65 protein-coding genes and 1 tRNA gene (3 of these 66 only partly in view) are annotated in these 57,528 nt (G+C 38.3%); 45 read left to right on the top strand and 21 right to left on the bottom strand.

What is annotated here, in order from left to right:
- Positions 1–16: the end of an ABC transporter permease gene (locus tag OSH00_RS00880; RefSeq protein WP_266128845.1), read on the top strand. 1,001 nt of this gene lie to the left of the window's left edge; the window shows 16 of its 1,017 coding nt (coding positions 1,002–1,017); its start codon lies off the left edge, out of view; it ends in the stop codon at positions 14–16.
- Positions 1–1,586, top strand: the 3' portion of a protein-coding gene (locus tag OSH00_RS00875) for an ATP-binding cassette domain-containing protein (protein WP_266128844.1). The gene continues 13 nt to the left of window position 1, outside the view; only the last 1,586 of its 1,599 coding nucleotides appear in the window; its start codon lies off the left edge, out of view; the stop codon is at positions 1,584–1,586. The genes OSH00_RS00880 and OSH00_RS00875 overlap by 29 nt, the downstream gene beginning before the upstream one ends.
- Before the next feature lie 134 nt (positions 1,587–1,720).
- Positions 1,721–2,965 carry an NADH:flavin oxidoreductase/NADH oxidase family protein gene (locus OSH00_RS00870; protein WP_266128843.1) on the top strand — a complete coding sequence of 415 codons (1,245 nt, stop codon included), beginning with the start codon at positions 1,721–1,723 and terminating at the stop codon, positions 2,963–2,965.
- A 118-nt stretch (positions 2,966–3,083) separates the two neighbouring features.
- Here the strand turns inward: OSH00_RS00870 and OSH00_RS00865 are convergent, their stop codons facing one another.
- From OSH00_RS00865 to map, 4 genes are all read right to left on the bottom strand, one after another.
- Positions 3,084–3,218: a hypothetical protein gene (locus OSH00_RS00865; RefSeq protein ID WP_266128842.1), complete on the bottom strand. Its 135-nt coding sequence runs from the start codon at positions 3,216–3,218 to the stop codon at positions 3,084–3,086.
- Positions 3,211–4,437 (bottom strand): MFS transporter, encoded by a 1,227-nt coding sequence (locus tag OSH00_RS00860; RefSeq protein WP_266128841.1) that lies wholly within the window; start codon positions 4,435–4,437, stop codon positions 3,211–3,213. Before OSH00_RS00860 ends, OSH00_RS00865 begins: the two co-directional genes overlap by 8 nt.
- Before the next feature lie 183 nt (positions 4,438–4,620).
- Positions 4,621–5,670, bottom strand: coding sequence for an OmpW/AlkL family protein (locus OSH00_RS00855; RefSeq protein WP_266128840.1), 1,050 nt, complete (start codon positions 5,668–5,670; stop codon positions 4,621–4,623).
- A 325-nt stretch (positions 5,671–5,995) separates the two neighbouring features.
- A complete protein-coding gene (gene map / locus OSH00_RS00850; protein WP_266128839.1) occupies positions 5,996–6,823 on the bottom strand; it encodes a type I methionyl aminopeptidase in 828 nt (275 codons plus the stop codon).
- Positions 6,824–7,042: 219 nt separating this feature from the next.
- On the opposite strand from map, the gene rpsB reads away from it, so the two are divergent.
- From rpsB to OSH00_RS00820, 6 genes are all read left to right on the top strand, one after another.
- Complete coding sequence (gene rpsB / locus OSH00_RS00845) at positions 7,043–7,795, top strand: 30S ribosomal protein S2 (RefSeq protein ID WP_009586494.1); 753 nt, start codon at positions 7,043–7,045, stop codon at positions 7,793–7,795.
- Between the two features lie 139 nt (positions 7,796–7,934).
- Positions 7,935–8,810, top strand: coding sequence for a translation elongation factor Ts (gene tsf / locus OSH00_RS00840; protein WP_004722025.1), 876 nt, complete (start codon positions 7,935–7,937; stop codon positions 8,808–8,810).
- Positions 8,811–8,982: 172 nt separating this feature from the next.
- Positions 8,983–9,531, top strand: coding sequence for a DUF3465 domain-containing protein (locus OSH00_RS00835; RefSeq protein WP_266128838.1), 549 nt, complete (start codon positions 8,983–8,985; stop codon positions 9,529–9,531).
- A gap of 135 nt (positions 9,532–9,666) precedes the next feature.
- Entirely contained in the window at positions 9,667–10,488 is an 822-nt protein-coding gene (locus OSH00_RS00830) for an AraC family transcriptional regulator (RefSeq protein ID WP_266129285.1), read from the top strand.
- Positions 10,489–10,602: 114 nt separating this feature from the next.
- Positions 10,603–11,349 carry an AzlC family ABC transporter permease gene (locus OSH00_RS00825; RefSeq protein ID WP_266128837.1) on the top strand — a complete coding sequence of 249 codons (747 nt, stop codon included), beginning with the start codon at positions 10,603–10,605 and terminating at the stop codon, positions 11,347–11,349.
- Entirely contained in the window at positions 11,346–11,660 is a 315-nt protein-coding gene (locus tag OSH00_RS00820) for an AzlD domain-containing protein (protein WP_266128836.1), read from the top strand. The genes OSH00_RS00825 and OSH00_RS00820 overlap by 4 nt, the downstream gene beginning before the upstream one ends.
- A gap of 62 nt (positions 11,661–11,722) precedes the next feature.
- Here the strand turns inward: OSH00_RS00820 and OSH00_RS00815 are convergent, their stop codons facing one another.
- From OSH00_RS00815 to OSH00_RS00765, 11 genes are all read right to left on the bottom strand, one after another.
- Positions 11,723–12,169, bottom strand: a complete 447-nt coding sequence (locus OSH00_RS00815) for an Mpo1 family 2-hydroxy fatty acid dioxygenase (RefSeq protein WP_266128835.1) — start codon at positions 12,167–12,169, stop codon at positions 11,723–11,725.
- A 132-nt stretch (positions 12,170–12,301) separates the two neighbouring features.
- Entirely contained in the window at positions 12,302–13,075 is a 774-nt protein-coding gene (locus tag OSH00_RS00810; RefSeq protein ID WP_266128834.1) for a DUF4850 domain-containing protein, read from the bottom strand.
- 19 nt (positions 13,076–13,094) lie between these two features.
- The gene (locus OSH00_RS00805; RefSeq protein ID WP_266128833.1) at positions 13,095–14,882 is read right to left on the bottom strand and encodes an amidohydrolase; all 1,788 of its coding nucleotides are present in this window, start codon (positions 14,880–14,882) and stop codon (positions 13,095–13,097) included.
- Between the two features lie 192 nt (positions 14,883–15,074).
- Positions 15,075–16,238 (bottom strand): MFS transporter, encoded by a 1,164-nt coding sequence (locus OSH00_RS00800; protein ID WP_266128832.1) that lies wholly within the window; start codon positions 16,236–16,238, stop codon positions 15,075–15,077.
- Positions 16,239–16,446: 208 nt separating this feature from the next.
- Entirely contained in the window at positions 16,447–17,058 is a 612-nt protein-coding gene (locus OSH00_RS00795; protein ID WP_198426920.1) for a septal ring lytic transglycosylase RlpA family protein, read from the bottom strand.
- A 285-nt stretch (positions 17,059–17,343) separates the two neighbouring features.
- Positions 17,344–18,345, bottom strand: a complete 1,002-nt coding sequence (gene mltB / locus OSH00_RS00790) for a lytic murein transglycosylase B (protein ID WP_266128831.1) — start codon at positions 18,343–18,345, stop codon at positions 17,344–17,346.
- A gap of 33 nt (positions 18,346–18,378) precedes the next feature.
- Positions 18,379–19,521 (bottom strand): rod shape-determining protein RodA, encoded by a 1,143-nt coding sequence (gene rodA / locus OSH00_RS00785; RefSeq protein ID WP_266129284.1) that lies wholly within the window; start codon positions 19,519–19,521, stop codon positions 18,379–18,381.
- 325 nt (positions 19,522–19,846) lie between these two features.
- Positions 19,847–20,497 carry a hypothetical protein gene (locus OSH00_RS00780; protein WP_266128830.1) on the bottom strand — a complete coding sequence of 217 codons (651 nt, stop codon included), beginning with the start codon at positions 20,495–20,497 and terminating at the stop codon, positions 19,847–19,849.
- Between the two features lie 17 nt (positions 20,498–20,514).
- Positions 20,515–21,339 carry an NADPH-dependent 7-cyano-7-deazaguanine reductase QueF gene (queF, locus tag OSH00_RS00775; RefSeq protein WP_266128829.1) on the bottom strand — a complete coding sequence of 275 codons (825 nt, stop codon included), beginning with the start codon at positions 21,337–21,339 and terminating at the stop codon, positions 20,515–20,517.
- Positions 21,339–22,112, bottom strand: coding sequence for an ABC transporter permease (locus tag OSH00_RS00770; protein ID WP_100884796.1), 774 nt, complete (start codon positions 22,110–22,112; stop codon positions 21,339–21,341). Before OSH00_RS00770 ends, queF begins: the two co-directional genes overlap by 1 nt.
- Positions 22,109–23,044: an ABC transporter ATP-binding protein gene (locus tag OSH00_RS00765; protein WP_266128828.1), complete on the bottom strand. Its 936-nt coding sequence runs from the start codon at positions 23,042–23,044 to the stop codon at positions 22,109–22,111. The genes OSH00_RS00770 and OSH00_RS00765 overlap by 4 nt, the downstream gene beginning before the upstream one ends.
- A gap of 187 nt (positions 23,045–23,231) precedes the next feature.
- Here OSH00_RS00765 and OSH00_RS00760 point away from each other — a divergent pair.
- Together OSH00_RS00760 and OSH00_RS00755 are read left to right on the top strand one after the other, a co-directional pair.
- Positions 23,232–23,307 (top strand) — tRNA-Arg (locus tag OSH00_RS00760).
- A 169-nt stretch (positions 23,308–23,476) separates the two neighbouring features.
- The gene (locus tag OSH00_RS00755) at positions 23,477–24,709 is read left to right on the top strand and encodes a tyrosine-type recombinase/integrase (RefSeq protein ID WP_266128827.1); all 1,233 of its coding nucleotides are present in this window, start codon (positions 23,477–23,479) and stop codon (positions 24,707–24,709) included.
- Here the strand turns inward: OSH00_RS00755 and OSH00_RS00750 are convergent.
- From OSH00_RS00750 to OSH00_RS00725, 6 genes are all read right to left on the bottom strand, one after another.
- Complete coding sequence (locus tag OSH00_RS00750) at positions 24,706–24,906, bottom strand: helix-turn-helix transcriptional regulator (RefSeq protein WP_100884797.1); 201 nt, start codon at positions 24,904–24,906, stop codon at positions 24,706–24,708. The genes OSH00_RS00755 and OSH00_RS00750 overlap by 4 nt on opposite strands.
- A 69-nt stretch (positions 24,907–24,975) precedes the next feature.
- Positions 24,976–25,284 (bottom strand): hypothetical protein, encoded by a 309-nt coding sequence (locus OSH00_RS00745; RefSeq protein WP_266128826.1) that lies wholly within the window; start codon positions 25,282–25,284, stop codon positions 24,976–24,978.
- Positions 25,284–25,751: a hypothetical protein gene (locus OSH00_RS00740; protein WP_266128825.1), complete on the bottom strand. Its 468-nt coding sequence runs from the start codon at positions 25,749–25,751 to the stop codon at positions 25,284–25,286. The genes OSH00_RS00745 and OSH00_RS00740 overlap by 1 nt, the downstream gene beginning before the upstream one ends.
- Positions 25,752–25,980: 229 nt before the next feature.
- Positions 25,981–26,850: a DNA adenine methylase gene (locus tag OSH00_RS00735; protein WP_266128824.1), complete on the bottom strand. Its 870-nt coding sequence runs from the start codon at positions 26,848–26,850 to the stop codon at positions 25,981–25,983.
- A 23-nt stretch (positions 26,851–26,873) separates the two neighbouring features.
- Complete coding sequence (locus OSH00_RS00730; protein ID WP_266128823.1) at positions 26,874–28,604, bottom strand: AAA family ATPase; 1,731 nt, start codon at positions 28,602–28,604, stop codon at positions 26,874–26,876.
- An 18-nt stretch (positions 28,605–28,622) separates the two neighbouring features.
- Positions 28,623–29,270 carry a LexA family protein gene (locus OSH00_RS00725; RefSeq protein WP_266128822.1) on the bottom strand — a complete coding sequence of 216 codons (648 nt, stop codon included), beginning with the start codon at positions 29,268–29,270 and terminating at the stop codon, positions 28,623–28,625.
- A 102-nt stretch (positions 29,271–29,372) separates the two neighbouring features.
- On the opposite strand from OSH00_RS00725, the gene OSH00_RS00720 reads away from it, so the two are divergent.
- The 34 genes from OSH00_RS00720 to OSH00_RS00555 all read left to right on the top strand — a co-directional run.
- Positions 29,373–29,558, top strand: coding sequence for a Cro/CI family transcriptional regulator (locus OSH00_RS00720; protein WP_199983800.1), 186 nt, complete (start codon positions 29,373–29,375; stop codon positions 29,556–29,558).
- A gap of 10 nt (positions 29,559–29,568) precedes the next feature.
- Positions 29,569–29,832: a hypothetical protein gene (locus OSH00_RS00715; RefSeq protein WP_266128821.1), complete on the top strand. Its 264-nt coding sequence runs from the start codon at positions 29,569–29,571 to the stop codon at positions 29,830–29,832.
- Between the two features lie 45 nt (positions 29,833–29,877).
- The gene (locus OSH00_RS00710; RefSeq protein ID WP_266128820.1) at positions 29,878–30,138 is read left to right on the top strand and encodes a hypothetical protein; all 261 of its coding nucleotides are present in this window, start codon (positions 29,878–29,880) and stop codon (positions 30,136–30,138) included.
- Positions 30,135–30,443 (top strand): hypothetical protein, encoded by a 309-nt coding sequence (locus tag OSH00_RS00705; RefSeq protein ID WP_266128819.1) that lies wholly within the window; start codon positions 30,135–30,137, stop codon positions 30,441–30,443. The genes OSH00_RS00710 and OSH00_RS00705 overlap by 4 nt, the downstream gene beginning before the upstream one ends.
- Complete coding sequence (locus OSH00_RS00700; protein WP_266128818.1) at positions 30,440–31,363, top strand: helix-turn-helix domain-containing protein; 924 nt, start codon at positions 30,440–30,442, stop codon at positions 31,361–31,363. The genes OSH00_RS00705 and OSH00_RS00700 overlap by 4 nt, the downstream gene beginning before the upstream one ends.
- A complete protein-coding gene (locus OSH00_RS00695; protein ID WP_266128817.1) occupies positions 31,360–31,836 on the top strand; it encodes a hypothetical protein in 477 nt (158 codons plus the stop codon). The genes OSH00_RS00700 and OSH00_RS00695 overlap by 4 nt, the downstream gene beginning before the upstream one ends.
- Positions 31,833–32,099: a hypothetical protein gene (locus OSH00_RS00690; protein ID WP_266128816.1), complete on the top strand. Its 267-nt coding sequence runs from the start codon at positions 31,833–31,835 to the stop codon at positions 32,097–32,099. Before OSH00_RS00695 ends, OSH00_RS00690 begins: the two co-directional genes overlap by 4 nt.
- The gene (locus tag OSH00_RS00685) at positions 32,096–32,485 is read left to right on the top strand and encodes a hypothetical protein (RefSeq protein WP_200024680.1); all 390 of its coding nucleotides are present in this window, start codon (positions 32,096–32,098) and stop codon (positions 32,483–32,485) included. The genes OSH00_RS00690 and OSH00_RS00685 overlap by 4 nt, the downstream gene beginning before the upstream one ends.
- Before the next feature lie 85 nt (positions 32,486–32,570).
- Positions 32,571–34,127: a protein NO VEIN domain-containing protein gene (locus OSH00_RS20505; protein ID WP_266128815.1), complete on the top strand. Its 1,557-nt coding sequence runs from the start codon at positions 32,571–32,573 to the stop codon at positions 34,125–34,127.
- 240 nt (positions 34,128–34,367) lie between these two features.
- Positions 34,368–34,736: a hypothetical protein gene (locus OSH00_RS00675; RefSeq protein ID WP_266128814.1), complete on the top strand. Its 369-nt coding sequence runs from the start codon at positions 34,368–34,370 to the stop codon at positions 34,734–34,736.
- On the top strand, positions 34,736–35,185 hold the full coding sequence (locus OSH00_RS00670; protein WP_199995360.1) for a glycoside hydrolase family protein: 450 nt from the start codon (positions 34,736–34,738) through the stop codon (positions 35,183–35,185). Before OSH00_RS00675 ends, OSH00_RS00670 begins: the two co-directional genes overlap by 1 nt.
- A gap of 229 nt (positions 35,186–35,414) precedes the next feature.
- The gene (locus OSH00_RS00665) at positions 35,415–35,918 is read left to right on the top strand and encodes a terminase small subunit (protein ID WP_266128813.1); all 504 of its coding nucleotides are present in this window, start codon (positions 35,415–35,417) and stop codon (positions 35,916–35,918) included.
- Complete coding sequence (locus OSH00_RS00660; RefSeq protein WP_266128812.1) at positions 35,911–37,884, top strand: phage terminase large subunit family protein; 1,974 nt, start codon at positions 35,911–35,913, stop codon at positions 37,882–37,884. Before OSH00_RS00665 ends, OSH00_RS00660 begins: the two co-directional genes overlap by 8 nt.
- A 56-nt stretch (positions 37,885–37,940) precedes the next feature.
- On the top strand, positions 37,941–39,320 hold the full coding sequence (locus OSH00_RS00655; RefSeq protein WP_266128811.1) for a HEPN domain-containing protein: 1,380 nt from the start codon (positions 37,941–37,943) through the stop codon (positions 39,318–39,320).
- Positions 39,321–39,548: 228 nt separating this feature from the next.
- Entirely contained in the window at positions 39,549–40,082 is a 534-nt protein-coding gene (locus OSH00_RS00650; RefSeq protein WP_266128810.1) for a hypothetical protein, read from the top strand.
- Between the two features lie 6 nt (positions 40,083–40,088).
- Complete coding sequence (locus OSH00_RS00645; protein WP_266128809.1) at positions 40,089–41,663, top strand: phage portal protein; 1,575 nt, start codon at positions 40,089–40,091, stop codon at positions 41,661–41,663.
- A complete protein-coding gene (locus OSH00_RS00640) occupies positions 41,663–43,693 on the top strand; it encodes a phage major capsid protein (protein WP_266128808.1) in 2,031 nt (676 codons plus the stop codon). Before OSH00_RS00645 ends, OSH00_RS00640 begins: the two co-directional genes overlap by 1 nt.
- 59 nt (positions 43,694–43,752) lie before the next feature.
- Complete coding sequence (locus OSH00_RS00635) at positions 43,753–44,040, top strand: hypothetical protein (RefSeq protein WP_266128807.1); 288 nt, start codon at positions 43,753–43,755, stop codon at positions 44,038–44,040.
- Between the two features lie 2 nt (positions 44,041–44,042).
- Positions 44,043–44,381, top strand: a complete 339-nt coding sequence (locus tag OSH00_RS00630) for a head-tail joining protein (protein WP_199995352.1) — start codon at positions 44,043–44,045, stop codon at positions 44,379–44,381.
- Positions 44,368–44,895, top strand: coding sequence for a hypothetical protein (locus OSH00_RS00625; RefSeq protein WP_266128806.1), 528 nt, complete (start codon positions 44,368–44,370; stop codon positions 44,893–44,895). The genes OSH00_RS00630 and OSH00_RS00625 overlap by 14 nt, the downstream gene beginning before the upstream one ends.
- Positions 44,871–45,434 (top strand): hypothetical protein, encoded by a 564-nt coding sequence (locus tag OSH00_RS00620; protein WP_266128805.1) that lies wholly within the window; start codon positions 44,871–44,873, stop codon positions 45,432–45,434. Before OSH00_RS00625 ends, OSH00_RS00620 begins: the two co-directional genes overlap by 25 nt.
- Entirely contained in the window at positions 45,431–46,030 is a 600-nt protein-coding gene (locus OSH00_RS00615) for a phage baseplate assembly protein V (RefSeq protein WP_266128804.1), read from the top strand. The genes OSH00_RS00620 and OSH00_RS00615 overlap by 4 nt, the downstream gene beginning before the upstream one ends.
- Entirely contained in the window at positions 46,030–46,365 is a 336-nt protein-coding gene (locus OSH00_RS00610) for a GPW/gp25 family protein (RefSeq protein WP_100884823.1), read from the top strand. The genes OSH00_RS00615 and OSH00_RS00610 overlap by 1 nt, the downstream gene beginning before the upstream one ends.
- Positions 46,366–46,372: 7 nt before the next feature.
- Positions 46,373–47,287: a baseplate assembly protein gene (locus OSH00_RS00605; protein WP_266128803.1), complete on the top strand. Its 915-nt coding sequence runs from the start codon at positions 46,373–46,375 to the stop codon at positions 47,285–47,287.
- On the top strand, positions 47,284–47,814 hold the full coding sequence (locus OSH00_RS00600; protein ID WP_266128802.1) for a phage tail protein I: 531 nt from the start codon (positions 47,284–47,286) through the stop codon (positions 47,812–47,814). The genes OSH00_RS00605 and OSH00_RS00600 overlap by 4 nt, the downstream gene beginning before the upstream one ends.
- Before the next feature lie 7 nt (positions 47,815–47,821).
- Positions 47,822–50,602, top strand: a complete 2,781-nt coding sequence (locus tag OSH00_RS00595; RefSeq protein ID WP_266128801.1) for a phage tail-collar fiber domain-containing protein — start codon at positions 47,822–47,824, stop codon at positions 50,600–50,602.
- 2 nt (positions 50,603–50,604) lie between these two features.
- A complete protein-coding gene (locus OSH00_RS00590; protein ID WP_266128800.1) occupies positions 50,605–51,234 on the top strand; it encodes a hypothetical protein in 630 nt (209 codons plus the stop codon).
- A 116-nt stretch (positions 51,235–51,350) separates the two neighbouring features.
- On the top strand, positions 51,351–52,529 hold the full coding sequence (locus OSH00_RS00585; RefSeq protein WP_266128799.1) for a phage tail sheath subtilisin-like domain-containing protein: 1,179 nt from the start codon (positions 51,351–51,353) through the stop codon (positions 52,527–52,529).
- Between the two features lie 9 nt (positions 52,530–52,538).
- Positions 52,539–53,051: a phage major tail tube protein gene (locus tag OSH00_RS00580; protein ID WP_100884829.1), complete on the top strand. Its 513-nt coding sequence runs from the start codon at positions 52,539–52,541 to the stop codon at positions 53,049–53,051.
- Positions 53,052–53,053: 2 nt separating this feature from the next.
- Positions 53,054–53,350, top strand: a complete 297-nt coding sequence (locus tag OSH00_RS00575) for a phage tail assembly protein (protein WP_199995343.1) — start codon at positions 53,054–53,056, stop codon at positions 53,348–53,350.
- A gap of 225 nt (positions 53,351–53,575) precedes the next feature.
- On the top strand, positions 53,576–56,020 hold the full coding sequence (locus tag OSH00_RS00570; protein WP_266128798.1) for a phage tail tape measure protein: 2,445 nt from the start codon (positions 53,576–53,578) through the stop codon (positions 56,018–56,020).
- Positions 56,020–56,475, top strand: coding sequence for a phage tail protein (locus OSH00_RS00565; RefSeq protein ID WP_266128797.1), 456 nt, complete (start codon positions 56,020–56,022; stop codon positions 56,473–56,475). The genes OSH00_RS00570 and OSH00_RS00565 overlap by 1 nt, the downstream gene beginning before the upstream one ends.
- A 2-nt stretch (positions 56,476–56,477) precedes the next feature.
- Positions 56,478–56,693: a tail protein X gene (locus tag OSH00_RS00560; RefSeq protein ID WP_266128796.1), complete on the top strand. Its 216-nt coding sequence runs from the start codon at positions 56,478–56,480 to the stop codon at positions 56,691–56,693.
- A protein-coding gene (locus OSH00_RS00555; RefSeq protein ID WP_266128795.1) for a phage late control D family protein crosses the window boundary here: on the top strand, positions 56,684–57,528 show its 5' portion. 148 nt of this gene lie beyond the right edge of the window; only the first 845 of its 993 coding nucleotides appear in the window; its start codon is at positions 56,684–56,686; the stop codon falls past the right edge of the window. The genes OSH00_RS00560 and OSH00_RS00555 overlap by 10 nt, the downstream gene beginning before the upstream one ends.

Below are 57,528 nucleotides of genomic sequence, written 5' to 3'. Positions count from 1 at the left end.
AAAACGCCAAAAATAATGATGAAGCTTTGTTGTTGTCTGTCAAACATTTACATATTGAAAATAAACAACAAAAAGTGTTGGTTGAAAACCTGAATTTTGATTTGCATATTGGTGAAACAGTTGCGATTGTGGGAGAAAGTGGATCTGGTAAATCCATCAGCGGTTTGGCCTTATTGGGATTACTCCCTGACGATTTAACAGCGACAGGGCAAGCTGTATATGATCAACAGGATTTGTTATCGATCAGTCAAAATACACATTTAAAGATCCGTGGTAAAAAAATTGCCATGATTTTTCAAGAACCGATGACGGCTTTAAATCCATTGCATAAAGTTGAACGGATTGTGGGTGAAACTTTACTTTCTGAGGGTATGTCTAAAGAGAAAGCCAGAAAGCGCGTCTATGATTTATTGTGTGATGTCGGCATGGATGATCCTGAGGATAAGCTGCGACGTTATCCACACGAGTTGTCTGGAGGGCAAAGACAACGTGTCTTAATTGCCTCTGTATTGGCACAAAAACCTGAAATTATTATTGCGGATGAACCAACCACTGCCTTGGATGTCACTTTACAATCCCAAGTCTTAAACCTACTACAACTGCTGATTTTGAATCATAAAATGGCGATGATTTTGATCAGTCATGATCTGAATCTGGTTCGTAAATATTCCAATCAAGTGATTGTGATGAATCAAGGACGAGTCGAAGAGAAGGGATGGGTTCGAGATATTTTTCAAAAACCTAAAGCCGCATATACCCAATATTTACTGGATCATGACTTCGGTGAAGCCAATCCCGCACCGAAGAGCAGCCATTTGGTTTTATCCTTACACCGTCTTGGGGTTAAATTTCCAATTCGAAAAGGTATTTTAAACCGCGTTCAAGATTATTTTATTGCAGTTGAGCCATTAAATTTACGTTTGGATCGTGCTGAATCTATCGGCATTGTGGGGGAGAGTGGTTCTGGTAAAACATCTCTCGCCTTAGCTATTGCAAGACTGATCGAAAGTACAGGAAATATTGTGCTTTTAAATCAAGATATCAATCGCTTGAATCAACGAAAATTAAGACCGTTACGTCAGAATTTCCAAATTGTTTTTCAGGATCCTTTAAGTAGCTTAAATCCTAGAATGACTGTCGATCAGATTATCCGAGAAGGTTTGGTGCTCCAAAAGCTAAAAGAATCTGAAATGATCATTCGGATCAATGAAATTCTGGATAAGGTGGAATTACCCATTACACTCAAACAGCTGTATCCGCATCAATTGTCTGGTGGTCAACGGCAACGAGTTGCTTTGGCGCGTGCAGTGGTGCTGCGACCCAAATTACTGATTCTTGATGAGCCCACTTCAGCACTTGATCGAACCACACAGCGCGCGATTGTAAAATTATTGCGACAATTGCAACTTGACTATCAAATGAGTTATTTGTTTATTAGTCACGACTTGCAGGTCGTGAAAGCACTTTGCCAGAAAGTTTTGGTCCTGAAAAATGCTCAGGTTATAGAACTTCAAGACACGCAAGCCTTATTTGATAAGCCTTTGAATGTTTATACAAAAAAGTTGATTGCCGCGAGCCAATATTAAACCTGCAAAGAAGCGATATGTTTTAATCTGTTCAGTCACATTTACAAAATTGACAAATTAAATTGTCAGATTTACGCTTGAACTGTGCTAAATTTAAATTAGAGTAAAAACTCTAAATACAAAGGGATCTGACCATGAGCCATCTTGCAGAATCATTAGAAATAAAAAACACGCTATTCAAAAACCGCATTATTAAAGGTGCAATGAGTGAAGCATTGGCAAACCATGCTGGACAACCAAATCAACTACATTTGGGATTGTATGATGCTTGGGGCAAAGGTGGTTTGGGTTGTGCCATCACAGGAAATGTGATGGTGGATTTCCGTGCTAAAAATGAACCGGGTGTTGTCGTTGTTGAAACCGAAAGAGATCTTGCCAAATTGACTGAATGGGCAAATATCGGCAAAAAACATGGCATGGTGCAATTGATTCAATTGTCACATCCAGGACGTCAGTGTCCAAAAGGGCTAAATAAAGAAACTGTTGCGCCATCTGCCGTGCCATTTAGTCCTTTATTGGCAACCACATTTGGAACACCTCGGGAGCTGGATGAAGCCGAAATCATCGATATTATTCAACGGTTTGCCGAATCTGCACGAATCTGTGAAAAAGCCGGATTTGAGGGGGTACAGCTTCACGGCGCGCATGGGTATTTAATTAGCCAATTTCTTTCCCCATTGACCAATAAACGTCAAGATCAGTGGGGTGGTTCGATTGAAAACCGTATGCGTTTCCTGTTGGAAATTTATCAAGCAGTTCGTGCCAAAACATCGGAAAACTTTATTGTATCCGTTAAGTTGAATTCTGCAGATTTCCAACGTGGTGGAATTACCGAACAAGAGGTTGTACAAGTATTTAAAGCCATCGATGCAGCTGGTATTGATATTATTGAAATTTCGGGGGGGACTTATGAAGCACCCGCGATGGCAGGAGCAAAGGCAGACAAACGAAAGCCGAGCACAATTGCACGAGAGGCATATTTCCTGGATTTTGCTGAAAAGATTCGTAAAGAGGTCAAATGTCATTTGATGGTAACGGGTGGTTTCCGTACGGCGCAAGGGATGAATGCAGCACTGGACAGTGGGGCTTGCGAGTTTATTGGTATTGCCCGTCCTTTAGCAGTAGAACCCGATGTGAGTAATAATTTAATCGCTGGTCGGGATGTGCGTTATGCAGTAGAGCAAATTAAAACCGGTATTCCTTTTGTTGATAAAATGGCAATTATGGAAATCCTTTGGTACGCTGCTCAATTTAAAGCAATTGGCGAAGGCAAAAAACCGAATCCGAAGCTTTCCCCATTAAAAGTTTTCTTGAATTATGCAAAAAATAATGTCAAAGCTGTGATTCAAGGGCGAGTAAACTCGCGCAAATCAGCGTGAGGTCATCTATAAATGGATGATTAAAAAGACCATTTTTAATGGTCTTTTTAATGTCTAGACAGTTTTATGAAAAGGGCAAGCTTTGAAGAGCCGCTAAAAAAACTGCCCTAAGTACTATTTAATGTGCACAAAAAGCCATATTGAAATATTCAAATAATTCAGGTGTGTTCAGCCACAATAGGCCCGATAAGAGCAACACTAGAATAATGACACTCCAAACAGCAAATTTAAACCATGTATCCGTATCAATCATTGACAACAGACTCCTCATTCACGAAGAAATGTACAATTACGCCAAATAGGCTCAAGGCAATTGAACAACCCCAAATGATGTTGTAGTTACCTGTTATATCATGGTTTAGCCCACCCAGCCAGCCACCAAAAAATGAGCCGACCTGATGGGTAAAAAATACGATGCCACTGAGCATGGTTAAGTATTTTACACCAAACATATTGGCAACAATTCCATTGGTTAAAGGAACAGTTGAAAGCCAGAGTATCCCCATAATGATGCCGAAAGCATATATTGTCCAGATGCTCAGTGGCAGCATAAGAAATGCAATAATGGTCACTCCTCTTAAGCCATATAATCCCATTAACAAATGGGGTTTTGAATATTTATCACCTAGCCAACCTGCTGCATATGTTCCTACAATATTAAAGAGTCCAACCAAGGCGAGAAACATTGTACCCGTCGAAGCATCAAAGCCATGATCAATCAGATAGCCTGGCAGGTGAATACCTAGGAACACCACTTGGAAGCCACAGACCAAGAAACCAAAGGCAAGCCACAGAAATGGTTTGTGATGAAAGGCAATCTTTAAAATTTGTTTAAAGGTTAAGCTTGGTTGGAGTGCCTGCTTGACTGCGTTTGGAGGCGCATACATTGGTGCTTTCAGCATCCATGCCAATGGAATAATCAATACAATCAAGACTGCCGTAATGACCAGTGCAGAAGACCATCCAAAATTTTTAATGAGTAGGAGGGTGGTGGGCAACATGATAAATTGCCCGAATGAACCTGCAGCACTTGCGATCCCCATTGCCATACTGCGTTTGCTTGGATGCGCAGCACGCCCTACTGCTGAAAGGAGTACTGAAAATGACGTTGCGGAGAGAGCTAGGCCAATGATTAAGCCCACACTGAAGTCAAGCAGAAGTGCATTTGAACTGACTGACATTAACAACAGGCCAATCGTATAAAGTACACCTCCCACAGCAACAATTTTTTTACTGCCGTATTTGTCGGCAAGCGCGCCTGTAAAGGGTTGTACAGCACCCCAAAGCAAGTTTTGCATGGCGATCGCTAGACTAAAAACCTGATGACTCCAGTTGAATTCATGGCTCATAGGTACTAGATAAAGTCCAAAACCATGACGCACCCCCAAAGAAAGCGCCAAGATGAAGGCACTTCCAATGAGCATATAAATGAGGGGTTTAGAAAAGCGAGTGTCGTCCTGTAACGCTGTCATAAGTCATCCATTGAATCATCATGTGAGAATTGTAGAGGATTCAATGGCACTTAGCGATAGAATAAAAATTTATCAATCGATAAATTTTAGTGATCAATCTGCTTGCTATCCGGGAATTGATCGTGATTTATGGATTGAATGATTTTCAATAAAAACATATCCATCTCAAATGCGCATCAAGTATTAAAAACGGTAACCAACGCCAAGATAAGTGATCAACGGGTCAATATCGATTTTAGTCTTGGCCGTAACAAGCTCTTTATTGGTATTTGAGTTTGAAATGGTAATGGTGGCATCGCTACTCATGGGTGCATAAGTCACAGAACCTACGCCAAACCAACGATCATTAAAGTCATAGGTTGCACCCAATGTCGCCATAGGTGCCCACGCATCATCTGCTTTGACTTTGACTACAGGATTTGCTGAAGAGATTTTACCATCGAGTGCAGCACCTGCTTGTCCATCCAGTACATTCTGGATCATATGACCTGCTGCAATCAAATCATCTTTTACACCATTATCCACTTTTAAATGCGTAAAATGTGCATACATTACCCCGACACCGAGATAAGGGCGAAATTTATTTACACCGGATTTACCAAATTGATAGTGTAATTCTGCCGCCGGTAACCATGCAGTTGCTGATGCTGCTTTGGGATGCTTGGATAAATCGGTAATCGGTATATCTTTTTGCAAGTCTATACTTCCGAGTGGAGTCGAATCTTTACCGGTTAAAGGTGCATAGATCTGACCTTTACCCTCAATCTCGACTTTAGGTGGAATACCTGCTTTAAACTCTAGAGAAATATTGTCTGTAAAGTAATAGTTGCCCATCAAACCGAAAGTATCAACATCTTTTGCTGTTAAGCCTGTACCTTCAGCAGTCCAACTTGATAAACCATTGACAGTCGCTGTACCTGTTAAAGCACCGGGAATTGTGTCACCTAAAAGACCGATTGCGCCATATAGAAAAGGATTTGACTCTTTAACAGCCGCATCTAGAACAGCTTTTTTAGAAATATCTCCTACTTTTGACTGAGTTCCTTCTGCAACGGCTGTGTTTACTTTGATCGGATTGCCATTGCCTTGAGGCATCGCATGCAACCAGCCTGCCGAAACAGAAAAACGTTTAAATCCATCACCATCTTTCAAACTAAAATAAGGCGAATCCGCATGGGTCAGTATAGGTAAAGCCATACATGTGGTCATCATGCAAAGTAATGATTTCTTCATAGAATTGGACTCCATGTCCGCAATTGATACTAATTTTTATGTATTTTTATTATGAGGATTTTTTGCTGTTTTTGAATGTTGCTTTTGCAAGGTCTTTTTTTTAGTGAATGTTCTTTTTTTAATATTTTATTTATCAGAGACTTAAAAATGTGGCATCTATGTAATTATGTTAATATTACATTACATTGTAAAAATAGAAGATTTTTACAGTAAAAATAAGTTAAAACATAAGCTTGTTTATAACAAAAAAAGTAGTTCATAAAAAAAGGTCATATCAATATGACCTTTTAATAATTTGACCCCGTCAGAGGAGTCAATGACTTATTTATTTCTGAAAGCGAGACAAATCTTCTTCAGGACGCGCAGTTAAAACTTCAACACCGTCTTTCGTCACCAAAAGGGTGTGTTCATATTGAGCTGAAAGACTATGATCCTTGGTTACAACAGTCCATTTGTCACCCATTAGACGGGTCTGCCAAACACCTGCATTGACCATCGGTTCAATGGTAAACGTCATGCCTTCTTCGAGAATCATGCCAGAATTAGGTTGCCCATAGTGTAGAACCTGTGGTTCGTCATGGAACACGGTACCAATCCCATGACCACAATATTCACGAACTACGCTAAAACGTTCTGACTCTACATATTTTTGAATCGCAGCGCCAATATCTCCAATTGTAGAGCCAGGTTTGACGGTTGCCATACCACGATACATTGCTTCCTGCGCAACTTTACATAAACGGTCTGCAATAATTGAAGTTTCGCCACCCACGATATACATCATGTTGGTGTCGCCGTGATAACCATCTTTGATTACGGTCACATCAATATTGAGAATATCGCCTTTTTTCAGGATTTTACTTTCAGATGGAATACCGTGGCATACTACGTGATTGACAGAAGTACAGATCACATGTTGGAAAGCAGGTCGACCTGGTGCAGCACCATAACCCAGACATGCAGGTATAGCGTCTTGTGTGTTGACAATATAGTCATGACAAATCGTATCCAACTCAAGTGTACTGACACCTGGTTTGATATGCGGTTTGATCATATCCAAAACTTCTGCAGCCAATCGACCTGCAACACGCATCTTCTCAATTTCATCTGCGGTTTTGATTAATCGACGGGGTGCTTCGTAAGTACTGTTCATGATCTTTAAAAACTTTTGGAAATTTGTATGTGACTATGGTATAAATAGCCGCCCAATTTATCAAATGCTTTCTGTGACTTTCTTTATGAATCGTTTATGGAAATTTTGATAAGGGTAATTTAAAAATCCGCACATATGTCGTCACATTACTCTGGGTGCCTGAAAGGGTGGAGAATGCGGACATATGGAGGCCTAACCCAAACTTTTAAGGTAAAGAAAATGGCAGATTACAACGTAAGCATGCGCGACCTTCTTCAAGCTGGTGCGCACTTTGGTCACCAAACTCGCTTCTGGAACCCAAAAATGCGTCAATACATTTTTGGTGCGCGTAACCGCATTCACATCATCAACCTTGAACATACTGTTCCTGCGTTAAATGATGCTTTGAATTTTGTTAACAACCTAGCAAGCAAAAAGAACAAAGTATTGTTCGTTGGTACAAAACGTGCTGCTTCTAACATCATTCGTGAGCAAGCTCAACGCGCTGGTCAACCTTATGTAGATCACCGCTGGTTGGGTGGTATGTTGACTAACTGGAAAACTCTTCGTCAGTCAATCAACCGTTTGAAAGATCTTCAAACTCAATCACAAGATGGTACTTTTGCTAAACTTACTAAACGTGAAGCATTAGAACGTACTCGTGAAATGGAAAAACTTGAACGCTCTTTAGGCGGTGTTAAGAACATGGGTGGTTTACCTGACGCATTGTTCATCATCGACGTTGATCACGAAGCGATTGCAATTAAAGAAGCTAAAAACCTGGGTATTCCAGTAATCGGTATCGTTGATACAAACTCTAACCCGGATAACGTAGATTTCGTTATTCCTGGTAACGATGATGCGATCCGTGCTGTTACACTTTATGCTTCTGCAATGGCTGATGCGATTATTGCTGGTAAAGAATACGCTCAAACTCAAGCAAATGCTCAAGCTAAAGGCGAAGAAGCTGCGAAAGAAGCTCCTGAGGCTTAATGCGTTTTGACGCAAGCTTGTCATTTTTGCGATTTAAAATGATGACAAATTGAGCGTCGATAAAGCAAAGCGGCCCAGAGAAACCTTTGGGCCGTTTTTGTTGAACAGATTCATATTCTACCGTATTTAGGAGAACAACATGACTGCAGTTACTGCGAGCATGGTAAAAGAATTACGTGACCGTACTGGTCTTGCAATGATGGAATGCAAAAAAGCATTAACAGAAGCAGACGGTGACATCGAATTAGCGATTGATAACCTTCGTAAATCAGGTCAAGCAAAAGCAGCTAAAAAAGCGGGCAACATTGCTGCTGATGGTGCAATCACGATTGCTCAAGAAGGTAACAAGGCAATTCTTTTAGAAGTAAACTGTCAAACTGACTTCGTTGCGAAAGACGAAAACTTTGCGGGTTTCTCTGCTAAGGTTGCTGCTGCTGCACTTGCTGCTGGTGTAACTGATGCTGCTCAAATTGCTGAATTGAAACTTGAAGACGGTTCAACTGTTGAAGAAGCACGTATTGCGCTTGTTCAAAAAATCGGTGAAAACATTCAGGTTCGTCGTGCTGCAATTGTAGAAGGTGAAAACCTTGCAGTTTACAAACACGGTTTAAAAATTGGTGTTGTCGTTTCTTACACAGGTTCTGCTGAAACTGGTAAAGGTATTGCAATGCACGTTGCTGCATTCAACCCAGTTGCTGTAACTGCTGAAGACGTTTCTGCTGATCTTATCGCGAAAGAGAAAGAAATTGCAGAAGCTAAAGCAATTGAATCTGGTAAACCAGCGAACATCGTTGAAAAAATGGTGACTGGTTCAGTTGAAAAATACTTGAATGAAGTTGTTCTTGAGCGTCAACAATACGTTATCGACAACGATAAAAAAGTTGCTGAAGTATTGAAAGCGACTGCAACAACTGTAGCTCAATTCGTTCGCTTTGAAGTAGGTGAAGGTATTGAGAAAAAAGCTGAAATGAGCTTTGCTGAAGAAGTTGCTGCTGCTCAGGCTGCTGCTAAATAATTTTACTTTTTGAGTATAATTATTGAAAACCCCTCATTTGAGGGGTTTTTTTATTGTTATTGATTTTATTGAAGAATCAAGTTAAAGAAAAATCAATAAAATGATTCTGTTCAAATCATGGGTGTTATTCTTTTATAATCCCTTCTATTCATATTGCTAAGACTGAAATTTAATGGCAAACAAAACTCAACTTGGTATGGCTGCTGCAATCGCAGTGATCGTCGCTGCTTATTTTGGCATTGATCTCAATCAACAAAACAAGGCATCAACACAGCAAGCTCCAGTTCATTCCCAAGATCAGAATAACCGAGCTTCACAATTTGATTCCAAATCAACTGATCATTCACAGTTTCAAAACACTCAGTCAAACAACAGTCAAAACCAGCAGGGTTTAACAGTTATTCGTCAGGCTTATGATGGGAAGTTAAGCAATGTTCAAGTGCAGTCCGTAGGGCGAGTAAAAGCAATATTACGTGATGATACTGAAGGTTCACGGCATCAAAAATTCATTCTTTCACTGGATAATGGTTTAACTGTCTTGGTCGCACATAATATTGATTTAGCGCCACGAATTGACCATTTACGTAAAGGGGATCGTGTTGAGTTTTTTGGCGAATATGAATACAGCAATCAAGGTGGTGTGGTTCATTGGACACATCATGATCCAAGTCGCCGTCATGAAGATGGTTGGTTAAAGCATGATGGAAAAACCTATCAATAAACAATGCTTTGTCCATTCAGTACGATAAAATTGAGTTGTTTGTAGTTTTACTGTGGTTTAGACAGCAATTTTGTTCTATACCTTGTGGTCAATCGTGCTATTTTTAAGCCATCACAAGACGTTCGAATTCAAAACATGCAGGAGTGGGCAAACTATTTCCACCTTAAAGAATTAGGTGGATTGGAGTTGTTAAAAGCGCAGTATCACCATAAGCAATTTTCAAAGCATGTGCATGAAGGTTATTGTATCGGCGTGATTGAAGATGGTGCGCAAAGTTTTTATCGAACAGGACAGCTACATACCGCTCCGAAAGGAGACATTATTTTAGTCAATGCAGATGAAATTCACACGGGGTCATCTGCGGTTGAGTCGGGGTGGAAATACCGGGCAATTTATCCAACGCCTGAAATGTTGCTGGATGCAGGGCAGGACTTTTTTAGTGTCAGAAACAGTGTACCCTGGTTTCCTCATGCAGTGGTTCATGATGTAGGTTTAGCTCAACAATTTACCTTACTTTTTGATTTACTAGAACAAAAAGAAAATGCTTTACTCAAGGAAAGCATGTATTTATCGACTTTGGCTCGTTTGATCAGTCGTTATGGTCGAGCAAAGTTAACACCCGCAGAGTTTCCTGAAGCGCAACGTAAAGTTGAAATTGTCAAAGATTTGTTAAGTGCTTTCCCTGAGCGTGATTATTCTTTGACTGATTTGGCGGCAACTGTGGGGCTGAGTCCTTGGCACTTTTTAAGAGAATTTAAAAAGTATACGGGTTTACCTCCACATAGTTGGCTTGTTCAAGTACGGTTATTAAAAGCACGGCAATTATTAAAACAAGGCCACAGTATTGCCATGACAGCACAAAACTGTGGTTTTTCAGATCAAAGCCATTTTAACCGACATTTTAAAAAGGCGATGGGCGTTACCCCTGCGCAATATTTGAGCACTTTAAATATTTAACCTACTTCAGCTATTTCCATTCTTCAAAATAGAGTCTTTGCACAGCAATTTTATTCAAGCTGTGATCCATGTTTTTAAAGATACTCATCTCATTCGTAGTTTTGGATTTAAGTAATGAGTCATCAATTTGAATCTTGTCGTGCCGGCATTCAATCGAAATCTGATTTGAATAAAAAAGCATTTTTACGGGGTGTAGTTGATATTTTACCTTTATCAATCGCTGTATTGCCTTGGGGAATTTTGGCGGGTTCAATGGCGATTAATGCAGGATTGAGCTTTGCTCAAGCATTTTCAATGTCAGCTGTTGTATTTGCTGGAGCTGCTCAACTGGTCAGTTTAGGGCTGGTTATGGCAGGTGCTTCGGTTTGGACGATTTTTATTACGGTGTTCTTCTTAACCAGTCAGCATTTGATTTATGCACTCAACTTCCGTAAAGACGTTACTCAATTTTCTTTTAAACAAAGACTACTGATCGGATTTCTTTTAACTGATGAATTATTTGCAGTGGGTATTGGGGAAAATAAGCAACGAACCTTTGCTTATCTATTTGGTGCAGGCTTATGTTTTTATTTGGCATGGTGTTTATTTAGCTTGTTTGGAATCTTACTGGCACAGTCGATCCCGAATTTAGAAAATTTGCATCTCGATTTTTCCATTGTTGCCGTATTTATTTTAATTATTGTGCCCATGATTAAAAACAAGGCAACCTTGATTGGAGTGATTTTTACCTTAGTCTTTGCCTGGATCTTTAAATATCTTCAATTTGAGGGAGGCATTGTATTGTCAGGTATTCTAGGAATGCTGAGTGCGATGTGCGCAGCAAAGATGATCAAAGTTACACGCATGGGAATTTCAAAATGACATGGTCTTTACTGTTCAGTTTGGCGCTTATTGTATTTCTAAATCGCTACTTTTTTCTGGAGCCTAAAATCGCATTTAAATTACCCCACTGGATTGAAAATATGTTGCAGTATTCGGCACCATGTTTACTTACAGCCATATGTGCACCGATAGTATTTTTTAATGATCAGCAATTACGTAATTTGCCTTTGGATGCCTATTTTTTAACGGCAATCATATGTGTGTTTCTGGCACTGATTTCTCAAAAAATCTTGGTCAATCTAGGGCTCAGCTTATTGTGTTTTTACGGCTTATTTTATTTATTAAATTGACCGTAAATTGAAAATAAAAGGAGGGAAAAGCCCATATGCAATTTTCCCTCAATATATTGACTTTAAAAAGCCAGTTTTTGGCGTGTTTTCCATCTTGGCAGTACTTTAGCGAGATAGGCATCCATGCACCATACAGGTCCAATCAAGAGAAATTGAAGATCTTTAAAAAATGACGGTTTTTTACCCTCAACTTTGTGTCCATAAAACTGCCCAATCCATGCCAAAATAAATACGCCAATGTAAAAGCCTACACCTACAGGAAGTAGATAGATCACCCATGCCATGACTGCAATCAAAGCAGTCATGGCGACAGCAAGCACAATATCTAAGCGGGCATAGAAAACCAGTGTAAGCACTAAAAGAAGCGCTGTAAGCAAGGCACTAAAATGTGCAAGAATTCCGATGATGGCAAATAAAATCGCAGGAACACAGACCCAATGAATGGCTTTATTGGTCTTGTTCTGATGGCTTTCACTATATTCATCAAACCATTCCGTAATTGTTTTCATCTGGCTCTCCATGCAGGTGGTTGGCTTTATTTTTAGATCAATTTTAATTTACTGAAAATAATATAATTCAGAATTGGTTTTCGGTCAAAATCCTCGCGATAAACTGAATTCTCATCGCTTTGATGAGCTAGCTTAATGCGTGCTTTGATAGAAGTTCAGCATATCACGTGCCCATGTTTGGTGCTGTGGTTTGAGCGTGACTTTAATTTCTTGAAAGTTGGTGATGTCACTACCATCACTTTCATCAACATAATAGGCAATACCATGTGTATGAGCAGCATGGTCTGGAATCTGATAACTAAAGTAAACTTTATTTTTATTTACCCTGACAATTTTCAGTAGATGGTTTCTGTCATCGATTGCTCCAAACTCATTGGCTAAACTGAGTTTTCGAACATTTGGAAAATATAAACTGGCACTGTGCATGGCACAGCCAACGCAAGCAGACGAATTGTAAATCGTGATGGCTTCATCTTTTTGCGGACTTGCAAGTACTGCATAAGCAACACCAGAAGGTCCGAGATCTGTACTGATGACTTGCCATGATATCGGGACAAGCACAGGACCTATACCAGGCAATAGAATAATTTTGAAATTTTTTGCCTGAGTTGCCGATAATTGATAATTAAATTGGCATTTCACTGCTTGGGAGCTGTTGCGCTTACATACGGAATCGTCTTGGTAAAATCCTGTATCGTTAAAAGGATTGGGAATGACCGCAATATATGTGTCTACAGCAACATGATGAGGTAGTGTGGTCGCAGGAAGCTTTTCGAGATGATGTTGCTGGTGTGAGACTTTATTGTTTTTCAACACTGGGAAAGTGGGTCTAAATACAGAAACATCACCATAAGTAAAACCACTGAATATGAATAAGGTCATCAATAAAATTTTTTGCTTGAGCATGACTTAACCTTGTGGATGCTTACTGGGTTCGTTGATAAATCAATTGACCTTCTTTATAGGTTGCCAGTATTTTGATGTCTTTAATCTTTTGGGATGGAACTTTTAAAGGGTCTTGATCTAAAAGTACCAGGTCAGCCAATTTCCCTTGCTCTAACGTCCCTTTATTTTTTTCTTCAAAGTACTGGTATGCAGCCCAATCGGTCACTGATTTTAAGGCAATATAGGGGCTGACCTTTTGATCCTCACCTAAAACATCTCCTGAGCGAGTCGTTCGGTTCACTGTAGCATCAATCACCATCATATTCTTGGGTGGAATAACAGGTGCATCATGATGTTCTGTAAAAATCATATTCTTGCGTAAAGCAGAGCCTGTTGGAGAAATTCGGTTGGCACGTGCTGTACCCAGTGTTTCATGTTTGTGCCAATCACCCCAATAGTAGGTATGTAGTGAAAAGAACGATGGAATCAGCCCAAGTCTTTTGGCTTGATCTAATTGATCTTCACGCATGGTTTGTGCATGAATGATGACATTGCGGCGGTCTGCGGCACCATATTGTGCATTTGCTTTTTCAATAGTCGTTAAATATTGATCGATTGCTGCATCACCATTGGCGTGGGCAAGAATCTGCCAGTGATTCTGATAAGCTAGATTAATGGCATCTTGCACCTGCTTTATATCAGGATAAGCAGGATAGCCACGATAACCTTTGCTTTCGCCTTCAGGTGGAACAAGATAAGGCTGAGTCAGCCATGCAGTTTTGCCTTGAGGAGAACCATCTAGGCTGATTTTTACCCCACCAATTCTAAAATGGTTTTGATAATTTAGACTGCTGCCATTTTTAAGCATGTAGTTTTTTTCATTCATGATGTCTGGATATACCACAACATCAATATTTAATTGGTTAATGGCAGCAAAACTTCGCCATAACTCTGCTGTACCCTGATCGGCACGACCTTCTTGTACGGTGGTATAGCCATTTTTGATATAGGTATTGAGCGCTGTTTTCGCCATATTCTGCATAATCTCAGGCGGAACATGACTAAATGCAGTCATCATTGCCGAGAAAACGGCAGCCTCTTCAAGTACACCATTGGGCTCTTGAGAATTTGCTTTACGACGAATAATTCCACCAGTGGGATTGGGCGTGTTTTTATTGATATTTAAAACTTCAAGCGCCTTATGATTGACTGAGGCTAAATGTCCAGATTGGTGTAAAACAATAATGGGATGTTGAGTCGAAACCAAGTCTAAATCATCAGCGGTGGGGTGGCGCTTTTCATTCAGTTGGGCATCATCATAACCATTGCCAATAATCCAGCCTGCAGTTGCTTTAATAAATTCTGGATTGTTTTGCTGCCACAAGGAAAGTTCATGAATCAGAGATGGAATATCTGATACATTGCCATCAGGTGAGGGGTAGAGATTGGCAACGGTTTGCTGCAAACCCACACTGTTTAAATGGCTATGGGCATCAATAAAACCAGGCAGTAAGGTGTGGTGTTTTAAGTCAATTTCTTGAGTATTTTTTTGTTTAAATTTTTGCGCTTGTTTTAAATCACCTGCAAAGACAATTTTCCCATCTTTGACAAACAAGGCTTCTACATAATGCGGTGACATCCCTTGCATCGTTAGAATCGAACCGCCATAGAAAAGTGTACTGGCTTGAGGAAGAGAAGTCGTTATGTTTTGAGATTTTGTAGGAGCTGATGGGGGGAGATTGGCGCAACCACTGAGCATGCCAAAGCTACTGATGCAGATAATGGGCGCAATAAATCGAACATGTTGGGATGGATTACGTTGCAACATTGTGAATCGCCCTCATTTTTGTATTGTTAGAATTAAATGTTCATCGCTACAATTGAATTCAAAATAGCGTATTGAATAGAAATTAAATTAACAAAGATTTTGTGCCAAGTATAGAAATGATGGTTACTTTTCACATATTTAAACTGAACTAAGCTTGGATTTTTATCAGGATAGCTGAGGGAGTGCTCCAGACTAAATCAATCTTTTTCTAAAATAAAGGATACCCAGTAAGGCAAATGCCAAGCCAATAAAGGATGGTGCATAGCCAAAAGGTGTTGCTAGTAGACCAACGATGACTGCTCCAGCAACAGCGCCACCATAATTAAAAATATTGACCCGAGCAATAATTTCATCTCGTCGATTTTCATCTAAACGCCCCGCAGCGGAAAAGGTGAGTGGAACGAGTGCACCTACGGCGACACCTGCCAGTGCAAAACCAATAATCACTGTAATAAGTGAATGACTTATTCCCGATAGTGCACATCCGAATGCCCCAATCAGGATGGTTACCAAAGCAATCCATGTGGCTGTTTTAAATTGCAGTACATAATCCAGACTTAACCGCGTCAGTAATATTCCGATTTGATAGGCTGCATAACCTAAAGGGGCGATGGTTGCTGAACTTGCTAAAACATCTTTGAGGTAAATGGAACTCCATGTGCTGATTGCGGAGTCGACAGTAAATACAATCAGAATCATTAGCCCAAAAATGAGCAATTGTTGATATGGAATTGCTGGTTTTTCTTGCGGATGTGATTCAGCGCTTTGTTTTTGATTAAATAACCAGTGTCTTGATAATTGTGAGCTGATTAATGCAATGACCACTGCAATGCATAATGCTGCTGTGGCGCCCAGTGTTGTCGAAACAGTCGCTGACATAATCAATGCACCTAAAAATGCAGCTGCTGTATAACAAGCGAAGAAACCCCCAAATACACTTTTACCGAGTCGCTGTTCCATCATCACCGCTTGCATATTGAGTGCGGCATCTAAACAGCCTAGTCCAAGTCCATAAACGATGAAGCTTGCAATCATAAGCAACATATTTGGACTAAATGCAACAATTGCTATTCCCACCGCTTCAAAAATAAAACCCGTCACAATCGCAACGCGTGATCCAAGCTTGACTGCTATACGATCGGCTAAAATCGAACCAAGTGCTGCTGCTATGCATACCCCAAGGATAATAAGTGACAATAGATCATCTGAAAGCATGAATCGACTTTTAATGGTCGGAAGTGCAGTCATGACTGTCGCATAGCCAAGCCCTTGTGTAGCAAAACCGAGTGCAATCACTTTTTGTGTTTTACTGAGCGTGAAATTGTCCGAATGCTGGATAATGCTGTTTTGATCCATGCCTCACTCATTTCCTTAATTTTTTGATTTTAGTTTTAGATGGCTATTTGATACTTCCTGTATCGGGCCGGTGTTATTTTGATTTGAAATAAATTTAAAGAAAAGGGGGGAAACTGAAAAAATAAGGGGGCAATTCGGACATCAATATTTTCAATCGGCAAATAAAAAGCCACTTAAAAGTGGCTTTTGTTAAATGCATGCAGTGATTTTACGAGTTTGGACCATCTACGCGTTCAATATTAACGCGTGCTGTTCCTGAATTTGTAATACCTAAACGCTTTGCAGCGCCATAAGAGAGATCAAGTACACGGTTACCGTGGAATGGACCACGATCGTTGACTTTAACCACAACACTTTTACCATTGTCTTTATTGGTTACACGAATAAAGCAATTTAACGGCAGGCTACGATGAGCTGCTGTGAGATCATTCATATCGAATGTATCTCCGCTTGCCGTTTTACGACCATGGAACTGACGACCGTACCAAGATGCAACACCAGTTTGGCTAAATTTGCGAACTGTATTAGAAGCAACTTCATTAAGTTTATCAATTACTGAAGGCTCATCTTCAGGAACTTGAATCTTTGCTGCAATAGTTTGACGACGGACTTGGTCGCCAGAACGTTCAGTAATTGACAAACTGTTTAGGTTTGAAAAATGAGAATTAAAATTTGTTGAATCTTTGCTAATCACACGAGAAGCAAGACTCGAACTATCCGAATCATTATTTAAAAATGATGACTGAACCATTTCTGAGTTGACTTGCGTCATACCCAGACCCATGGTCAGGGCCATCACATATTTGAGTGAAGCATGCATCGTTTAACTCCTTGGAACCTCAATTCTAACTTTCTAAGTCGCTGAAAATTAACCATAGAGGTCTGTAAATTCACTTTTGCAACTGCATTTAACGGAAAGGATAATATTCAAGCTGTATTAAATGTGTCTAGCATTATTTAAGAAACCGTTACAAAAAGGACAAATTCTTACAGGTTTTGATTAAAAAATAATCAATATTGTAACAAGATATTTAAAAAGTATATAATGTGATCAAATTAACAAAAATATTTCTTGACTTATATGTTTAATGTGAAATTGTAAGCCTTACCGACTTACAATTTCAGTGCCTAAAAGCCATAAAGCAGTGGCGTACATACGGCTTCTATTATATGTGGTTATTACTTGAAAATTAGGATAAGTAATATAATAAATAGGACCATTACTGTCTTGTAATTGAATAATATTGACCAAATCTAAATCATCAATTTTAACGATGGGGTTTAATGGAGAAATCCCTAAGTTTTTAAGTGAACCATACGGAACAGGTTGAGTTAAATCTTTGGCAATAATGGCATCAGGGTTATTTCCTGTATAACGTGCTAAAAATGCAATCGGTTGATCTCGTTGCCAACCATGCTGAGCGAGATAATTGGCAATCGAACCAATCGCATCGACAGCAGAATTACGTAAGTCGACATGTCCATTTCCATCATAATCCACACCAAACTTAGACACATTGCTTGGCATAAATTGCGGATAACCTACAGCACCTGCATAAGAGCCGACAATCGAGTTGGTTGGCACACCATCTTTATATGACCATGCAATGAGGGCACCGAGTTCATCCTGAAAATATTGAGCACGGCGAGGATAACCAAAACCCAGTGTTGCAAGTGCATCACGGGTAATGAATGAGCCCTTATTCGAGCCATAACCTGTTTCCACTCCAAGAATGCCTAGAATGATCGCTTGAGGCACACCATACTGCTGTTCTGCACGATTTAATGTATCTGCATATTGTTGTTTGAAGCGCACACCACCTTGAACAGTGCCTTCAGCTAAAAAATTAGTCTTGTATTGATACCATGGCTTACTTTCACCTGGACGTTCCATAATGCTGATGATATTGGGCAAATTGCGTGAGCCATTCATTGCCCAATCAATTTGTTCAGCACTTAAGCCGTAAGTTTGCATGGTTTTGGCTTTAAAATTATTGTATTCAGGGTTACTTGCAAAGTCATTGGCTTGACAAAAGCTGGTCAGTGAAAAAGCAGCCGCACAAAAAGTGATGTTTTTAACCTTTTGTAAAAGCCTAAAAGTAAACATAGGTTATATTTCCTAATTATTTATGATCAAAAATTATCGATGCGTATGTATCGACATTACAATGCCAAAAGTGGCCATTAAAGTAATAATTGCAGTTCCACCATAACTCATAAAAGGAAGTGGCACACCGACTACAGGTAAAATACCACTGACCATGCCTGCATTTACAAATACATAAACAAAAAATGACAAAGCAAAAGCACCAGCGACCAATCGTCCAAAATTATGGAAACACTGTAAACTCATTTGAAAAGTTCTAAAAATAATACAAAAGTAAATGATGATTAAAAGCAAGATACCGATCAGCCCAAACTCTTCAGAAAATGCAGCAATGATAAAGTCAGTATGGCCTTCTGGTAAAAAGTGTAAATGTGATTGAGTCCCTTCCAGGTAGCCTTTGCCCATAAAACCGCCTGAGCCAATTGCTGTCTTAGACTGAATAATGTTCCAACCCGTGCCTAAGGCATCAGCTTCAGGGTTAAATAAAGTAAGAACACGCTGTCGTTGGTAATCATGTAATAGAAATTCCCAAGCCACTGGAATCACCACAGCAGCAGCACTGATCGCCCCTAAAATCATTTTCCATGAAAGCCCGCTGAGAAAGAGTACGAAAATTCCACTGGCTAGGATCAAAAGTGATGTCCCCAGGTCGGGCTGTTCAGCGATCAGAATAAAAGGAATGCCAATCATCAATAAGGATAAAATTACGTTTTTAAAACTGGGTGGTAGAGGATTGCGTGACAAAAACCAAGCAATCATTAATGGCATACCAATTTTTAAGAATTCACTGGGTTGTACACTACCGAAGCCAGGGATACCAATCCAACGTTGTGCCCCCATACGGACTTCACCAAATAACTTAACTGCAACCAGACATACCAAACCAAAAAGGTAAAAATAAGGTGCAAATGCTTGATAAACTTTGGGAGGAACTTGAGCTAAGCTACACATCACCAAGAAACCGATCCCAAAACTCATCGCTTGTTTGGAAACCAATCCCATATCCTGTGCGGATGCACTATAGAGTACAGTTAAACCAAGTAATGCATTTAAGATAAGAAATAAACACAACCAAGGGTCAATATGTAGTCTTTGCCAACGAGAAGGGAGCGTGGCGGTGCTTAAACCATCACGAGGGGAATGCCGTAAAAATTTATATTGAGAGCTTGGTGCCATTGGTCTATTTTGTGCAAAAATATGTTTTGCGCATGCTACCACAATCCCCTCCGAAGGCAATGAATATCAATACTTCGCAACAAAATTATGTTTAACTTACTTGAGCTGATTTTGATGATTAAGGATATAAATCTAAAAATTAATCTGGCGATCTATGCAGTGACATTACGATATATTCAATAATTTTCAAAACTACTCCCAATGATAAATTTATAATTATGATTGATATTTTGAATTTATGGGAAAATAACAAATTGAGGAGATGAAAAAATGCCCTTAATGGAAAGAACATTTTTACATTAAAAAATAGATTAAATTTTATGGATCAATTAAAAAATAAAGTGTCGTAATATTCTGCAACTGCTGCAATTTCATCCTTATTTAAATTGGGAATCAATTTATCAATTGCGATATGTACTGCTTTGCCTACAGCCGCTGCCCCTATGTCTGCTGCTTTACGTTTAATCATTCCTAAATCTAGGGTTTTATTAAAGTCGCGCATGAAGTGGTTGGTGGTTGCATCTGCAAACTGTTTAAATTGCTCTGCTAAAACTTCACGGTTGACATCGCCATTTGCTTGAATTTCTGCAAAACTATTTTTCAGGTTAGTGACCAAGTTAGCATCTAAGTTGACCCCAACACGATATTGACCTTGTGGATCTTTAAACAGACTGCGTTCTGAGAAATCTACAGACTGACGAACCACATCGTTGTCTGCCTTACTTAATAACTGTTTAAGCAGTACAGCAACGGTTGATTTGACGTAACCCGCAAGTTTTTCAGCAGTGTCTCGCTTGTCACTTGCAGGGAAGCGACGAACAAGCTCAATCAAAAGCGTATCAATGATTTCTTCATTGATAAGTAAAGCTGTTTGATCGCGTAAGGGATAGAGTGGTTCGTTAGAGTTTTTTTTCTCAATACCAGTCTGAATGTTCTTTAATAGTTCTTCAGATGGTACAAAACCAAAAAAAGGCATGTGTTCAACCTCAATGTTTATTGTCGCGCCAATCGAATTGGGCTTGGCATCCATGATTCATCAGATACACGACAAGGATTAATATCTAAACCACCACGTCGTGTATATGTTGCATAAACCATCAGTTTTTCCGGTTTTAAATTTTGCCAAATATCGGCAAAGATTTGTTCCACGCACTGTTCGTGAAAACCGTTATGCTGACGATAGGAGATAATATAAGCTAAAATACTACGATAACAAGGTTTTTTACCTTGGTAACGGATAAAAACAGTTCCCCAGTCGGGTTGGCCCGTCACAGGACAGTTACTTCTTAATAAGTGTGAAAACAGTTGAATTTCAATACTTTTATCTGTGTTTGAAGTCTCTTGATCAAAGCTCAAAAGACTGGCATCTGGGTGATTGACCAGATGGTCAGGTTCTTGATCATCAATACAAATACCTGTTGGTTGTGTAATGTCTAGATCATCCACTTGAAACAAGGTCAATGTGACAGATGCTTGCGCTGCTTGAGACAAATCTTTTTCAACAGTATCGATAAAAGCTTGTCGGGAATCAAACTGAGTAAAGTTCATGCTATTAAAATACAGCTTGAGCGATTTCGATTCGATCAGATTTGGCGATGTAGCCGGGAGTGCAATACGTCCAATAGCAACTTGAGGAATTCCTTTGGCATTTAGCCAGGAAATTTCGAAAACATGCCACCAATCTTGACCTTGATATATGCCTTCAACTTCAGCATATTGTTCACGTGCTTGTGCACGTGAAATTGGAAAAAGAATTTCAGGTTGATAGGTGGTCGGGTAATTGGTTTCTTTACCCAATAAAGATTGTTCAACAGACATTATTCACGCATTCCTGAACCACGAGAAAGTAAATAGTACGCAATACCATAGAGTAAGCCACAGCAAAGTGTCACAATGATTAAAGACAAAGTAACATTGACATCGCTATGACCCAAAATTCCAAAACGGAAAGCATTGACCATATATACGATCGGGTTAACTAAAGAGAGATTTTGCCAAAATGGGCTTAAAGCACTGATCGAGTAAAATACCCCACCGAGATAAGTCAGTGGTGTTAAAACAAAGGTTGGGATAATTGAAATATCATCGAAAGATTTTGCATATACCGCATTGATAAAGCCGCCTAAAGAGAACAATAGCGAGGTCACAATTACTGTATATATGGTCACAAAAATATTATGTATATACAGGTCAGTGAAGAACATGCTCATTGCGGTGACAATCGCACCGACAAGTACGCCACGACAAACACCGCCAATTACATAGCCACATAAAACCATATGTAATGGAACAGGGCTCATGATAAGTTCTTCAATACTTTTTTGAAATTTAGCACTGAAAAAACTTGAGGATACGTTGGCATAACTGTTGGTAATCACAGCCATCATAATTAGACCGGGTACGATGAATTGCATATAGCTAAATCCACCCATTTGACCAATCCGGGAACCCACCAAATTACCAAAGATTACAAAGTACAAACTCATGGTAATCGCAGGTGGCAATAGCGTCTGTGGCCAGATCCGCATAAAGCGACGAATTTCTTTTAAGACGAGTGTGTATAGTGCAATTTGCAGTTGATTAAAATTCATTGTGCTGCTCCTTGCAGATTTTTCTCCACCATTTTGACAAACAGTTCTTCCAAACGATTAGATTTATTACGCATGCTACGCACACGAATACCTTGAGCTTCTAAAAGTTGGAATAAATCATTTAAAGCGTGTGCTTTGTCCATCGTGACTTCTAATGTCATAGGATCAATTAAATTAAATTTAACCCCAATGATATCAATGGTGATCGGCTCAATCGGATATTCCAAATCAAAAATAAATGATTCTTCACTGAGTTGATTTAAAAAAGCTTTCATTGAGGTATCTTCTTTAATTACACCACGATCAATAATCGCAATTTGGCGACAAAGCATTTCAGCTTCTTCCAAATAATGTGTGGTTAAAATAATAGAAGTGCCTTTTTCATTCATTTCAGTGAGGAAGTCCCACATTGAGCGACGCAGTTCGATGTCTACACCTGCAGTTGGCTCATCCAAGATTAAAAGTTTCGGTTCATGCATCATAGCGCGGGCAATCATTAAACGGCGTTTCATGCCTCCAGATAACATTCGACCTTGGGTATTACGTTTTTCCCATAATCCGAGTTTTTCTAAATATTCTTCAGCACGTTTTTGCGCAATTTTTGGAGGAATACCGTAGTAGCCTGCCTGTGTCACTAAGATATCAAAGATCTTTTCAAATTGACCAAAGTTGAACTCTTGAGGCACGACACCCAGACATTGTTTTGCATTTGATGGATGGGTGTCTAGATTGTGTCCAAAAATTTCCACGGTTCCTGAAGTTTTACGTGTCAAGGAACTGATAATACCGATTGTTGTAGATTTACCCGCACCATTCGGTCCTAAAAGTGCGTAGAACTCTCCTTCTGGAACAGTTAGATTGATTCCTTTGAGTGCTTGGAATCCATTTCTATAGGTTTTCGATAAATCTCTTAACGTCAGGGCATCAGTCATGAAATTCTCACATGGTTTCAGGAGAGTGTATTGTGAGCGATCTTTTTGAATAAACCAAGTAAGTTAGACGGAATTCTGCCTTGCAATTATAGAACATTGTTTAAAGCATGATCATTAATGAAAAGAGTTCTTTTATAAATGCTTTACCTCATGGTTTTTTTTGTTATGATGTGCCATCTCAATTTAAGCGCCCATAGCTTAACTGGATAGAGTGCAGGTTTCCGAAGCCTGTGGAGTGGGTTCGAGTCCCGCTGGGCGTACCAAATTGGTTGCATAAACCTATAGAAAGATGCATTAAGTTATTAATAAGTAAAAGAAAATAGCTTAAAGTCTACTCAAACTAGCCCAAAGTAATTTATAGTTGTAACGCATGTTTTGCAGTACAGGTTGCGTTACAATAATCAAAACTCAAAATTTGTAACGTAAAAAACCATGCCAAAGAAAGTAGTGCCGTTAACGGATTCGAAGATTAAAGCAACGCAAAAACAATTTAAAGCTAATATAAACAGTGGATTAGCCAAAGATTTACGTTTGTCTGATGGTGATGGATTAAATCTAATTTTCCGTACTTCTGGCGCTGTACTTTGGCGATTTGACTATACTCGTCCAATCTCTAAAAAGAGAAATACTTTAGCCATTGGTAATTATCCTGAAATTACTTTGGCCGAAGCTCGAGGAGTACGAGAAGAGTACAGAGCGTTAATTTCAAAAAATATTGATCCTCAGACCTATCGAAATGACATTTTAGAAGAAGCAAAAATTAGCCATGAAAATACATTTAGAAAAATTGCTGAAGAATTTAAAACCAAACAAGTCTTAACACCTGCGACTGTCGTTAGAAATGAACGGATCTATAACTATTTATATGAAGAATTCGGAGAGATGCCGATTTCTGAGATAAGAGCTAAACATCTGGTTAAAGTCATTCGCAAAGCAGAAGCAAAAGGCACAATAGAAACAGCACATAGAATTCGATCAAAAGCCTCTCAAGTATTCAGGTACGCCGTTTCATTGGGTTTTTGTGAGCGTGATGTTGCACATGATTTAATTGGGACGATTAAACCTAGAGAAATTAAACATTATTCAGCTTTGGTTGAAGAAAAAGACTTTGGCCAACTATTAAAAGACATCGAGCAATATGAGGGTTATGTCCACACCAAGTTCGCATTAAGAATTCTCCCTCATGTTTTTGTGCGTACTGGTGAGTTACGTCATGCTAAATGGTCGGATATAAATTTTGAAGAACGTACTTGGTCCTATACTCCACCTAAGACTATGAAAAAGACAGGTGTTGAACATATCGTTCCTTTATCCGATCAAGTTATTGAGTTGCTTAAAGAGTTAAAACCATTCTGTTATAAGTCTGATTTACTTTTTCCAAGTATCTCGAGCAAAACACGCCCAATGTCGGATATGACAATTAATATGGCTTTACGAAGAATGGGTTATGATCGTGACAAGATGACAGGGCATGGCTTTCGTGCAATCGCTCGAACATTATTAGAAGAAAAGTTAAAGTTCCCTGTAGAACGAATTGAACAACAGTTAGCCCATCAAGTGCGTGATATGCATGGTCGTGCTTATAACCGAACCAAGTTCTTAGAAGAACGAGCTGAAATGATGCAGGGTTGGTCTGACTATATAGATAAATTAAAGGCTTCCTAAGAAGCCTTTTTACTAAAGAAGTTATTGATAGTGGAAAGTCGCCAGTAGCGGTATTTACTTTCAGGGTCTACATAATCAGGTTGTGGAAATAAACCTTTCTTTAATTTGCTGTCAATCGTATTTCGACTAAAAGTAAGTTTTGCGACTTCTGATGTTTTTAATAATGGATCGTCCATCAAGTTTTCTCTACGGCTCATAAATTCACTCGTTTTTTAATTTATCTTCGTTTTTAAAAATTTCTGTTTGAAACTTTGTACTCAAGTTGCCTATGAATGAACCCCAATCAAACCCATACGTTTTTTGTAAGTACGACGTTCATAAGAGGGGATATGTGATTTTTTTAAACCAATTGCTAAAGCCTTGCGCTTTTGGAATTTACGCTCTTTTTCAAAACTAAGGCTAATCCAGGGCTTTTGTAAATGTTCCGCAAATTCAATAAGGAATAGATAGCCGGATTTACTCACTCGATAAATCTCACCATTTTTTTGGATGTATTCAGAAGAATAAATACGCATACGGAATTCACCGTTTTCATTGCTGATGAATTCAGTTTTATTTGGGGGGGTTGAAATCATTATTTTGCCTCCACAAGTTTGTTACGCTCGATATAAGACACAATCATTTGATTGATGTTTCTATGATCGTTGTGATCTGTGAAGTCATTCCAGTCTTTACCATTTACATCCGTAATTTCATCTATCGCGAGATTGGTAATATCTACTGCTGTAAATTCAGTACCAGGAACGCCGTCATTGTCTGGACGAGTATCAAAATCAAAACTTACTTTAACTAGGAAGCTATCTAATTTAATTGCAGCTATTCCAGATGTGTCTGAAGTGAGTTTTAAGGCATCAATGTTATATGTGGATGGTGTGATGTTTGGAATGGTAACAGGTGGCGTATATTGAGTCGCTGTTTGATCGTACGCAAGTGCGATTGCACCGACTGTCAATAATCCAGTCACTATGGCAATTTTGAGGCGACTTAGTGGCTGTACGCGATGTGTCAGGGTGGGATTGATGGAATGAGGTTTTGTGTTCATACTTATCTCGCAGTGATCTGTAAAGCACCCATGAGTTCGAAGGCAGGGGTGCTTTTTGTTGTCTACGAGTGTAAGGTAAGTTATCTTACCTAATTAGTCAATACTGATAGTAATAAAACTTATCTAAGCCAATATTAAGTAGTTCATTTCAATTTAAAGATACCCATATACTTGTAATAAAAAAACTCACCATGCAGGTGAGTTTTAAATAAAAACATGAAATAGATAATTAAGAAAAATCTAACTCTGGTTGCTTATGTTTATTGGGCATATCTACAGGAATTATTGAATCACAAAAAAACATGATTTCATTACCTTTGGATGTACTGTGCGCACTATAGTTGAGAACATATTCATTCTTAGTATATCCAGAATAAATTTCTTTTATTGGATCACAATTATCATAAGAGACAATCCACTTTGTTCTTACTTTATCTAAAGCTTCTCGAATCTTTAAATGATCTTCATGAATGTAAAAGTTTCTATAAAGTCCTTGTCCTTTAACATAATAAGGAGGGTCTAAATAAATAAGAGATTCATGTGGTAAGAAATCATCGACTGTTTTTAATATTTCCAATGCATCTAAATTATAGACTTTAATACGGTTAGCAAACTGCCCAATTTTTTCAATTCGTTTTGATAAATTTTCTTTATGGAAGCGAGCATCCAACTTATATTTTCCATCTTGATACTTTCCACCGATTACACCACCTTTTAAGATACCTGAGCGATTTGTTCGATTCAAAAAGAAGGTAGCAAAGCCATGCTCAAGTTGTGTATGCAGTTCTGGTGTGGAAAGAATATATTTTTGCTTATGCCATTCGTCAATAGTAACTTCTGTATCATATAAAAGCTTTAGGAAATGTTCAGTGTTTTCTGTTACTGATTTCCAGAAGTTGTATATGGCAATATCAAAATCATTAATGTGAATATTGTTACATGAGTTACTAAACAAAAGGTCTAAAGCAACACCAGCTCCCCCAGCATATGGTTCTAGATAATCTCCAGAAAGGTTATTTGCTTCAAAAAGATCTTTTACAAATCTAGCAAATTTACCTTTCCCGCCAGGATAACGTAGTGGAGTAAAAAAATTTGGCACAAAATTACCTTTTCAATTAGTGGTTAATTTTGGCTAACAAAAGCCACACTTTGTTTGAAAGCTTCAACAAACTGCGAAACAGATTCTTCATTATCAGCACACCAAAGTTCAATGATTTTACCATTTTCTAGAAAACTTTTATGCTGTTTAAACCAATATTTCATTTTATCTCGCTCTTTTTTGAACTGATGCCCATGTTCATCTCTTGGCGATATTGGCAAAACTGTATTTTGAATGTAATCATAGTCATATGATCCATAGTTTATACTCAAAATACTGTCCCAAAAAGTATCATCCGAATCATAGTTTATAATTTTATCTTTTATAAAATTATAAACAATCTTTTCAGGGTTTCTGTCAGTGCTTGGTGTATTAGGGGTAAATAATCTATCATTAGGTAATGGTGAAAATTGTCGGTTTTTATTAACTATTGATCTATTTGATTCTTCAGAAAGAATATCATTGTCAGGAACAATTACAACTTTTTTGAAATAATCATCAGCTAAGAATAAATTGATTAAACCATTGCAACTAACTTTGAGAGGAATTAACTGTAGATTAACACCAAAGGTTTGAGAAGTATCAGTTATATTTTTATAACTTAGAATTTTATTAAGAAAGAAAAGAGCCTCTTCATCTTCTAAATAAACTTTAATGTTTTGAAATTCTGGAGTATTTGTGGGTATTGATACTTGGGAAAGTTGATTGTTTTTGATCCAAGCATAAGTTGGATTAGAGGTGACTTTGGGTGCTGGAGTATTGTGTAAGTAGATAACTGTATCTAAGATTTCACCTTCTGATCTTTGTTTTTCAGGAATATTTAAAATATTTTTAAAAATAGTTAATGAGTGGGTTGTGAAAACAATTTGTAGATTTAAAGCGCGAGCTTCTCTTTTCAATAACTCAATTAATTTTATTTGTGCTACATGATGTAATCCTGCATCTAGCTCATCAATAATTAATAAACCACCTGGATAGTCTTCTCCCATTTCTCTTTTGATTTTTTTGAACGATGCTAGTGCAGTAAATATGCTACTCAAAGAATCCTGTCCAAGAGAAATAGACAATGTATTATGTTTTAAACTAGGAAGCTTTGATCTTTTTTTAGAGCCTTTGAAATCATGATCAATTATTGGATCAACTGATGCTTGTGTGCTGAGGTCAAAATTCACTACAGATTTAAATAACTGAATTATATAATCTTTATCTATTAGTTCAACAGTTCTAATCTTTGTTTGTTTAACTCGATCTTTTTCATACTCACCGATTGGTGTCATTCTACTCATACCTAAATATAGAGTAGGAAGTTGGATTTTAGCTGATTCGCCTACATTTAGCTCAGCCCCCAACTCTTTTTCGAGGGTTCTTGGAACTATTTTTAATCTAGTGCTAGTTGTTCCATCATCATGTGATTCACTATGGCGTGAAACACTACAACGTTTTGTAAGTACGTTTTCATTAATTACATAGGTGATGTCAACATATGATTTACTATCAGTTTCATTCTGGTAGTCATCATTCTCATCTAAATGAAATAACTCTTGGAAATTTGATTGGAAAACACTGTCAAAATAGCTTTTGTAAGATGCAGATCGAATTCCACTAGAATTTGCAATCAGTCCTAATATGGTAGATTTCCCTATTCCATTTAGTCCACCAATAACCGTTATTCTATCAGAGAATTGAATTTCAAGTTTTCGTAATTTTCTGAATTTATTTTCACCAATTTTTAGTGATTGAAGTTTAATAGACACATTTACACCATAAAAATGTTATACGTCCCTATATAACCCCACGACTTTTCCAACCAATTTGCATCCTTCACGGAGCGGTATGATCTTTTCATGCCATTTAGGGTTTAGGGGTTCTAAATACATACCGTTGCTTTCTACAATCAATTTCTTGAAAGTTGCTTCTGTTTCCCCGTCGCATGCAACGATTACCAAATCACCTGTTTTTAAATCACTTATTTGAAAGTCAGGATTTACATATATTTTGTCACTTGGTCTAAAGTCTGGAGACATAGATTCTCCAACTACAATTAAACCGTAACCGTTTTTGCCACATTTAGGGTTTGGTGGTAACCATTCCTTAAATTCAGTGCCAATTGGAACCGAATCGGCAGTAGTCCAGGTTCCTGCTTGTACCCAAGAAATAACTGGTACTAAACGACCTGCTATTGGAAATGGGTTAGTTACATTCTTATCTAGAGAACCACTCCCTTTACCAATTAAAAGGTAATCAGAAGTAACCCCTAAAATTTGAGCTAATGTCATCAAACTATCGTGTTTAGGTAAGTTCTCATCCTTTTCCCAATAAATTACTGATGTTTTAGAAACTCCAATTGCATCAGCAACTTGTTGTTGAGTTAGCTTTTTAGACTTTCTCAGATTTTTTAAACGAGTACCTAAAGTTTCCATAGTTTTTTGCCAGTTCCGTTCGTAAGAAATCTTACCATTTGATATGGTAAGTTTTATGTGTTTAAATAAAGGTAAGTAAAGTTACTTTTATTGGTGGAATGTATGACCAAAACAGAAGCATTGGCCTTGTTAGAGTGCGGTGTTACTGAGTTAGCCTACAAATTAAGTATTAGTACTCAAGCAATTAGCCAGTGGCCTGAAGAAAAAATCCCTTTAGCGCGCGAATATCAAATTCGAGATTTAGCCGAAGGAAAAGAGCCGTTAAAAAACAAAGTTGCTGTTGACTAAGGACATCAATATGAGCCTAGAAAAAGAAGATCTACGACTAAAGATGCTCCCTGACATGATGGAGCGTTTGAGATTGGTTGCAGACGTAAGGGGAAAAGACTATGCACATCAAGCGGTCATCCTATTAGAAAAAGCAATCATGGGTGAATTTCATGAAGTTAGCTTAATGCTTGAAAGAGCCAATAAAAATAGGAAGAAAAGGGAAAGCTTGGGACTGGTTGGGAAGCCTGATCGAATTGAACCAAATCAAATTTTAGACATTAAAAAAGCCTGATGTTCGAGGTCAGGCTTCATATATTCACACATATCAGGAATGAATATGAAACCAAATTTAGCACAACAAATAAACGAAAACAATCAAGCCATTTTTTTACCTGGTGATGTAGTGGTCTTAAAAACTCTCAATCTTTTATCGATAAATGAGCTTATTACCCTTAAAGAATTCGATGGTAAGCATTGGACAACAGATCACCGCATTGGTCGAGTAGCTGAAAGTGCTATTCGTACCGCAACAACCACTGAACTCATGATGAAGCGCCGTTTAAGTCCAATAGAGTTATCTCTTGCGGAGGTTTCATGACAACTAACAAGGTATTTAAAAAAGCTCCAGAGCATAAACAAAGGCAATGGACTCAATCCTGGTATGAGCCTGCACTAAAGTCTTTAGATGCATTTCTTGAAATCCGAAAAGCAAATTTAAGAAAGATTAATCGTGATGAGAAAAATGCTGCAGTCACAAAGCATGAATTTTTGGAAATGCTGATCAATGAACACCGCTTAACGGTGTATCAAGCCGGTGAGATTGTCGCAAGCTTAATCAAAGCTAATAAAATTTTAATGTATGGCAGTTTCATATATGAAATGCCTAAGGTCGGTGAATTATGAGCTTAGATGCAACAGTGTGGGCATGGAAAGCTACAGTCTCAGGAGCAAGTGAAAGACTTGTGCTTTTAGCTCTTGCTGATCGAGCCGGTGATGACCATAAGTGCTTCCCAAGCATAAAGCGTTTAGAGAAAGACACCACGCTAAATCGTAAAACGATTATCAAAGTTTTAGACGAACTTGAACTCAAAAAGTTGATTAAATTTACAGGTGAAATCAAAGGGAATGGAGTTAAGGTTTATCAATTGATTGGTGTATTTGGACGTGAAGATTATTCAGACACCAGTACCAAAAAGGGGACTAGTACCAAAAATGGTACAGGTGTCAATTTAGGTACTAGTTCCAAAAACGGTACTAGTACCAATAATGGAACTGGAACCAGTCCCAATTTTGGTACCGAGACCAGTACCAATTTTGGGACACAGAATCTCCCAAGTAATCTCCCATTAGAATCTAAAAATAAAAAAGACTGGCTTTGTTTGAAAAAACTTCGTTGGGAATTAGATCAAGCTGATCCCACGGTAGTACCAAAGTCGATTATCGAAGCAAGTTGGTTTGAACGCGAAAAAAGAGCTTTTGAACTTTTCAATGTCGACAAGGATCTTTGTGATGATCTTTTGATTTACCACTTCGCTGACACACTTTTGAGAAACCGTCACAAATACGACAAAGCGCAAAATGGAAAATCAAGCGGTGAATCTGATTCTGTATTTTTCTCGTCACCTCAGCAGATTTATGTTTTTGCCAACAAATTGGCTCAACTTCCAGACGTCATCGATGAGTTCAGTATGCCAGGAGAATCCTTTGAAAAACTAACAAGCCGGATTGCTGCAAAACTCTCAGATCCCAATGAACTCCAAAACTGGAAATCACACCTGCAGGCAGTTGGATTTAAATCAAAACAAAATAGGAAAGTTGCATGAGTGCCATTGATAAATTTTCTTCATTTGAAAAAGTGATGATCGGTATCGATACAGGTGTAAATACCGGATTTGCAATGGCGATTGATCGTGGAGATGGTGGAGAGCTGGCACAGGTCAATTGCTTAACCATTACTCAAGCTATGGCACGCGTTCAAGAGATTATTGAGCAATATGGAAATTCTAATGTTTGTTTATACATCGAAGATGCTCGTTTAAGAACCTGGTTTACCGGTGGACTAGAAAAAGCTCAAGGCGTTGGATCTATCAAACGTGATGCACAAATATGGGAAACATGGTGCATTGAAAATAAGATCAATTATTTAATGATTCACCCGAAAGCAAATACAACAAAAGTTAAAGCAACCACTTTTCAAAAAATCACTAAATGGGTTGGTCGAACCAATGAGCATTCAAGAGATGCAGCAATGTTGGTTCATAAGCGTTTTGCAAAGTTTGGAGGTGTATCGCTTTGAGCCATTTGTTAATTCCAATATTCACTATTTTGCTTGCTTTGGTGACTGCAGCAATCCTCACTTTTGTTTTTTCTATTGGTGCTCCAAAAGGATGGAATAGGCAACTAGTGTTTCAAGATAACTTTTTCTTATTTATCGCGATTGCAGCTTCGGAAATGGCTTACAAGGATTATTCGTACAATCCAGATCCTATAGACGTGATGTGGATCTTGGGAGTGGTTTATTTAGTCGTATATCGTATGCCGAAATGGAAGATACTATGACCGAAAACATTAATGATTTGACTGGTGATATTCGTTCTATTGCTGAAATTATAGGAAAGCAACAAGCACTGTTTTTAGTGAGCCAATACCCAAGATATAAATCAAAGAAGCGAAATGGTGAAGGGCAATTACTTCTGTATGTACCGAAAGAATCTCGGTTAGGGTTTGATCATAAGTTGATTGATATTTTGGGCTATACCGATGCAGTAAAGTTATGCAAAGAGTTTGGTGGAGAATTATTAGTATTATCTCAGTGCAAACATATTCTAATTAAGAGCCGGAATGCTGGAATTAAATCTATGTTTGAGCAGGGATATAGAATAGACGAGATTGCACAGTATTTTAACCTATCAACTCGAACGGTGCAGATTACGGTATATAGTTAGAATATTTTATTTTTCAAGATTTTGATGTTGTTTAAAAATATAAATCAATTAATATGAATGAACTTTATGATTATAAGAGATTGTTGTGGCTACATATTTATTTTTATGGAATCCGAAAAAATGGTCGTGGACTTCATTAGATACTCAAATTAAAAAATTAGAAGCTGGAGATGTAGTTAAAGAACGATGGTCTACTGGTAATAGAAAAAAAGGGATCAATGATGGTGACAGGTTCCTAATGATGAAATTAGGTGAAGAGCCAAAAGGGATCATAGGCTATGGAACTTTTGATAACTTGAGACAAGAACTTCATTGGGATTCTGAAAAGGCAAAACAAGGTGATACTACAGCACATGTAGATTTAAACTTTGAGTTTCTTAATTCACATCCATTAATTGAAGAAAAAGAATTAAATAAGCGATTTGATTCAGCTGTTTCAACTTGGACGCCTGGATCAAGTGGAAATTTAATACCAGATGATGTTGCTGATACAATTATTCAAATAATAAATGTAAGAAAAATCTCTAAAGTATCCACAATTACCCAACCTGTTCTATTTGCGCGAATAGGCTATATGGAATATTACCAGGGTGCATTTAATGGTGATGTACCTAAAGGAGGAGGTAGCTTCAACAATGAGAATACAGGTTTTGAGGCTTGTAATTTCTTAGATGTAAATGGAAAAGTTTATGGATATTATCAACCTGCAATGAATTCAGGTAAGGTAAATTTAGAAAGAATTGATCCAAGTAATCAAAATTTAGAAAAAGTAGATAATGTCCTTGTAATTTTCTTCAGCACATTACCAAAAATTCTTGCACAACAGAACTTTAGCGATGATGTAATTAGCTCTTCGGCTGTGATTATTGGATGGTATAAAAATGCCACAGTGTTTAGAGATCCACAGAAAATAGATAGAAAAATTGATGGTGTAGATCAGGATACTTATTTTATTGAGGCGAATACATCGGATGCATTCCTATTACCTGTTGATAAGCGACTTTACAAAATTGGACATGGAATAAAGGGTGAGAAAGAAGGGAATCCAGGTCAATCAAATAGCTTTTATATTTATGGTGATGATAAGAAACTTAAAGATTTATCTCATATACAAAATAAATGGATTGGTCAGGCTATAGATTATGTGAAAACATATTCAGGTCCGTTTATTAAAACTGATGAAGAACGTGCCGAACAGAATGCCTATAATGGTCAATTTAGAGCGAGTAATAATGGAGCTGGTTTTCAAAGTAATGCATTGATTCGCGTTGCAGTTGAAAAATATGCAATGCAAAAGGCTGAAAAAGCTTTAACTGAAAAGGGTTATGAGGTTAGAGCTACTCATGATAATGGACAAAGCATTTGCGGAAACTCTCCATATGATATGAAAGCCTACAAAGATGGAAGAGAATATTTAGTTGAAGTAAAGGGCACTCAACTAGATGGTTCATCAGTAATTTTGACTTATAACGAAGTTAAATTGCATAAAGATCCTAATAATCGAGTGATCTTGTGTGTAGTGCATTCGATTAAATTAAATGATGAAAAAATAAATCATAAATCTGGTGAGGTCGTTATTCATGATCCATGGATATTAGATACAGAGAAGCTCAAAGGAATTTCATATTTTTATAAATTTTAAAAAGTAGCAATAAAATAGTCTTTACTATCAAAACTTGTGAATATGATTTTGAAAAGTAAAGAAATAAAAAAAATATTGAATTAAGCTCTCAAGAAAGCTCATTTTAAGATGGGCTTTTTTTAATTACTTTCTTTAGGTGAAACACAAGCAGTTGAATTGAAAATGTGAAAAAGTGAATAATGAAATAGAACAACAAAAATTTAAAAATCATCAAATAAATAATTTTGAGAACTTAGTGTAATGAACTGGCATGAAGTTTATGAAGCAATTTTGAAGTTTTGGGACAATATTCAGTATTTCATCGCTGGTTTTTTAGGAGCTTCAGTAGTGACTAGATACCACAAAGACCGATTAAAGACCTGGCATGATTACACTGTATTCATTCTTTCAGGCGCTTTTACTGCTCATTATTTGACACAAGTCGTTATCTATTGGTTAGACCTTGAACCAGTGCATGCTGGTGGTATTGGATTCCTACTTGGTGCTTTTGGCGGTATGGTCATTCAGGAGCTAACGTCCTGGATTAAAAATGGTGAATATAAGAATCAAAGCTTTTTCGCTTATTTTGGCGAAATGATTAAGAGCTGGCTAAGTCGAGGTAAAAAGTAATGAGTAATTTTGATGAACAAATGACTCGTTTATTGCGCGCTGAAGAGGGTGAAGTTCTTTCAGAGTATAAAGATCATTTGGGATATTCAACCATTGGCGTTGGTCGCTTGATTGATCGTCGTAAGGGGGGAGGCATCACAGCTGAAGAGTCAGCTTACTTGCTTAATAACGATATTCAAAAACGTTTAGTCTTGCTTGAACAAAAACTACCATGGTTCAAATCATTAGACGATGCGCGCCGTGGTGTACTACTGTCTATGTCTTTCCAGATGGGTGTTGAGGGCTTGTTAGGTTTCAAGAATACACTTGAGATGATTCGTACAGGTCGCTATGAAAGTGCAGCAACAGGGATGCTTAACTCTCTTTGGGCAAAGCAGACACCCCAACGCGCTAAACGTCATGCAGAGCAGATGCGTACAGGGCAATGGGTAATCAAGGCAGGCTTCTGATGAGCCAAGAAATTATTAGTGTGAAATACCTTGATGTGATTCAAGTTATTGAAAATATTATCATTAATAAGTCTTGTTTGGTTGAGAATAATTATCATTATCGTAGGTACTTTCAGGGGGTGACCCCAAGCGGGGGCAAAGACCTCGCAGGATTTCATATCTGCGTGAATTTTTAAAATAAAACATACTACTACTTCTCAGCAAAATAAGGATTGGAAAAAGTGCTTTTATGGCAGTCTCAAGTAAAGGTCAAAACGTAAGTAGAAAGGGGCTTTCAGATGTTTTTGGGGTTGCTTTAACTACGGTTGATGCTTGGGTTAAAAGAGGTTGTCCAGTAGTAGTCCGAGGTCATGGAAAAGGGAGTGAATGGCAATTTAACACGGCTCAGATCTCCCAGTGGCTTCAGGATCAAGCGGTAGATAATGCGACAGGTGGTATACCTGACAATAAAGATGAATTAGAACTACGAAAACAAAAAGCAGAAACCGAACTGGCAGAATTAAAACTAGCAAAAGAAAAAGGTGAGGTGGCATTAATTTCAGAGTTTGAACGTGCCCAATCCATTGCTTTTAGCATTATTCGATCAAATATTTTAAACATTCCGCAACGTGCGGTTTTGCAGCTATTAGGTGAAACAGATGAGCGCACATTTAAAGAAAAATTAAGAGCTGAATTGGTTTTAGCACTCGAAACAGTCGCAGACTCAGATATTGAGGATGATGAATATGAGTGATTTATCAATCTTCAGTAATTTTGAGTCTGTCGTAAATTCTCTTAGACGCTCAATGTCTTTCTTAATGCCTCCACCTGACATTAAGCCAAGCGAGTGGGCAGAGAAAAATATCAAAATTCCAGTGGGTAACGCCATACCTGGTCCCATAAATTTTGATAATGCACCTTATCAGCGAGGAATGCTGGATGCTATCAAAGAATATGGTGTACGCCGTGTCACATATATGACAGGTGCTCAGTTAGGTAAAACAACAATTCAGCAGTGTGCAACAGGCTACTTTATCGAACATGAGCCAAAGTCTCAGATATTTGTACAACCTACTCAAGGGGATGTGCAAACATTTTTAGAAACTAAACTTCGACCGATGATTGAAGCGAATAAATCAATTTCTAAAAAAATGGCAAAGCCAAGAAGCCGCGAAGGTGTAAATAACAGCCGTATGATTTCTTATATCGGTGGTTGGTTGATGTTTTCTTGGGCTGGTTCTCCTAAAACATTGCGTTCAAGATCTGCACCAGTGACACATGCAGATGAAATCGATGGCATGGAAGCTACAAGCGAAGGTGATCCAATTGAGTTACTGTCCCAACGTTCAGCAACATTTGGCGATCAAGCTTTAAGAACTGAATCCAGTACACCCACAGTTAAGGGGGCAAGTCGTGTAGAAACGGCATATTATAACGGTGACCGCCGTAGGTACTATGTTCCGTGTCCTCACTGTGGTGAAGCACAATTTTTAAAATGGGAAAATGTGACTTGGCAGGGGCGAAAATCTAAGAATATTCAAGATGCCCGAGAAGATTTAGAACAAACACATTTAGTAGAAACAGCAGGCTATAGGTGCGAATGTTGTAATGAGATTTGGACAGATGGGGAGCGTATTGCAGCCATCCGAAATGCAGAGAAAAACGGTTATGGCTGGAAAGCAGAATTACCCTTTAAAGGTCATATCAGTTTCCATGCCCCGGAGATGCTTTCAACATTCCGAAAAATGCGAGACATTGTTCAATCCTATTTAGATAAATTGGCTTTGGATGATTTACAGGTATTTGTAAATGTATCTTTGGGTGAAACCTATGAGGAAAATGCAGATAAGGTAGATCCTGATTCTTTGCAGGCACGAGCTGAGGAATATAAAGCGATCGTTCCGCTAAATGGTGTGTATCTCACTTGTGGTGTCGATATGCAAATGGATCGTTTAGAACTTGAAATTGTCGCATGGGGACTTGGCGAGGAAAGTTGGTCTGTAGATTATCGTGTGTTGTGGGGTGATCCGCTGGGCGAAGAAGTATGGGAGCAATTAGACGATGTTCTTGCTGAAACTTATTTGCATGAATCTGGCTCACAATTAACTGTATCGGCAACATGTCTGGATACTGGTGGTACTGCAGGGTGTACACAAGCAGCTTATGAATACGTTAAAAATCGCCGTAATAGAAAGCTTTTTGCAATCAAAGGGCGGGGTGGATGGGGCTTACCCATTGTTCAAACTCCACAGCGAAAGCAATCAGGTAAAGATAAACGAAAAATTGATCTGTGGCTAGTTGGCGTAGACGAAGCAAAATTAATGGTTTCTCGCCGTTTGGAATCTGATCGAGTTGGACCAGGTTATTGTCATTTTCCTATTCAGCGCGAAACAGAATGGTACAAACAACTTACAGCGGAAAAATTGGTCATTAAATACATCAAAGGTCAACCAATCCGTGAATGGCATAAACCAGACCGAGCACGGAATGAGGCGCTTGATTGTCGTGTTTATGCATTGGCTGCTTTAAAAATTATGCAACCAAACTTTAAGCGGATTAAGGAAAGACTAGAACAACAGGATGTAAAACTAATTCAAGAACAAGAAGCAATACCTATAAAGAATGTGGCTAAGATGGTAGTACGGAAGAAGACGAATCAGAGTGGCAAAAGTTCAACGACTGTTGTTAAAAAGAAAAAAGTGTTTGGTAATCGTAAATAATGAATAGGTCAAAATTTATAGTATGATTAATTAGGCATATTTTTTTACTGTTAGAGATGAAACAAAAAGACATATTTAATGATTTAATCCTTGAGCTTATTGAGATTAATAATAATCAGAAAATTGATTTTAAAGATAAATTTTTTGGATCAATAAGCGCAGATAATGGGCGCAGTGTTTTTCTTAACAGGAACGCTTCTTCTTTGCTTAATAATTATATTAAAAATCTATATGAGAATTATTCTAACAAAAATAGAGTTGATTTTAGAACGTATGAACGAATTTCAGAAAGAGAAATTGCCAATACTATAACATCCGATCGTTTTCAAACTAATAATATAGATGAGGCTATAAAATCGATAAGAACAAGAATTGATGAAAAATTTAAAGACGTAGAGACAATAAAAACAACACATCATTTTCCTGCAACAACATTTATTAGTAAATTTAAAAAATCTATCAAGATAGGAGGTATTAGTATTAGGAGTTTAGAACAATGGCTACACGAAGTAGATTTTTCACCAGATTTATTTACATGGTATGAAAAAAATGCATCCGAAGATAAAAGCTGGAAATTAGAAGTACTAGAAGGATTAAAAAAAGAATTAGAAGTTGAGGAGATGAGTGATGTAGCGAAGACCGTTTATCAAATCATAAAAAATAATAATTCAATGGTATCTGTAGAAATAAAGGGCTACGAACCAATTCTTTCTGAAGAATTTGCAAGACAGATATGTAAGGCAGCACTTGATATGATTTCTCTAACCTTAAGTCATCAGAGTGTTTTTTATAATAATATTCTTCAGCTTGAAAGATTACCTGTTTTGAATTACGGTGAGTTTACTGAAAATAATGGCTATTTAAACTTACCATCTTCGGGTATCTCTAAATTGTTTGTGCCAATATTTGATGAAGAACAATATGACCATGCATATGATTTAATTAATGAAATGTTGGAACCATATTCATTTATAATTAATGGAATATTAAGTCCAGAAATAACGAAATATCCAATTTTAACCAGTAAATGGGTGTTTGCTCTCAATTGGTATGCTGAAGGAATGAGAGAGTCAAATGATGCTATTGCGGTCGCAAAGCTAGCTAGTTGTTTAGACACTCTTAGTTCAAGTGGAAAATATGCTGGTATAAAGCAAGTACTTCGCAATGTGTATAATTCGGATGATAGTTATTGTTTATTTGGTGATAAAGATTTAAACCCAATTACTATCCATACTTTTGTTAAAAGATTTTATGATGATAGTAGATCGAGAATACTACACGGAACAATTAAGAATATGCTTGAATCATTTGCAGATGATCGAAATAGACTCGCTGATGTGGCAAGATGGGTATTGTTGGACCTTGCTAATAAATTAAGCGTTTATGACGGAGATGATGATGAAAAGGCATTTCGCACTATGAAGTATAATGTATAAAGCACTTTCAAGTGCTTTTTTATCAATACTAATTATACAGAATTATAAATATTACTCTTTTGATTCACATAATCTGAGTTATTAATTCATGTATCTGTTTTTGTATCATTTCTACAGTCATGATTATAACTGATACAATCCGCTATAATCATGAAAAAATGAATAATGAAAAAATTTTAATGATTATCGAAGATGGGCATAACAGCTCAGTTTCGGTAATCATTTTTTATGGTATTCCCACAAAAAATCACAGCAGGCTTAACACTCAAGCACATTATAAATTTGACAGCATATCCAGCCTCCTTATGGGCTGTTAAAGCTTATTTGCGCGGACCATCAAGCATAGATATTAGTGCTGAGAAAGATGGAAATCTCCACGTTTTAAACGTATCTGCTGATGTCACAAAAAACTATAAATCAGGCTATTACGGTTTTTCTTTACGTGCTGTCAATAATTATGGCGAAGTTGAAGAAATTGAAGCGGGTTCTGTTGAAGTCATTACAGATTTAGCTGCGGTAACTGGTCAAGTTGATACACGTTCACATGCTAAAAAAACACTTGAAGCATTAGAAGCTGTAATCGAGGGACGAGCATCATTAGACCAGGAACGCTATCGATTAAATAACAGGGAATTATTTAGAACACCTTTAGATACCCTTATAAAATTACGAAATCAATATCGCGCTGAAGTATCAAGAGAAATTGCCAAGGCAAGTGGCAAAAGTATTTTTGGTAAAGTCGTGCGTGTGAAATTGGGGTAAATGCTCATGTTTGGATTGAAGCGAACCATACCCGAAACCCCTGATATTTCTGCATTACCAGAAGTTAAGATCAATAATGACTCAATAAAAACAAGAGCTGGTCGTGTATTTCAAACTGCGAGTCGAATGTTTAAAGCTGGGGTTACAGATCGGCTTACTTCTAAATGGTCATCTTCGCCTTTACCTGCAGATTTAATCATTGAGCGTTATCAAAAGATTATTGTCGCACGGAGCCGTGAGCAATGCGCCAACAACGATTATGGTAAGCAATTTTTACGCCTCACCCATCAAAATATTGTAGGTCCACAAGGTGTCACACTTCAGGCACAAATAAAAAACAGTGCTGGAAAACTCGACAATAAAGTGAATGACTCTATTGAGCAGGCTTGGGAGCAGTGGGGCAAGAAGTCTATTTGTGATATTCAAGGGAAGAAATCTTGGCGCTCATTGCAAAGAGCTTGCGTCATATCCGCTGCCAAAGATGGAGAATTTTTTATAAGAATTATTCGAGGTCAAGAAGCTGGGCAGTATGGTTTTGCCTTACAAATTTTAGATGCCCAACGTTGTCCGGTGCATTATTCAGATAAATTATCAAATGGTAATTTCATTCGTCAAGGGATTGAATTCAATAAATTTGGTCGCCCGATTGCTTACTATTTTGATGCCTCTACCGAACAAAATGCTCAATATAAATATGGATCTGCAAATTACATCAAAGTGATGGCTGAAGATGTTATTCACGGTTTTTTAGATGACATTGTAGGGCAAAAGCGCGGATTACCTTGGACCGCAACCAGTTTATTTCGTATGAAGCAATTAGCGGAGTTTGAAGATTCAGCCATTGTCAATGCACGTGTTTCAGCCAATAAAATGGGATTCATTCAGTGGCGTGATGGTCATGGTCCGGACTTTGATGCAGATGAAGGGGATGAGATTCAGGTTGAATCACAGGCAGGCGAGGTGCCTGTTTTACCTGAAGGTGCTGAATTTAAAGAATGGTCCCCTAATTACCCCACTGGGGAATTTCTTCCATTCCATAAAGCCATGCTGCGCTCAATGGCAGCGGGTATGGGGGTGCTTTACAACAATCTCGCATCCGATTTAGAAGGTGTGAATTTTTCAAGTATTCGACAGGGCACATTAGATGAACGTGAACACTGGAAAGAATTACAGCAATGGCTGATCGAGTCATTAGTTGAACCTGTATACAACGCATGGCTTGAATATTCTTTGCTAAAAGGCGTCATCAAAAAAGGCAACATTCCACTCAAAGCGCTTGATCTGGAACGATATAAATCTGTGTCTTGGCAACCTCGCCGCTGGGCTTGGATTGATCCGTCCAGTGATGTGGCAGCCGCGGAAAAGTCTAAAAACAATATGCTGACTTCACCCGGTGCGCTGATTAGAGAGCAAGGCAAAGACCCGCAAACAGTATGGGCAGAAATCGCAAGGGATACCAGAGCAATGATTGATTTGTTGGTAGATCAAGGCATTACAAAAGAAGTTGCAGAAGAAATGGTTTTAACAAGTATGGGTAAAAAACAAGTTGGCGCTGTTGGGCGACCAAAAGAGGGTGTTTAATGAAAAAGTCTAAGTTATCAACTTCAATTGTGTGCGGGTTGCTTGCTGGTGCGTACTTTAAACGTGATGCATCTCAAACAAAGCCATTGCCTGATTTTAATAAAGATAAATTATTCCGTTCTTATGTGGTTGATGATTTTAAGGTAGACATTGATAAGCGCACAGTAGAACTTTCATTTTCAAGTGAGGCAGAAGTTGGGCGTTGGTTCGGTGTTGAGATCTTGGATCACTCTCAGGGCGCAATTGATTTCAGCCGCTTAAATGCTCGTGCACCATTTTTACTTGATCATAATTCTCGTGATCAAGTTGGTGTGGTGGAGAGTGCCTGGCTTGATCATTCTCAACGTAAAGGGCGCGCTTTAGTACGATTAAGTAAGTCGTCCCGCGGAGAAGAAATCCTACAAGATATTGCAGATCTAATTCGTACTAATATCAGTGTGGGTTACATCATCAAAAAAGCAATTCTAAAAGAACAACGTGAGCATGAAGATGTTTATCTGATTACAGAATGGCAACCTTATGAAATATCATCGGTTTCTATTCCCGCTGATACATCCGTGGGTGTTGGGCGTTCTAATGAAAAAGTGAATAATGAAAACAATTTACCCACTCAGCAAAATGAACCTATTGAAGTTAAAACTCAAGTCAATCAGCAAAGAGCGTTATATATGAATTGGGATCATTTTACAGACAAAGACGGTAATTACTGTCGCCAACAGCTCAATGATAAAGGTGAGCGTTTTGGTGCAATTGAGATTCTTCGCAAGGCTGAAGATACAGCGACACGCGGAGCAGAACAAGAACATGCGCGAACACGTGAAATTTTAGAATTGGGTAAAAAATACAATATGCCTGAATTGGCAGCTGAATATATTGGTCAACGAAAATCACCAGCTGAATTTCAAACTGCAATTTTAGACAAAATGCATGAGCGCCAAGGCAAGCCAATTACTGAACAACCAAAATCCAATAATGCAAATATTGGTTTAACTGATGATGAAACACGCCAGTTTTCATTATTCAGAGCAATTCGAGCTTTACGCCCTAACGCAAGTATGGCAGAGCGTGAAGCAGCTGCATTTGAGTTTGAGTGTAGCGCAGCAGCAGAAAAAGCCTACGGACGTTCAGCTCAAGGAATTTTAATACCCGCTGATGTATTAAGCCGTTCAATCCCTCAAAATCAGCAACGTGCTTTTGATTTGGGGGGTGGCGCTGGTGCAGGTGGGAGCCTGTTAGGTACTGATCACCGTGGGGATATGTTTATTGATTTATTGCGTAGCCGCACCACGATTATGCAACTCGGTCGTCATATGTCTGGCTTGGTGGGGAATGTTGAAATTCCAAAAGCGACAGGTGGAGCTACCGCCTATTGGGTTGGTGAAGGTGATGATGTACAAGGCAGCAATCCAACTACAGGTCAAAAAGAATTAAAGCCTAAAACCGTTGGTGCTCGTGTTGATATTACACGTAGCTTAATGCAACAAAGTTCACCAGATGCAGAAAGTTTGGTATGGGACGATATTAACCAAGCTTTGGCTTTAACCATAGATAAAGCGGGTTATTACGGCACAGGAACGGACAAACAACCGTTGGGCATTAAAAATATGTCAGGGATTAATGCGGTTCCTTTTGCCGCGGCAAATCCGACTTATGCAGAAATTGTCGACATGGAAAGTCAAATTGCTGCGGATAATGCAAGTGTAGACCGTATGGCTTATGTCATGAACTCATTAATGCGCGGACATTGCAAAACAAAGCCTAAGTTCGGCACTGGAACTGAAAGTGTTATTTGGGAAACAGGTGGCACAGTCAACGGTTATCGTACAGAAATCACCAATCAGATTGAGGATGGGGATATTTTCTTTGGTAACTTTGCAGATTTAATTATTGGTCTTTGGGGTGGATTGGATCTCACACTAGATCCTTATTCATTAAGTTCAAGTGGTGGATTACGAATTGTCGCTTTCCAAGATGTAGATTTTGTATTGCGTAATAGTGAGTCTATTTGCTACGGCAAAAAAACACCTTAATTCAACTATTTAAAGCTATCGAGAGGTGGCTTTTTAGATTCAAATACCAGGATATTAAAATGAATAAAGTATTGATTAAATTAACCGCAGCAGTCGTTATTGAGGGTGTTATTCGCCGTGCGGGTGAAGAAATTGAGATCAATGAGCAATTGGCAAAAGAATTGCTTTATCGGGGGCGTGGCACCTTAGTTGAATCTAACAATGATCATGAAGATGAAATCGATTTGTCTAAAATGACAAAGGCTCAACTGATTGAATTTGCAAAGTCTGAATATGATGTCGAATTGGAAAACAGTTTGACCAAAGAGCAGATCATTGAAGCTATTCAATCCGCTGCAGAGGAATAAATATGCCTTCACCGAGTTGGGAAAATTTAGACGTATTTCTACAAAAAGATGATAAGGGCGGTTTCGCCATAACCGTCACTATCGAATTTTTGGATTGTTCACCCAATCGAAATATTACGGGTATTTTTGATGAACCCTATCTAAATGCCCAACTCGGTGAATATGAAGTCGATGCAATTGAGCCACGCTTTACCTGTAAAGAAATTGATGTTTTCGATGTTAAGCAAATGGATCGTTTGATTTTGGATGATGGGCGTACCTTTAATATTATGACTTACCCTCAAAGGGATGGTACGGGGCTTTGTATCTTAAAGTTAGAAGAACGAGATGATTCACTTTGATATTAAATCTGAAGGCATTGAGGCAATCGTTGCTGAACTTGAACCCTCGGAAAACCAAGCTAAAGTTGCTCTAAAACGTACTTTAAACAAGATGGCGAAATGGATGAGTACCCGATCAGTCAGAGGTTTAAGCAGTGAACTGGCTTTGACTCAAAAAATACTCAGACGTCGTTTAAAGAAAAGCACCATCGTTCAATCAGATTCAGGATTTTCAATACGGTTGTTTTATGGGTTGAATGATATTGCCTTGATTCACTTAAACCCAAGACAAACACAAAAAGGGGTAACAGCCAGTAAGCGGAAAGTGGATGGGGCTTTTATTTCTAAGCGTAAAAATCAAGTTTTTAAGCGGACAGGTAAAGCACGTTTACCTATTGAAAAACAGGTTGAAATCATTAAGCCACAAGCTGATGCATATCTTGAAGGTGTTGAGTTTAATTCAGTTGAATTTCATGAACAATTTTTTAAGACATTGGAGCATGAATTAAAATGGCAGATGAAATGGATGGGGTAGATTTATTCAATCTACACGCAACAATAGTTAATAAACTTCATGAACAATTTCCAAAGTTTAAATTGATTGAGTTTTATCGATCTGAAGAAGAACGTAAGCCGCCAACGCTGAATGAACTCCCGGCATTATTCCTAGAAATGGATTTTGAAATAAATCTTGATGGGGATAGTGGATCTGAGCAACTTCCATTGATCGCAAGAGTTGAAGCCAGAGTGATTGACAGCTTTGAAAGAAAAAACTCTAAAATCAATATTCGTTCTTTAGCGGCTCAAGTTGCTTATTATATTTTTAAAAATAAACGCTTCCATGCCTATAACGGATCGACTGCCGTTGGATCAGCCACATTGGATACACTGACCCAAGATCATTTTTACCCAAGTTTAAAAAGTTATGAAGTATGGCGTGTGGATTTCTCAATTCCAATTCTCATAGGGGAAAATATTTGGAAGCAGATTGGTGAAACCCCGATCCCTGTTTATAGCTATACGCCTGATGTGGGTAAAGGTCATGAGCAAGATTACAAGGAGGTTGAGCTTTGAGTTACGCCAATGCCAATATGGATCGAATGTTAGGTGATTTAATCCGCTATGGGCGCATTGAGTCTGTTGATTTTGAGACGATGACAGCAGCAGTGGATTTCGATGGGTTACTTGTTACAGGGCTTGAATGGGCTAAATCCCGCGCGGGCGATGATCGTTCAGGCAATGCACCCAGTGAAGGTGAGCAAGTCTGTGTACTTTCGCCCAGTGGGGATATAGCACAAGGGGTAATTGCGTTTTCAATCTCACAAGAGAATTTTCCGAACCCCAATAAAAACGCTAACCCTAAAACAATATATGTGGATGGTACTTATATTGAATATGACAAGCAATCACATACCTTGACCGTCGATGCATCTCAAGCAAGTGGAAAAATAATTGTTAAATGTAGTCATGTTCAGATAGATGCACCAGATACCACATGTACAGGAAATTTATCTATAGGTGGTGCTTTGGCTGTAACAGGCAAATCTACAATGTCTAGTGATGTGAGTTTTACTGGTGCTTCAGTGACACACAATGGAAAAAATATCGGCAGTTCACATACCCATAATAAAGTCAAAAGCGGTGGTGAAAATTCGGGTGAGGTTAACTAATGGGAATGAGTCGAATCCACGGTCGTGAGCTCACGGGTATTGAGCATTTAAGACAAAGCATTGTTGATATTTTGACTACGCCAATTGGCTCAAGAGTAATGCGCCGTGAATATGGTTCTCGATTATTTGAATTGATCGATGCGCCAACAAATCGAGAAACATTAGTAGATATATATGCAGCTGTTGCTGAAGCCTTAAATCAGTGGGAAGACCGCTTGCAGTTAGAGCAAATTGATATTACCAGCGCAACCAAAGGGCAATTGGTTTTAACCCTTACAGGTAAATATTTGCTTGATGGTAAGGCAATTAAACTTGATGGGATTGTAATAAGGTAGGTGGAAAATGACAGGTATTAATTTTGAATATTTAACACCGCCAAAGTTAATCAAAGAGCTGAGTTTTGAAGAAATTCTTTCTAAACGAAAAGAGGGATTTATCGCGCTTTACAATCCTGAAGATCGTGAAGAAATTGAAAAAACTTTAAAACGTGAATCAGATCCAGTCACGAAATTATTGGAATATTGCGCTTATTTAGAATTGATATTCTGCCAGGAGCGTAACGAGGATGTTAAATCCTTATTGGTGATGTATTCAACAGGATCGGATTTAGAGAATTTAGTTGCTGACAGAAATATAAAACGATTAGTCATTAGTTCAGCAGATAATACAGTTACGCCGCCAATGCCAGCAATTATGGAAACTGATGACGATCTACGTTATCGCTATATTTTGGCGATGAACAGTTTAAGCGTTGCAGGTCCATCATCTTCATATAAATTTTTTGCACATAGCGCTGATGGTCGTGTGGGGGATGTGTCTGTAGTCTCTCCACCAGATAAGCCGTATTTCTTGGATATTTATATTCTGCAAAATGATTCTGAAACTGGGGCGGCATCTCAAGAATTAATTGATATTGTTCAACTCGCTTTAAATGATGAAAGTGTCAGACCAGTTTGCGACCGTCCTACAGTGCATTCTATTGGTATTGTAAATTATGACATTCAAGCAAAAATCTATGTGGCTCAAACTGCTAAAAATAGTACCTTGTTGCAGCAAGCCAGAGAAAATTTAAACAGCTATATCAGAGATCAGCGCCGTATCGGTCGCTCAATCCGAAAGTCTGCAATCTATTCAGTTTTACATATTTCAGGTGTGGAACATGTGGAAATAATTTCCCCGGTACAAGACATCATTATAGATTCGTCTCAAGCGAGTTATTGCACAAATATTGATATACAGGCTGAGGTTTATGAATGAAAAAATTATTGCCTTCAAACTCAACAGAACTTGAATACAATTTAGCAGAAATTCTAAGCAATACATTTAAAATTGAGCCTCGATTGAATGTATTGATTAATATTGATTCTGTACCCGATCAATTCTTAAATTTTCTAGCGATTCAACATTCTGTTGATTATTGGCGTGATGACTGGACGCCATCATTAAAGCGCGCAATTTTAAAACAGTCTTTCAATAGACATAAAATCAAAGGGACACGCAAGGCTATTTTAAATGCCTTAGTACCTTTCGGATATGAATCAAAAATTACAGAGTGGTGGCAAACCGTTCCGCAAGGAATACCAGGTACTTTCTATTTAGAGTTAGATCTCAATGGGCGTGAGCTAAGTGAAGAAGTGTATAAGGAAGTGGATCGGTTAATTTTAGAAAATAAACCTGCAAGCCGACCACTGACAAACCTAACAATCAATGTTCAACCTGTTTGTATTCCGCGTGTTGCGGTTGGTGTACATGGTGCGGAGACAGTCACAATTTATGTAGAGTAATCGTTCAATGGCAACAGTGTATAAAGGCATATTAACAAATAACGGTAAGGCACTTATTGCAAATGCCACAGTCAATAATAAAGTTAATTATTCACATATTGCCCTTGGTGATGGTAACGGTTCAGTTCCCACACCTTCTGAAACACGCCCAGCTTTAATCAACGAGAAAGCTCGTATCGCTCTCAATGTTGTTGAAATAAGTAGTAGTAACGCCAATCAAATTGTATGTGAAGCAATCATCCCAAGCAATGTAGGGGGTTTTTACATTCGCGAACTTGGGTTATATGCCGGCACTACCATGGTCGTAAACTCAAACTACCCGCCAACATATAAGCCACTTGCTGATGAGGGTGGGGCGCGTGAAATAAATATTAAACTTATTATCAATGTTCAAAATGCTGAAGTGATTGCACTGTATCTTGATGACTCGTTAATTTATGCAACACGTGAATGGGTAAATACCAATTATATTCGTCGTAACGAAATTGTTGATAATCTGATTATTAATGCCTCGAATAAGCCATTATCTGCAAATCAGGGCAAAGTTTTAAACGAAAAAAAAGTTGATATTGGAAAGTCATTTTCAGATTCATTTGCGAAAGATGTTGATTATTACCAAGACGAACAAACAGAGCAATATTTCAAATCTTTCGATGATTTTCCACTTGGCTCGCGTGTTTTAATTGCTAAGAATTTAAATTTAGTTAATGCACCGAATCTCGGAGATCTATACATTTATGTTGAAACAAAAACGACATATACGAAAATCAATCCTGGTCGAGTACAAATAGCGCATGGCTATGCTAATGGTTCTATTGCTGTACGCTCTGCATCTACAAATGCCCCTTATGGCGAATGGAAATATATTGCAAATACTACAAGTAATGTAGCATCAGCAACGAAACTGCAAACTGCTCGAAATATTACAATTGCAGGCGATGCAAATGGTACGACTTATTTTGATGGGACGTCTAATGTAACTATCAATATGATATTGGCAAATGCTAATACCAGTGCCGGGACTTATGGAGCGAACTCATTACAAATTCCCGTTTTCACTGTTGACAATAAAGGACGAATTACTAGTGCCGGCAATAGAATTTTGCCTTCAGCGTCAACGACAGTGCAAGGAGCCGTACAACTAAACAATACATTAACTAGTACGTCTATAACTGAGGCACTTACAGCAGCGCAGGGCAAAGCATTACAAGATGGTAAATTATCAAAAACCACTCAAATTACCAGTGGCGACCTAAATAATTACAATGAACCAGGACTGTACTGGTGTTCAACGGATGCCCAAGCCCAAACGATTTTAAATGTAGCTACACCTTACGCCTTTTCATTGTTTGTCGAAAAGCATGCTGGAACAAAGCAAACGTTTACTGAATACAACACGAACCGCACTTTCATTCGACGTTTTTATAATGGATTGTGGACATCTTGGAAAGAACTCGCTTTTACCAATAATCAGACTTTTACTGGATCTAATAAATTCACTGGGGACGTCCAAGTAGAAGGGCAAATATATGCACAAAAGTTTAGAGGTGAAAATGATTTTTGGTTTACATCGAATGATGAAAGCACCGCAAAAAGACTACTATCAGGTGGCTTACTTGTTTCTGATGGTTATTCCGATGCAAATAAAATCCCCAATTTAGGTATTTATTCTAAAGGTCTGATTCAAACTGCAACGGGGTTTAGTAGTTCAAGTACTGAAGTGAATATTTTTCATACTATTTCAAAGCGGTATTTGTATTTACATGGTGAAGCTTGGGGATGTTATTCACCTCAAGGTATTGTTCCACTTTTAATCGAAAATGGGGGAACAGGTTCAACTTCATTGGCAGGTGCTAAAACAAATTTACAGATAAATCGATTAGCTCAAGATCCATCTGTTACATCGATGTATGCACCAACTACAGATTCAAGAATAGTCATTACTGATAATGGATGGGGGGTCTGGAGTGTAAATCCTAATTTTAACGCTGCATTATCAACAGCTCATGGCGGAACGGGAAATACACAAGGAATAGCACCATCAGCAAATAAGTTACAAAATGCAAGAAATATCAACAATGTACTTTTTGATGGTACTGGCGATATTAATATTTCAGCACCTATGCTTTTTTTAGGTAATGTAAATTCTTCAAGTATTAATAATGCAATCAGTGATGGTTTTTATCTGGCTGCAGATGTAAATATTTCAGGTCTTTATACGTACGGTATTTTAGAAGTAAGAGTTGCAGGAAATACAATCCATCAAACTTATTATTCACATAACGACAGCCTGAATGGATCTGTAGCGGTGCGTCAAAGTTGGGGTGGAAATGGTGCATTTACGCCTTGGAGAGTTCTCGATAGTCATGTTGCTGAAGTTTCTCCCATTCCATTTGCTGGAGATGCCATTCCTACAGGTTACATCGCTATGATGGGACAAGCAATTTCGCAATCAAGCTACCCAATTCTATATTCTGTATATGGTGCCAACTTACTGGATATGCGTGGTGAATTTATTCGAGGTTATGATGCTGGCCGTGGTGTGGATTTATGGCGTGGTTTACGGACTTGGCAAGGTGATGCTATAAGAAATATAACGGGGAAATTTTCAGGCGGTTTAGGTGATCGTTCTGAAGGCGCATTTTTTCAAAACGGAGGGGGCAATAGACAATCTGGGGATACTGCACAACAAAGTGTTTTTAGTTTTGATGCATCAAGAGTTGTGCCAACAGCATCCGAAAATAGACCGCGAAATGTGGCGTTAAACTATATTGTACGGGCGATTTAACCATGAGTATTAAATTTTCAGAAAAAGACCAAGTTATAACAGTTTATTCTTATGATTCAGAGATGATTTTTTGTGGATCATTTGAATATAAATGGTTAAAAGATACTGGGCTTGCTGCAAATAGCACGGACATTAAGCCACCCAAAATACCAAAATCAAAAATTGCTGTTTTTGATTTAAATACACAAAAATGGTCAATTGTGAATGATTATCGCAATATGACCGCTTACAACATTATTGATCAAAGTGAAGTCAAAATCGATTATGTGGGTGATATTAAAGATGGGTTTACATTACTAAAACCAAAGTCAATTTATGAAACATGGTTAGACAACGCTTGGGTAGACCAAAGAACAGAAGAAAAAATTATCAGTGACGAAATAGCATTATTACCGCCATTGACAAGAAGACAATTCAGACTAGCTTTAGTTCAAAATGACTTCGATCTTTCTTATGTTGAGGAAAAAATCAAAAGTATCGATGATAAAAAGCAACAACAAATAATTCAGATTGAGTGGGAAGATGCTCAAACATTTGAAAGAACCAGCACAAGCTTAAAAGTTATGGCAGATATATTGGAGTTAGATGATCAAAAAATTAATGAGCTATGGCAATACGCGATGACCTTGTAAGCAGGGTAATTCTCAATTTCTAGCTTGTCATGAACCTGTGAAAAAGTGAATAAGGAAAAGAATCACAATTTATTCAAGAATGAATCCAAAATCTAAATATGATTATGGATTTATTCATGACAGACACTTTCATTCACGGTATTGAAAACGTCACTGTAGATGATGGCGTAAGACCAATTACCACAGTGCGAAGTTCAGTAATCGGATTAATCGGGACCGCACCCGATGCAGATGAAAAACTTTTTCCCATCAATACACCAGTTTCAATCGCTGGATCTCGAATCGAAGCAGCAAAGCTTGGTTCAACTGGTACGTTGCCTGATGCTATTGACTCTATCTTTGATCAAATTGGCGCTTTGGTGGTTGTCATTCGTGTTGCAAAGGGTGTGACTGAAGCTGAGACACTTGCCAACGTTCTAGGCGGAGTAGATGCGAACAACGGGACTTATGAAGGTGTTCATGCATTTCTTGCTTCTGAGAACATCTTAGGGCTTGTACCAAAGATTTTAATCGCACCAGGTTTCACACATACACGCACAGAAGGTAATTCCAATGCTGTAGTCGCTGAATTGGTTGGTATTGCTGAACGACTAAAAGCTACAATTATTCCAGATGGTCCGAATACCAATGATGCAGATGCTCAGGCTTATGCGAAAGATTTTGGCTCAAAGCGTATTTATCTGGTAGATCCAAAATCCAAAAAAGTTGGTTCAGAAGGCACATTAGTTGAATCATTCTCAAGTGCTCATGTTGCAGGTCTAATTGCAAAATCTGATAGTGAGCGCGGTTGGTGGTGGTCACCTTCGAATCAGGAAATCAATGGTATTGTCGGCACAGTTCGCGCAATAGATTTTCAAATGGGTGACGCTAATTGTCGTGCGAATATCCTAAATGAAGCAAAAGTAAATACAATCATTCGCCAAAACGGTTATCGTTTGTGGGGAAACCGCACGTTATCAGCCGACTCTAAGTGGCAATTTTTATGCGTGGTGCGTACTGCTGATATGATCGATGAATCATTAAAGGCTGCACATCTTTGGGCTGTAGACCGTGGTATTACTAAAAATTATGTGAGTGATGTGGTCGAAGGTGTAAATAGTTATTTGCGCTATTTAACGAACATTGGTGCAATTTTAGGCGGTAAATGTTGGGCAAATCCTGACTTAAATACCCCTGATCAAATTAAATCAGGAAAGATATATTTTGATTTCGATTTCACCCCAGTTTATCCAGCTGAACACATTATTTTCCGTTCTCATCTTGTAGATGATTACATCAAAGATATTTTTGCGTAAGGAGGTTATATGACAGGTGTAGCAGCAGATATTCGCAAAAACTGGAATATCTTTATTGATGGTAAAGGGTATGCGGGTAAAGCAGATGAATACAATCCTCCTGAGTTGGAAGAAGAAAACGAAGATTATCGCGCGGCAGGGATGGACGCGGCAATTGATATTCGCACAGGTATGAAAAAGTTAACTTCTGACTTTACTCTAAATTCACATAGCCGAGATACTTTGGCTTTGTTCGGTGTAAAACAAGGCAAATCTACAACTGTGATTGTTCGTGAAGCAATGGAGAGTTTCGACGGCACTGTCACTGCTATTGAACACACAATGCAAGGTAAGGTTGTAAAAATTAGCCAGGGTAAAGTTAAAGCCGGTGAATTACCAAAAGACAAATATGATATGTCTTTAACTTACTATAAGCAGACCATTGCTGGAAAAGTCATCCATGAGATTGATGTGATTAACATGGTTCGCATCATTGATAGTGTAGATGTTTTAGCTGATATTCGAAACGCAATTGGGATCTAAAAATGACTGAAAAAAATCAACTTCCAGAATATTTAAAAGAAACAGCAACAGGCGATTTTGAAATTACATTTGCCAAGTCACTTGATATTGATGGGGCGAAAGTGGGTGTAATTGTAATGCGTGAGCCTACAGTACAAGATTTGCTTGCTGCAGAAATGCAATCAAAGGGTCAATCTGATGCGGTTCAAGAGATCATGATGTTTTCAAATCTTTGTAGTGTTACACCGGATCAAATCAAGGCAGCGACATTAAAAGATTATCGTCGCATTCAAGAGGCATTTAAGCTTTTTACAACATGAGCGCAGAAGTCGCAAGATCTTATGTGCTCGGTTTAGCCTCACACACTTCATGGTCAAAATCTGAAATTTTGGCAATGAGAGTTTCAGAAATAATTTGGTGGTGTGAGGGGTTGCCTGAAGATGACAAATAACCGCTTTCGAGCGGTTTTTTAATGAAAAACTGAATAATGATAAATTTTCAAAACAAATAAAAAATAGTGAATCAGATTCTAAAATTGTTTTGCTATGTCAAATAAGAAACTCAATGCAGTTATTACGATTGGAGGGGCATTATCAGGTTCCTTTAAATCTGTAATGAATACCACAAAGGGCGAACTTAATAAAATTGGCTCGGAAGTCAATCGACTTAAAAAAACTCAAAACCAATTGGGCGACTCGATCAAAACTTTTGGTGGAATGGGTAAGAACGTTGATAATTTACGTTCACGTTATAGCGCCGTTACAGCCGAATTAAAAAAATTAGAATCGCAACAACGTAAGTTAAATTCGATCGAGAAAGCTAGACTAGAAAACAATGAAAAACTATCAAATCTAAAAGGGCAATTAGGATCTGTTATTGCTTCGACTGTAACTGTCGGTGTCCCGGTTAAATTGGCAATTGATTTTGAATCCGCAATGGCAGATGTAAAAAAGACCTTTAGCGGTACTGATCAAGAATTTAAAAAGATTAGTGATGATGCTTTGATGCTATCAACGCGCCTACCAATGGTCGCGACTGAAATATCTAAAATTATGGCTGCAGGTAGTCAGTCGGGTATTAAAGCCAATGAGCTTACTCGATTCGCTGAAGATGCAGTCAAAATGGGAGTGGCGTTTGATACCACAGCAGATATTGCAGGGCAATCTATGGCAGAGATGCGTACCGCATTTCGCATGAACCAGGATGAGGTTGTAGAGCTTGCCGATAAAATTAACTATTTAGGCAACAATACACCAGCTGCAGCCAAAGCCATTATGGATATTGTTCAACGTATTGGTCCATTGGGTGAAGTTGGGGGCTTTGCGTCTGGTTCAATTGCTGCACTCGGTGCGACTTTACGTGGTATGGGGATTTCCGAGGAAATTGCAGCAACAGGGATTAAAAATACTATGTTGGCTTTGGTTGCTGGTGAGTCAGCCACGAAAAGCCAAAAAGCTGCATATGCAGAATTAGGGCTTGATTACAAACGTATTTCGAAACAAATGCAAATTGATGCCAATGGCACAACATTGGAAGTTTTAAAGTCTGTTTCAAAACTTGAAAAGCATAAACAAGCAGCGGTTTTATCCAATTTATTTGGTAAAGAGTCTTTGGGCGCAATTGCACCACTTTTGACCAATATTGAATCATTAGAAAAAAATCTAGGGATGGTTGCAGATAAAAGTAAATACGCTGGATCGATGGCAGCGGAGTATCAGGCACGATCTGAAACAACCGCCAATTCAATTATTCTCTTTAAAAATAGTTTATCTGCATTAGGCACAATTATTGGAAGTGTGCTCTTACCTTATATTACGGCTGGTGTTGAGAAGCTTGGAACATTTGTAGTTAAAGTGATTGAGTGGACCAAAGTAAATCCAGAACTTACAAGCACAATTGTAAAGGTGGTTGTGGGTTTAACAGCTTTAAAAGTTGGGTTGATTGCCGTGCGCCTTGTGTCATTGCTTTTGAGATCCAGTATTTTGGGGCTTGCTGGTTCTTTTATTCGATTGCTTGGAAGCAGTAGCGGATTATCAAAAGTGTTCAAAAGTACAGGGCAAGCCATATTGGGTATGAAAAACCCACTTGGTATCGCAAGAGCTGCTTTTTCATCATTCGGACCCGTATTAAAACAAATTGGATTTGCATTACTTCGGACGCCCTGGGGCGCTGTTGCAGCAGTAGCAATTGGGGCTGGTATTGCGATTTACAAAAATTGGGATCGAGTAAAAGCTTTCTTTGCAGGTTTTTGGCAAGGCTTAAAACAAGGTATGGAACCTTTTACTAGTGCTGTATCTGAGTTAATTGCTTCTGTGCCAATCCTGGGTAAAGCGTGGGATCTGGTGAGCACTGCGGTTTCTAAAGCATGGAATTGGTTTAAAGAATTACTCACACCAGTTAAGGCGAGTAAAGAGGATATAGAAAAAGCGACCTCAGCCGGGCAAAGATTTGGTCAATTGGTGGGCGGTGCAATCAATGCAGTTTTGGCACCACTTCGCATGATGATTGATGGTTTTAAGCGTATATTAGATTTTGGCGGTAAAGTTTTTGACTTAATAGGGAAAATTGTAGGTTTTGATCTAGGTTCAAAAGTTGCAGAGGTTAAATCTATTTCGCAAATACCGCTTGCCCAGCCAACACCGCCAAAAACTACAGCATTACCATTCCCAATGAAGGTCCCAAAAGTTGAAATGCCGAAAGCTTCATTTGTAGGTGAGGGATTTGCAAGAAAATCTAATTTTGAAGCCGATAACATTCCTGAAGCAATCAAACCATTTTCAAGCAGTAAAAATTCGGACTTGAGTCAACCCGCTCGAATTAATAAATCAGATCAGCGCGAACAGGTAAACCACAATTCCTTTTCATTTACGATCAATGCCGCACCTGGTCAAAATCCAAAAGAGATTGCTCAAGAGGTGATGCAAAAGCTGAAACAACAACAGGGCATTCAAGAACGCAATTCAATGATTGATTGGGGGTATGCACAATAATGTTAGTTTATGGATCTTTCGTCACCATGATGCGCCTAGGTGATTTCAAATTTGGAATCTATACGGCAGCCTACCAGGAATTAAACAGAACAACACAATACCAGTGGGGCGAACAGTCAGTTTTAGGGGATTGGGATAATCTTCAGTTTTTAGGACCCGGACAAGACACAATGACTTTAACTGGTGTGATTTTTCCTGAATGGAATGGCGGCACAAGGCAGCTTGATAATTTACGAGGATTAGGCTCATTGGGTAAGCCTCAATTATTGATTAACGGTTCTGGAAAAGTTTTAGGCAATTGGATTATTACAGAAGTTTCAGAGGGGCAGAGTAAGCACGCCGCATTTGGTGTACCGCGCCGTCAAGAATTTATGATTAATCTTAGAAAGCATAGTGATGTAATGGGAAGCTTGGGGCTTGCAAATATCATTCGCGGTGCAATTGGGAGATTATAAGCATGGCTCAATATCAAACTAAAGCGGGCGATACAGTAGATTATATTGCCTATAAGTATTATGGCCACACTAAAAATAAGGTGGTCGAAAATATTTTTAATGCCAATCCAAGACTATCGGCAATGTCGCCAATATTGCCAGAAGGCGTATTGATTGAGTTACCAGAACAAACTAGCACTCAAATTTCAACGAATACAAGGGTTAAACTATGGGATTGAAACCTAGTTTTAGTGTGGTCGCAAATGGTAATGATATAAGCAATGTGATCTATCAATTATTTGAATCAATCACGGTGACTGATAAAACCGGCATTGAGTCAGATTCATGTGAGATTAGTTTGATCGATGACCCTACAAACCCAATTGATATGCCTGTAAAGGGCGCAGAGTTAAAAGTTTCGATGGGCTATGATGGTGAGCTTCAAAACATGGGATTGTTTATTGTTGATGAAGTTGAGTTATCAGGTCCACCAGACAAAATGATTATTCGTTGTAGAGCTGCAGTCCAAACCGAGAGCAAGGCAGGCAAAACCTCCTTACAGACTCAAAAGAGCAGAGTGTGGGATAAGGACATTACTGTTGAGGGCGTTGTCCTTAAAATTGCAACTGAGCACAATTTAGAATACTTGGTGAGTGATTCATTAAAATCAGTCAAATTGCCACAAATAACACAGTCAGATGAATCAGATTTATCATTCTTGATGCGATTATCTAAACGCTATGACGCGGTGTGTAAGCCAGCTGGCGGCAAGTTATTATTTGTAAAAAGAGGTGAGATTGATTTAGGTACAGTCGAACTAACACGCTACCAAGTTTCAAACTGGTCAATGGTGAGTAGTTCAAGGGATAGTGCTGGTACTGTTATCACCTATTGGCATGAAAAAAACAAAGCAAAAAAGAATGAAGTGAAGTTGGGTGAGGGCGAACCAGTTAGAAGATTACGACATACTTATCTTGATGAAAAAAGTGCAAGAGCAGCTGCTCAATCTGCGCTTGATTCATCTAAGCGTAACGAAGATAAAGTTTCTATTGAGTTACCTGGTGATCCATTGCT

This window comes from Acinetobacter nematophilus (genome assembly GCF_026344175.1).
In the GTDB taxonomy this organism is placed as follows: Bacteria; Pseudomonadota; Gammaproteobacteria; order Pseudomonadales; family Moraxellaceae; genus Acinetobacter; species Acinetobacter nematophilus.
Note: the sequence above shows the minus strand (reverse complement) of the source record. Positions and strands in the feature narration are given on the sequence as shown.

Bases quoted from the DNA above. Each gene is read 5' to 3' on its own strand.
- OSH00_RS00870 (WP_266128843.1), top strand. From the start codon at position 1,721: ATGAGCCATCTTGCAGAATCATTAGAAATAAAAAACACGCTATTCAAA.
- OSH00_RS00865 (WP_266128842.1), bottom strand. From the start codon at position 3,218: ATGATTGATACGGATACATGGTTTAAATTTGCTGTTTGGAGTGTCATT.
- OSH00_RS00860 (WP_266128841.1), bottom strand. From the start codon at position 4,437: ATGACAGCGTTACAGGACGACACTCGCTTTTCTAAACCCCTCATTTAT.
- OSH00_RS00855 (WP_266128840.1), bottom strand. From the start codon at position 5,670: ATGAAGAAATCATTACTTTGCATGATGACCACATGTATGGCTTTACCT.
- map (WP_266128839.1), bottom strand. From the start codon at position 6,823: ATGAACAGTACTTACGAAGCACCCCGTCGATTAATCAAAACCGCAGAT.
- rpsB (WP_009586494.1), top strand. From the start codon at position 7,043: ATGGCAGATTACAACGTAAGCATGCGCGACCTTCTTCAAGCTGGTGCG.
- tsf (WP_004722025.1), top strand. From the start codon at position 7,935: ATGACTGCAGTTACTGCGAGCATGGTAAAAGAATTACGTGACCGTACT.
- OSH00_RS00835 (WP_266128838.1), top strand. From the start codon at position 8,983: ATGGCAAACAAAACTCAACTTGGTATGGCTGCTGCAATCGCAGTGATC.
- OSH00_RS00830 (WP_266129285.1), top strand. From the start codon at position 9,667: ATGCAGGAGTGGGCAAACTATTTCCACCTTAAAGAATTAGGTGGATTG.
- OSH00_RS00825 (WP_266128837.1), top strand. From the start codon at position 10,603: ATGAGTCATCAATTTGAATCTTGTCGTGCCGGCATTCAATCGAAATCT.
- OSH00_RS00820 (WP_266128836.1), top strand. From the start codon at position 11,346: ATGACATGGTCTTTACTGTTCAGTTTGGCGCTTATTGTATTTCTAAAT.
- OSH00_RS00815 (WP_266128835.1), bottom strand. From the start codon at position 12,169: ATGAAAACAATTACGGAATGGTTTGATGAATATAGTGAAAGCCATCAG.
- OSH00_RS00810 (WP_266128834.1), bottom strand. From the start codon at position 13,075: ATGCTCAAGCAAAAAATTTTATTGATGACCTTATTCATATTCAGTGGT.
- OSH00_RS00805 (WP_266128833.1), bottom strand. From the start codon at position 14,882: ATGTTGCAACGTAATCCATCCCAACATGTTCGATTTATTGCGCCCATT.
- OSH00_RS00800 (WP_266128832.1), bottom strand. From the start codon at position 16,238: ATGGATCAAAACAGCATTATCCAGCATTCGGACAATTTCACGCTCAGT.
- OSH00_RS00795 (WP_198426920.1), bottom strand. From the start codon at position 17,058: ATGCATGCTTCACTCAAATATGTGATGGCCCTGACCATGGGTCTGGGT.
- mltB (WP_266128831.1), bottom strand. From the start codon at position 18,345: ATGTTTACTTTTAGGCTTTTACAAAAGGTTAAAAACATCACTTTTTGT.
- rodA (WP_266129284.1), bottom strand. From the start codon at position 19,521: ATGGCACCAAGCTCTCAATATAAATTTTTACGGCATTCCCCTCGTGAT.
- OSH00_RS00780 (WP_266128830.1), bottom strand. From the start codon at position 20,497: ATGCCTTTTTTTGGTTTTGTACCATCTGAAGAACTATTAAAGAACATT.
- queF (WP_266128829.1), bottom strand. From the start codon at position 21,339: ATGTCTGTTGAACAATCTTTATTGGGTAAAGAAACCAATTACCCGACC.
- OSH00_RS00770 (WP_100884796.1), bottom strand. From the start codon at position 22,112: ATGAATTTTAATCAACTGCAAATTGCACTATACACACTCGTCTTAAAA.
- OSH00_RS00765 (WP_266128828.1), bottom strand. From the start codon at position 23,044: ATGACTGATGCCCTGACGTTAAGAGATTTATCGAAAACCTATAGAAAT.
- OSH00_RS00755 (WP_266128827.1), top strand. From the start codon at position 23,477: ATGCCAAAGAAAGTAGTGCCGTTAACGGATTCGAAGATTAAAGCAACG.
- OSH00_RS00750 (WP_100884797.1), bottom strand. From the start codon at position 24,906: ATGAGCCGTAGAGAAAACTTGATGGACGATCCATTATTAAAAACATCA.
- OSH00_RS00745 (WP_266128826.1), bottom strand. From the start codon at position 25,284: ATGATTTCAACCCCCCCAAATAAAACTGAATTCATCAGCAATGAAAAC.
- OSH00_RS00740 (WP_266128825.1), bottom strand. From the start codon at position 25,751: ATGAACACAAAACCTCATTCCATCAATCCCACCCTGACACATCGCGTA.
- OSH00_RS00725 (WP_266128822.1), bottom strand. From the start codon at position 29,270: ATGGAAACTTTAGGTACTCGTTTAAAAAATCTGAGAAAGTCTAAAAAG.
- OSH00_RS00720 (WP_199983800.1), top strand. From the start codon at position 29,373: ATGACCAAAACAGAAGCATTGGCCTTGTTAGAGTGCGGTGTTACTGAG.
- OSH00_RS00715 (WP_266128821.1), top strand. From the start codon at position 29,569: ATGAGCCTAGAAAAAGAAGATCTACGACTAAAGATGCTCCCTGACATG.
- OSH00_RS00710 (WP_266128820.1), top strand. From the start codon at position 29,878: ATGAAACCAAATTTAGCACAACAAATAAACGAAAACAATCAAGCCATT.
- OSH00_RS00705 (WP_266128819.1), top strand. From the start codon at position 30,135: ATGACAACTAACAAGGTATTTAAAAAAGCTCCAGAGCATAAACAAAGG.
- OSH00_RS00700 (WP_266128818.1), top strand. From the start codon at position 30,440: ATGAGCTTAGATGCAACAGTGTGGGCATGGAAAGCTACAGTCTCAGGA.
- OSH00_RS00695 (WP_266128817.1), top strand. From the start codon at position 31,360: ATGAGTGCCATTGATAAATTTTCTTCATTTGAAAAAGTGATGATCGGT.
- OSH00_RS00685 (WP_200024680.1), top strand. From the start codon at position 32,096: ATGACCGAAAACATTAATGATTTGACTGGTGATATTCGTTCTATTGCT.
- OSH00_RS00675 (WP_266128814.1), top strand. From the start codon at position 34,368: ATGAACTGGCATGAAGTTTATGAAGCAATTTTGAAGTTTTGGGACAAT.
- OSH00_RS00670 (WP_199995360.1), top strand. From the start codon at position 34,736: ATGAGTAATTTTGATGAACAAATGACTCGTTTATTGCGCGCTGAAGAG.
- OSH00_RS00665 (WP_266128813.1), top strand. From the start codon at position 35,415: ATGGCAGTCTCAAGTAAAGGTCAAAACGTAAGTAGAAAGGGGCTTTCA.
- OSH00_RS00660 (WP_266128812.1), top strand. From the start codon at position 35,911: ATGAGTGATTTATCAATCTTCAGTAATTTTGAGTCTGTCGTAAATTCT.
- OSH00_RS00655 (WP_266128811.1), top strand. From the start codon at position 37,941: ATGAAACAAAAAGACATATTTAATGATTTAATCCTTGAGCTTATTGAG.
- OSH00_RS00650 (WP_266128810.1), top strand. From the start codon at position 39,549: ATGGTATTCCCACAAAAAATCACAGCAGGCTTAACACTCAAGCACATT.
- OSH00_RS00645 (WP_266128809.1), top strand. From the start codon at position 40,089: ATGTTTGGATTGAAGCGAACCATACCCGAAACCCCTGATATTTCTGCA.
- OSH00_RS00640 (WP_266128808.1), top strand. From the start codon at position 41,663: ATGAAAAAGTCTAAGTTATCAACTTCAATTGTGTGCGGGTTGCTTGCT.
- OSH00_RS00635 (WP_266128807.1), top strand. From the start codon at position 43,753: ATGAATAAAGTATTGATTAAATTAACCGCAGCAGTCGTTATTGAGGGT.
- OSH00_RS00630 (WP_199995352.1), top strand. From the start codon at position 44,043: ATGCCTTCACCGAGTTGGGAAAATTTAGACGTATTTCTACAAAAAGAT.
- OSH00_RS00625 (WP_266128806.1), top strand. From the start codon at position 44,368: ATGATTCACTTTGATATTAAATCTGAAGGCATTGAGGCAATCGTTGCT.
- OSH00_RS00620 (WP_266128805.1), top strand. From the start codon at position 44,871: ATGGCAGATGAAATGGATGGGGTAGATTTATTCAATCTACACGCAACA.
- OSH00_RS00610 (WP_100884823.1), top strand. From the start codon at position 46,030: ATGGGAATGAGTCGAATCCACGGTCGTGAGCTCACGGGTATTGAGCAT.
- OSH00_RS00605 (WP_266128803.1), top strand. From the start codon at position 46,373: ATGACAGGTATTAATTTTGAATATTTAACACCGCCAAAGTTAATCAAA.
- OSH00_RS00600 (WP_266128802.1), top strand. From the start codon at position 47,284: ATGAAAAAATTATTGCCTTCAAACTCAACAGAACTTGAATACAATTTA.
- OSH00_RS00595 (WP_266128801.1), top strand. From the start codon at position 47,822: ATGGCAACAGTGTATAAAGGCATATTAACAAATAACGGTAAGGCACTT.
- OSH00_RS00590 (WP_266128800.1), top strand. From the start codon at position 50,605: ATGAGTATTAAATTTTCAGAAAAAGACCAAGTTATAACAGTTTATTCT.
- OSH00_RS00585 (WP_266128799.1), top strand. From the start codon at position 51,351: ATGACAGACACTTTCATTCACGGTATTGAAAACGTCACTGTAGATGAT.
- OSH00_RS00580 (WP_100884829.1), top strand. From the start codon at position 52,539: ATGACAGGTGTAGCAGCAGATATTCGCAAAAACTGGAATATCTTTATT.
- OSH00_RS00575 (WP_199995343.1), top strand. From the start codon at position 53,054: ATGACTGAAAAAAATCAACTTCCAGAATATTTAAAAGAAACAGCAACA.
- OSH00_RS00570 (WP_266128798.1), top strand. From the start codon at position 53,576: ATGTCAAATAAGAAACTCAATGCAGTTATTACGATTGGAGGGGCATTA.
- OSH00_RS00565 (WP_266128797.1), top strand. From the start codon at position 56,020: ATGTTAGTTTATGGATCTTTCGTCACCATGATGCGCCTAGGTGATTTC.
- OSH00_RS00560 (WP_266128796.1), top strand. From the start codon at position 56,478: ATGGCTCAATATCAAACTAAAGCGGGCGATACAGTAGATTATATTGCC.